The sequence below is a fragment of the Sphaerospermopsis aphanizomenoides BCCUSP55 genome, from assembly GCF_001586785.1.
Classification (GTDB): domain Bacteria; phylum Cyanobacteriota; class Cyanobacteriia; order Cyanobacteriales; family Nostocaceae; genus Sphaerospermopsis_A; species Sphaerospermopsis_A aphanizomenoides_A.
Genome location: NZ_LUFH02000035.1, coordinates 1 through 51,477, shown reverse-complemented (window position 1 = coordinate 51,477; position 51,477 = coordinate 1). Strand labels below are relative to the sequence as shown.

46 protein-coding genes are annotated in these 51,477 nt (G+C 38.7%); 25 read left to right on the top strand and 21 right to left on the bottom strand.

Translation table 11 applies throughout. The features are described from left to right. The first annotated feature begins 97 nt into the window (after positions 1-97). Entirely contained in the window at positions 98-1,189 is a 1,092-nt protein-coding gene (locus A0J48_RS11060) for an AAA family ATPase (RefSeq protein WP_200323023.1), read from the top strand. Continuing rightward, on the top strand, positions 1,182-1,868 hold the full coding sequence (locus A0J48_RS11055; protein WP_200323021.1) for a DUF3226 domain-containing protein: 687 nt from the start codon (positions 1,182-1,184) through the stop codon (positions 1,866-1,868). Before A0J48_RS11060 ends, A0J48_RS11055 begins: the two co-directional genes overlap by 8 nt. Positions 1,869-1,940: 72 nt before the next feature. Here the strand turns inward: A0J48_RS11055 and A0J48_RS11050 are convergent, their stop codons facing one another. The 8 genes from A0J48_RS11050 to A0J48_RS11015 form a co-directional block, all read right to left on the bottom strand. Then, complete coding sequence (locus A0J48_RS11050; RefSeq protein ID WP_200323019.1) at positions 1,941-3,569, bottom strand: mucoidy inhibitor MuiA family protein; 1,629 nt, start codon at positions 3,567-3,569, stop codon at positions 1,941-1,943. Positions 3,570-3,772: 203 nt separating this feature from the next. Continuing rightward, positions 3,773-4,708, bottom strand: coding sequence for a LysR family transcriptional regulator (locus A0J48_RS11045; protein WP_200323018.1), 936 nt, complete (start codon positions 4,706-4,708; stop codon positions 3,773-3,775). A 247-nt stretch (positions 4,709-4,955) separates the two neighbouring features. Further along, complete coding sequence (locus tag A0J48_RS11040; protein ID WP_200323017.1) at positions 4,956-5,741, bottom strand: carbon dioxide-concentrating mechanism protein CcmK; 786 nt, start codon at positions 5,739-5,741, stop codon at positions 4,956-4,958. A 47-nt stretch (positions 5,742-5,788) separates the two neighbouring features. Further along, on the bottom strand, positions 5,789-6,568 hold the full coding sequence (locus tag A0J48_RS11035; RefSeq protein ID WP_200323016.1) for a transferase: 780 nt from the start codon (positions 6,566-6,568) through the stop codon (positions 5,789-5,791). A 167-nt stretch (positions 6,569-6,735) separates the two neighbouring features. Further along, positions 6,736-8,394, bottom strand: coding sequence for a ribulose bisphosphate carboxylase small subunit (locus A0J48_RS11030; protein WP_200323015.1), 1,659 nt, complete (start codon positions 8,392-8,394; stop codon positions 6,736-6,738). A gap of 193 nt (positions 8,395-8,587) precedes the next feature. Further along, positions 8,588-8,893: a EutN/CcmL family microcompartment protein gene (locus A0J48_RS11025; RefSeq protein WP_200323014.1), complete on the bottom strand. Its 306-nt coding sequence runs from the start codon at positions 8,891-8,893 to the stop codon at positions 8,588-8,590. A gap of 4 nt (positions 8,894-8,897) precedes the next feature. Further along, the gene (locus A0J48_RS11020) at positions 8,898-9,242 is read right to left on the bottom strand and encodes a carbon dioxide-concentrating mechanism protein CcmK (RefSeq protein ID WP_013190980.1); all 345 of its coding nucleotides are present in this window, start codon (positions 9,240-9,242) and stop codon (positions 8,898-8,900) included. A gap of 86 nt (positions 9,243-9,328) precedes the next feature. Next, positions 9,329-9,637: a carbon dioxide-concentrating mechanism protein CcmK gene (locus tag A0J48_RS11015; RefSeq protein ID WP_006276527.1), complete on the bottom strand. Its 309-nt coding sequence runs from the start codon at positions 9,635-9,637 to the stop codon at positions 9,329-9,331. A 659-nt stretch (positions 9,638-10,296) separates the two neighbouring features. On the opposite strand from A0J48_RS11015, the gene A0J48_RS11010 reads away from it, so the two are divergent. From A0J48_RS11010 to A0J48_RS11000, 3 genes are all read left to right on the top strand, one after another. Then, positions 10,297-12,153, top strand: coding sequence for an NAD(P)H-quinone oxidoreductase subunit F (locus tag A0J48_RS11010; protein WP_200323013.1), 1,857 nt, complete (start codon positions 10,297-10,299; stop codon positions 12,151-12,153). 148 nt (positions 12,154-12,301) lie between these two features. Next, complete coding sequence (locus tag A0J48_RS11005; protein ID WP_200323010.1) at positions 12,302-13,801, top strand: NADH-quinone oxidoreductase subunit M; 1,500 nt, start codon at positions 12,302-12,304, stop codon at positions 13,799-13,801. A 198-nt stretch (positions 13,802-13,999) separates the two neighbouring features. After that, entirely contained in the window at positions 14,000-15,130 is a 1,131-nt protein-coding gene (locus tag A0J48_RS11000; protein ID WP_200323008.1) for a CO2 hydration protein, read from the top strand. Positions 15,131-15,206: 76 nt separating this feature from the next. Here A0J48_RS11000 and A0J48_RS10995 read toward each other — a convergent pair whose 3' ends face one another. Beyond that, positions 15,207-15,908, bottom strand: coding sequence for a Uma2 family endonuclease (locus tag A0J48_RS10995; protein WP_200323006.1), 702 nt, complete (start codon positions 15,906-15,908; stop codon positions 15,207-15,209). 205 nt (positions 15,909-16,113) lie between these two features. Here A0J48_RS10995 and A0J48_RS10990 point away from each other — a divergent pair, with 205 nt between their 5' ends. The 5 genes from A0J48_RS10990 (at position 16,114) to A0J48_RS27420 (ending at position 19,825) form a co-directional block, all read left to right on the top strand. Further along, positions 16,114-16,416 (top strand): hypothetical protein, encoded by a 303-nt coding sequence (locus tag A0J48_RS10990; protein WP_200323004.1) that lies wholly within the window; start codon positions 16,114-16,116, stop codon positions 16,414-16,416. Next, positions 16,413-16,865: a PIN domain-containing protein gene (locus tag A0J48_RS10985; RefSeq protein ID WP_200323002.1), complete on the top strand. Its 453-nt coding sequence runs from the start codon at positions 16,413-16,415 to the stop codon at positions 16,863-16,865. The genes A0J48_RS10990 and A0J48_RS10985 overlap by 4 nt, the downstream gene beginning before the upstream one ends. A 230-nt stretch (positions 16,866-17,095) precedes the next feature. Next, entirely contained in the window at positions 17,096-18,133 is a 1,038-nt protein-coding gene (locus tag A0J48_RS10980; protein ID WP_325078624.1) for a serine/threonine protein kinase, read from the top strand. A 62-nt stretch (positions 18,134-18,195) separates the two neighbouring features. Next, positions 18,196-18,657 (top strand): serine/threonine protein kinase, encoded by a 462-nt coding sequence (locus A0J48_RS26900; RefSeq protein WP_267910298.1) that lies wholly within the window; start codon positions 18,196-18,198, stop codon positions 18,655-18,657. Next, positions 18,596-19,825 (top strand): IMS domain-containing protein, encoded by a 1,230-nt coding sequence (locus tag A0J48_RS27420; RefSeq protein ID WP_325078620.1) that lies wholly within the window; start codon positions 18,596-18,598, stop codon positions 19,823-19,825. The genes A0J48_RS26900 and A0J48_RS27420 overlap by 62 nt, the downstream gene beginning before the upstream one ends. 144 nt (positions 19,826-19,969) lie before the next feature. On the opposite strand, the gene A0J48_RS10965 is transcribed toward A0J48_RS27420, so the two are convergent. The 3 genes from A0J48_RS10965 to A0J48_RS10955 all read right to left on the bottom strand — a co-directional run bounded on the left by A0J48_RS10965 (position 19,970) and on the right by A0J48_RS10955 (position 24,072). Further along, a complete protein-coding gene (locus A0J48_RS10965; protein WP_200323000.1) occupies positions 19,970-20,884 on the bottom strand; it encodes a methylenetetrahydrofolate reductase in 915 nt (304 codons plus the stop codon). A gap of 63 nt (positions 20,885-20,947) precedes the next feature. Next, positions 20,948-21,955, bottom strand: a complete 1,008-nt coding sequence (gene trpS, locus A0J48_RS10960; RefSeq protein ID WP_200322998.1) for a tryptophan--tRNA ligase — start codon at positions 21,953-21,955, stop codon at positions 20,948-20,950. Between the two features lie 278 nt (positions 21,956-22,233). After that, complete coding sequence (locus A0J48_RS10955; RefSeq protein ID WP_200322996.1) at positions 22,234-24,072, bottom strand: CHASE2 domain-containing protein; 1,839 nt, start codon at positions 24,070-24,072, stop codon at positions 22,234-22,236. A 453-nt stretch (positions 24,073-24,525) separates the two neighbouring features. Here A0J48_RS10955 and A0J48_RS10950 point away from each other — a divergent pair, with 453 nt between their 5' ends. From A0J48_RS10950 to A0J48_RS10905, 10 genes are all read left to right on the top strand, one after another. After that, a complete protein-coding gene (locus tag A0J48_RS10950) occupies positions 24,526-25,713 on the top strand; it encodes an FtsW/RodA/SpoVE family cell cycle protein (RefSeq protein ID WP_200322994.1) in 1,188 nt (395 codons plus the stop codon). A 617-nt stretch (positions 25,714-26,330) separates the two neighbouring features. Further along, positions 26,331-27,680, top strand: a complete 1,350-nt coding sequence (gene ovoA, locus A0J48_RS10945; RefSeq protein WP_200322992.1) for a 5-histidylcysteine sulfoxide synthase — start codon at positions 26,331-26,333, stop codon at positions 27,678-27,680. A 39-nt stretch (positions 27,681-27,719) separates the two neighbouring features. Then, positions 27,720-28,697: an L-histidine N(alpha)-methyltransferase gene (egtD, locus tag A0J48_RS10940; RefSeq protein ID WP_200322990.1), complete on the top strand. Its 978-nt coding sequence runs from the start codon at positions 27,720-27,722 to the stop codon at positions 28,695-28,697. A gap of 111 nt (positions 28,698-28,808) precedes the next feature. Next, on the top strand, positions 28,809-29,924 hold the full coding sequence (locus tag A0J48_RS10935; RefSeq protein WP_200322988.1) for a mechanosensitive ion channel family protein: 1,116 nt from the start codon (positions 28,809-28,811) through the stop codon (positions 29,922-29,924). A gap of 70 nt (positions 29,925-29,994) precedes the next feature. Next, positions 29,995-30,543 (top strand): hypothetical protein, encoded by a 549-nt coding sequence (locus A0J48_RS10930; RefSeq protein ID WP_200322986.1) that lies wholly within the window; start codon positions 29,995-29,997, stop codon positions 30,541-30,543. A 254-nt stretch (positions 30,544-30,797) separates the two neighbouring features. Next, positions 30,798-32,381, top strand: a complete 1,584-nt coding sequence (locus tag A0J48_RS10925; protein WP_200322984.1) for a mechanosensitive ion channel family protein — start codon at positions 30,798-30,800, stop codon at positions 32,379-32,381. 48 nt (positions 32,382-32,429) lie between these two features. Continuing rightward, a complete protein-coding gene (locus tag A0J48_RS10920) occupies positions 32,430-33,452 on the top strand; it encodes a substrate-binding domain-containing protein (RefSeq protein ID WP_200322982.1) in 1,023 nt (340 codons plus the stop codon). A gap of 208 nt (positions 33,453-33,660) precedes the next feature. Then, the gene (locus A0J48_RS10915; protein ID WP_200322981.1) at positions 33,661-35,313 is read left to right on the top strand and encodes an iron uptake porin; all 1,653 of its coding nucleotides are present in this window, start codon (positions 33,661-33,663) and stop codon (positions 35,311-35,313) included. A 200-nt stretch (positions 35,314-35,513) separates the two neighbouring features. Continuing rightward, positions 35,514-37,070: a radical SAM protein gene (locus tag A0J48_RS10910; protein ID WP_200322980.1), complete on the top strand. Its 1,557-nt coding sequence runs from the start codon at positions 35,514-35,516 to the stop codon at positions 37,068-37,070. A 177-nt stretch (positions 37,071-37,247) separates the two neighbouring features. Next, entirely contained in the window at positions 37,248-37,742 is a 495-nt protein-coding gene (locus A0J48_RS10905; RefSeq protein WP_200322979.1) for a DUF427 domain-containing protein, read from the top strand. Positions 37,743-38,072: 330 nt separating this feature from the next. Here A0J48_RS10905 and A0J48_RS10900 read toward each other — a convergent pair whose 3' ends face one another. From A0J48_RS10900 to bchM, 5 genes are all read right to left on the bottom strand, one after another. Then, entirely contained in the window at positions 38,073-39,587 is a 1,515-nt protein-coding gene (locus tag A0J48_RS10900; RefSeq protein WP_200322978.1) for a glycine betaine ABC transporter substrate-binding protein, read from the bottom strand. A gap of 14 nt (positions 39,588-39,601) precedes the next feature. Beyond that, entirely contained in the window at positions 39,602-40,369 is a 768-nt protein-coding gene (locus A0J48_RS10895) for an ATP-binding cassette domain-containing protein (RefSeq protein ID WP_200322977.1), read from the bottom strand. A gap of 288 nt (positions 40,370-40,657) precedes the next feature. Further along, positions 40,658-41,038 carry a DUF423 domain-containing protein gene (locus tag A0J48_RS10890; RefSeq protein WP_200322976.1) on the bottom strand — a complete coding sequence of 127 codons (381 nt, stop codon included), beginning with the start codon at positions 41,036-41,038 and terminating at the stop codon, positions 40,658-40,660. A gap of 30 nt (positions 41,039-41,068) precedes the next feature. Beyond that, entirely contained in the window at positions 41,069-41,560 is a 492-nt protein-coding gene (locus A0J48_RS10885) for a hypothetical protein (protein ID WP_200322975.1), read from the bottom strand. A 117-nt stretch (positions 41,561-41,677) separates the two neighbouring features. Continuing rightward, positions 41,678-42,361 (bottom strand): magnesium protoporphyrin IX methyltransferase, encoded by a 684-nt coding sequence (bchM, locus tag A0J48_RS10880; RefSeq protein WP_200322973.1) that lies wholly within the window; start codon positions 42,359-42,361, stop codon positions 41,678-41,680. A 427-nt stretch (positions 42,362-42,788) separates the two neighbouring features. On the opposite strand from bchM, the gene A0J48_RS10875 reads away from it, so the two are divergent. After that, positions 42,789-43,433, top strand: coding sequence for a metal-independent carbonic anhydrase (locus tag A0J48_RS10875; RefSeq protein ID WP_234300847.1), 645 nt, complete (start codon positions 42,789-42,791; stop codon positions 43,431-43,433). 269 nt (positions 43,434-43,702) lie between these two features. On the opposite strand, the gene A0J48_RS10870 is transcribed toward A0J48_RS10875, so the two are convergent. Further along, positions 43,703-44,611: a bile acid:sodium symporter family protein gene (locus A0J48_RS10870; RefSeq protein WP_200322972.1), complete on the bottom strand. Its 909-nt coding sequence runs from the start codon at positions 44,609-44,611 to the stop codon at positions 43,703-43,705. A gap of 139 nt (positions 44,612-44,750) precedes the next feature. Further along, positions 44,751-45,890 carry a TRAP transporter substrate-binding protein gene (locus A0J48_RS10865; RefSeq protein ID WP_200322971.1) on the bottom strand — a complete coding sequence of 380 codons (1,140 nt, stop codon included), beginning with the start codon at positions 45,888-45,890 and terminating at the stop codon, positions 44,751-44,753. 251 nt (positions 45,891-46,141) lie between these two features. Here A0J48_RS10865 and A0J48_RS10860 point away from each other — a divergent pair, with 251 nt between their 5' ends. From A0J48_RS10860 to A0J48_RS10845, 4 genes are all read left to right on the top strand, one after another. Continuing rightward, positions 46,142-46,765 (top strand): TRAP transporter small permease subunit, encoded by a 624-nt coding sequence (locus tag A0J48_RS10860; protein ID WP_200322970.1) that lies wholly within the window; start codon positions 46,142-46,144, stop codon positions 46,763-46,765. Positions 46,766-46,773: 8 nt separating this feature from the next. Then, on the top strand, positions 46,774-48,117 hold the full coding sequence (locus A0J48_RS10855; protein ID WP_200322969.1) for a TRAP transporter large permease: 1,344 nt from the start codon (positions 46,774-46,776) through the stop codon (positions 48,115-48,117). A 49-nt stretch (positions 48,118-48,166) separates the two neighbouring features. Continuing rightward, positions 48,167-49,186, top strand: coding sequence for a hypothetical protein (locus A0J48_RS10850; protein ID WP_200322968.1), 1,020 nt, complete (start codon positions 48,167-48,169; stop codon positions 49,184-49,186). Between the two features lie 81 nt (positions 49,187-49,267). Next, positions 49,268-49,657, top strand: a complete 390-nt coding sequence (locus tag A0J48_RS10845) for a gamma-glutamylcyclotransferase family protein (RefSeq protein WP_200323025.1) — start codon at positions 49,268-49,270, stop codon at positions 49,655-49,657. Positions 49,658-49,764: 107 nt separating this feature from the next. Here the strand turns inward: A0J48_RS10845 and A0J48_RS10840 are convergent, their stop codons facing one another. Together A0J48_RS10840 and A0J48_RS10835 are read right to left on the bottom strand one after the other, a co-directional pair. Continuing rightward, entirely contained in the window at positions 49,765-50,400 is a 636-nt protein-coding gene (locus tag A0J48_RS10840; protein WP_200322967.1) for an anti-sigma factor family protein, read from the bottom strand. Positions 50,401-50,557: 157 nt separating this feature from the next. Further along, the gene (locus A0J48_RS10835; protein WP_200322966.1) at positions 50,558-51,214 is read right to left on the bottom strand and encodes a sigma-70 family RNA polymerase sigma factor; all 657 of its coding nucleotides are present in this window, start codon (positions 51,212-51,214) and stop codon (positions 50,558-50,560) included. Between the last annotated feature and the right edge of the window lie 263 nt (positions 51,215-51,477).

Sequence of the window (51,477 nt, the reverse complement as noted above, 5' to 3'; positions counted from 1 at the left end):
AAATAATATATAATAATAGCTAACAATGTAATTGCTAATTTATACAGGAATTATATATGTTTGTAATGTAAGTAAATGTATTGATTTGGAGGCTAAAATGATTAAGAATATTGAAATTAAAAATTTTAGATGCTTCGACAATTTAAAAGTATCTGGGTTCGAGAAAATTAATTTAATTAGTGGAAAAAACAATGTTGGTAAAACTGCATTATTAGAAGCATTATTCCTCAATATTACACCAAGACCAGATACTATTTTTTTGTTGCGGCAAGTAAGAAGAGAATCGTCTAAATTGAGTAGATCATTACCAGAAAGAACCTGGAACAACTTCTTTTATCAACAAAATAAAAGTAGCGAAATTGTTATTGAATCTACTCTTGAAAACGGTTCTTCAAAAATGGTTGAGGTGTTTATTGATGAATCTGTGCAAAATTTAGAAGATACCTATCAACAGGATAATGATGATGATAATGAAAAACTTATCAGTCTTTTTTCAGGAAGTCAGTCTGTATTATCTGTGATGCATTTGAAAACAAGAATTAATAATAAAGAAGCTTTTGAAAATCTAATTATTTCTAGTGCTAAGGGTATCATAGCTAGGGACATAAAAGTTCCTGACATAAAAAATGCTTTCTTCATCCCCTCTTTTTTGAGAGTTTCTAGCAGGGAATTGACAGAAGAGTTTGACAAAGCTCTTTTGAATGAGAAAAGAGAAAATGAGCTTCTACGAGCCTTTCAGAGTATTGATTCTTCCATTATTGGTGTAGAGAGTTTGAGTATAGGTGAACCAACTCTTTATGTTAAGAGAGAAGGAGAAAGTAAGTTGCCTTTGTCTTTGTTCGGTGATGCAATAAATCGCATTGCTGATATGATTTTAAGAATTGTAAATAATGAAAATAGCATTTTGTTGATTGATGAAATAGAAAATGGCATTCATCACTCTAACCAAGCTGCTTTTTGGAGTATTATTTACAGGTTAGCTAATGAATTAAATGTACAAATATTTGCAACTACACATAGTTTAGAAATGATTGAAGCTTTTATAAAATCTGGTTCAGATTATCAAAATATGGCTGCTCATTTTGAGCTAACAAAACATCTAAAGACAGGCAAGATACTTGCCATTAAACGAGATTTAAATACTTTAGAGTATGGAATAAGTCATAAAAAGGAGGTGCGAGGTGAGTAGTAATATTTTGATTGTAGAAAGCAATAATGATAAATATTTTTTACAGGCAATTATTCGTTACCTCAATTTTAATATAGAAGTTGCACCTCCGATTATTCTTTCAGAAGATGATTATAGGTCGATGAATGGATTAAATCAAACAAAACTAAAAGATGCTCTCAAAGATTTAAAAGCTGACATACAAAAGGGCGAGATTGAAAGGGTAGGTATTGTTATTGATATTGATGACAAGGGAGAACGTGAGAGAATCAATTTTATTAATGAGTGTATTCAAGAAGTTTTTCCGGGTTCACCATTACTTACAAAAGTTAAACAATACATAAATATAAATTTTGATGGTTTCAATATCCAACTGGCTTGCTATTTTACCAACGTTGATGGAAAAGGAGAACTGGAAACAGTCCTACGAAATATTAAGAGTAAAAATTCTGATTATGCTGATTGCTTAGAAAGTTGGAAAAATTGCCTGAATGATCATGGTCAAGAAATCACTATTAAAGACTTTGATAAATTCTGGGTTTCTATATATCTAAGATTTGATACTTGCTCAAAACGGGACAAAAAGCAAGCCGAGCGTAAATGTAGTTTTGAGTATGCGATGGAGAAAAAAGCAGAGATTTGGGATTTTGAGCATCCTACTTTAAATAATTTGAAAGAATTTCTGCAAATGTTTACTTAATTCTAAATTAAAATAAACAATTATTATTTTATTCTTACAATAGATTTGATTATCTCTCAATCCCCCACCTTTCTAAATATCCAACCCCAACACTGTTAACTCCGGCGGATGCTCCACAGTAAACTGATAATATACCTCCTGCTTTTCCTGCGCTGCTAACACAATATCCCACTCCAAAATACCAATTTCACTTAATTGAATTTGCGGGTTAGAACGAGTTAGCCTCACCTTAATTTGCTCATTCCGACTCACAGGTAATTGATCAGTTAATTTCAAACTTGCTTCTTTATTTAACAAATTAGTAATTACCACCCGATAAGCATAAGTAACACGGCGTTGACTACTCATCAGCTTTTTATCTACCTGACGTTCAACTAAATCCCGTTCAATTTTTAAACCTTCATCTATACCTAAATTAATTTTAAATTCCTGTCCTGGAGCAATATTTTCTAATTGAGTTGCACCGACAAAAATAGTATCCCGAAAAATATTTGCTTTCCCTGGTAATAAAACTGCACCATCTGAACTATTTTTCACATTAGCTTGCAAATAAGCAAAACTAACTAAACGCGGCATTCCCACATAATTAAATTTACAAGGAAAATCATCTTGAAAAATTGTAGTTTTATGAGGTGCGCCATCACTAGGAATATTACCACCACTATTAAGTTTAAAAGTAACTACGCTGCCTTGTTTAGATACTTCAGTAACAACTGTTTCTGCTTGCAGAGAAAGTTCTTCATCCTCCTCTGTTACTTGTTTTGACATACTGCTAGGTGCTGGTAACAGCACAGCCATAGCAGGTGGAGGAGACATGGAACGCTGCACAGTTAAAGTATCGTTAGCGCGAAGATGTGGAGTGTCGATATACCAAGGTTTGAGCTTGGGTGGAAGTGTACCTAATCCTGGTTTAGCAGTAGAAAGAGTTAAAGCCACGTCTAACCAATCTTCCCCTGTGGTTTGGGTAATTTCTGCCAGATAAGTTAGATGTAAAATATTGCTGGTACTATCAACTCGTAAATCATAAAGTGGTTTCCAACTAGCACGATTTACCACATAAGACATTTCTAATTCAAACTCACCTTCACCGCTAACTTCCAACCCCACAATTATGCTTAAACTTTCTTTGGGTTGGGGTGTTTGGATTTTTTGTAAGGCGCTACGCAGTGATTGTAATTGTTTATCTAACTCATGTTGTTGAGTTTTACATTCTCCTGATGCGATCGCATATTCGCTATACTGGCTACCAATAAAATTCAAAAAATCTAAAGTTTCACTCAAGCTGAGATTCTTCCGCGACAAACTTTGAGCAAAAGGTTCTTCCGTCTTATCTCCCAACCCAGCAATAAAATTAGATTGTAATGCCAAGGCATCTATTTGCGCTTGCAGATGGCGTTTTTCTGCCTCTAATTGCTGAATTTGTCTCGTTAACTGTGCTACTCGTTCCGCCACTGGTTCAGTAGTATAGATGCGATCGCTGCTAACTCCCAACAACCGCACTCCTACAGTTCCAGTACCACTGACTCTCACAGACTCAGTTTCCAGAGTTACAGGTAATGGTGTAATTAATAACTCCCGTTCTTCTCCCGTTAAGGAGACAACACCTCGTCTTGTAACTAAAGCTTTGTCCCCATAAACAGTGACAGCAACAATTTTGCTTTGTACTGTTTTGCGCCAAGATGATAATTCCGGGTTATTCATCGCCAATTTCCCCCCTTGTGTATCAGTTAACAGCAATCAGTTATCAGTTATCACTGTCACCTTTTGCCTGTTACCTGATTTAATGGTTCTGCTGGTTAATTGTCAATGGTTTCCGGTTTCACAGTCAAGCGTTGGGTGTAGAGTAGGGTCGTAGTTTGATCACCCGACTTTTTCTTTATCCCCTACACCCCACAACCTACCCCCTACACCCTAGTTCCGGTAATACTTTGAGGAGCTATGCTTTCCTCGACAATCTTCTTAGCCGCATCCAACAGATACTGATAATAAGTACGAGCGACAATTGATAATTGTTTGCCTGCTGGGTGAGCTATGTACCAAATACGCTTAATCGGAAAATGCTGCACATCCAAAATGCTGAACTCATGAGCATCTGTCAACAAGGTATGACGAGATAAAATCGAAATCCCTAAACCCCCAGCTATGGCTTGTTTAATCGCTTCATTACTTCCTAATTCCAACTTCACCTTCACCTTTACCCCATGTTCATCAAACAGAGACTGCACAGCACGACGAGTACCTGAACCAGGTTCGCGCATAATAAACGGTTCTTCTGCCAAACGTTCTATGGGAATATTTTTCTCCTGTGCCAAAGGATGGCCAACAGGTGCAAAAACTACCAAAGGGTTTTCTAAAAAAGGCTCGAAATTGACATCTACATGATCTGGCACTTGACTCATAATATACAAGTCATCCAGATTAGCAATCATGCGCTCCAAAATTCCTTCATGATTGGTAACTTGCAGTGAGATATCAATTCCAGGGTAAAGTTGACAAAATGGACCCAACAAACGCGGGATTATATATTTTGCCGTAGTAATCACAGCCAATCGTAATTGACCTTGTTTCAATCCTTTTAAATCTGCCACAGTCATCTCAAATTGAGCTATGGTCTCAAAAATTTGGCGACAAGTGGCAAACAACTCTCTTCCTGCTTCCGTCAAAAATAACCGCTTTCCCACCTGCTCGAATAATGGCAAACCCACCGATTTTGTTAGCTGCTTAATTTGCATAGAAACGGTCGGTTGGGTGAGAAATAATTCCTCAGCAGCACGAGTAAAGCTACCGTGCCGTGCAGCGGCCTCGAACACCTTCAATTGGTGCAGCGTCGCTTGGTTCAATCTAATTCTCCTCTAATAGCAATTCTTTAGACATATATTTAGTATCACTGCACACTAGCAAGTTTATGTAGTGTCACACATACCAACTTATGAGTCTAATTATAGATAAAACTCTATCTTCGCTATCAGAAGTGTGGTATTGGACTTATGGAATCAAGAAGTTATTATCAAAACAACACAAAACGTAAGATGCCTTCCAACCAAAGATGAATGCTGAATATCCAAGTTATTGATTATTCATCATTCATCATTCATCAACCCACAATTCTTCTTTCACTTTGACAGGCAATTTGGCCAAATCTGGTAATTCTACTGCCTCGGCATCAACAATTTTATCCTTGATATTCAAGGGAATATTTAACGGTTCACGTTCTTCAACCCAACAACTAGCCACTGGTAAGGTTTGCTCCAACTCATCCAAAGGTCGAGGAATGACCATGACTGCGTTTAACTCACCAATTCTTTCTGCCTCATACATCCCAGCTTCCACAGCTACAGCCACATTAGCTACCGTACCGCGAATAATAGCTGTACATAAACCAGCCCCAATTTTTTCATAGGAGGCTAAATGTACATCTGCGGCTTTAAGCATGGCATCACAAGCACCTACCATTGCCGGAAAGCCTCGTGTTTCTACCAACCCAATTGCTTGATTACTCAGACGGCTGTAATTGCCATCTTCCATCATTTGACTTAGGCGGTTAATAGGTAAAACTATATCTAAATTGGGATAAGGGCGAGGAATCACCAAGCTAGAAACCAATTGTCCAAACTGTTCTGCTGTTTGTACACCAGCTTCTACAGCCAAACGCACATCAGCAATGCCACCCCGGACAATCGCCGTACAGTGACCACTACCAATTTTTTCATAGCCTACTAAGTGGACTCCAGCCGATTTCAACATCATATCAGCAGTACCAACTATAGCCGGAAAGCTGAGGGTCGATACTAAACCCAAGGCCGTATCCTTGAGGTTGTCGCGGCGACGTGATGCCTGGATGGTGCTAAGAGAGCGTTGATTATATGTTTCCATATTTATTTACCAGGATACTCACAAAACTGACAACTAACAATTAGCACTTACTCTGATGAATGATCGGAGTTTTCGTCGCTCAAGGATTGCCGATGGGGAAACAATGTGATCAACAGTCTGTTAATGCTTCCTTGTCCATATATCTGTGTCCCAAAAGTGTTATTGGGTTCAGTGTTAGCTGGACTGGGTTCGGATTCCTGAATGTTAGTTTCTGGAGAACCTGGGAGAGTGGTTTCTGTTGGGGTGGAGTCAGTAACCAGAGGCGTTTGAGCTACTGGTGGAGACTGGCTTTTCGGAGTAGGAGAAGGTGGAGATACGGAAGTAGATTGTTGTTGGAAATTTATAAAGGCGGCAGCAGAGAATTGAGTAGAAGTAATTACTTTTTTCTCTGGTTGTTGTTCAGGAGGATTCGTAGTAGCGGTATCTGTAGAAGTTGGTACTTCTGGTGGATTTGATTCAATATTTGCCTCAATTTGCCGACTGCTATCTCCCAAAATCGAACCTGGTGGTACTACTTGTTGAGGTGTGACAGAACAGTTAAATACCGTAGTAGCTGCACCGATACAAGCATTAGCTCCAATTTTGCCTTGGCCAACCATCAAAAAGCCGGCTCCCAGGTTTGCTCCTGCTTCTATTTCTAGGATACCCTCATTGACTTGGAGAATTGACCCCATGCCAATACAGACTCCAGGACCAATAATAATTTTACTGTTGGCAGCTGCTTGGAGTATTACCCCTGGTGCTATTACGGCGCTTTTATGAATATTTACGTCGCCACTAATATGAGAATCAAAACTGTCGCCCAGGCGTAGCAGCGGCACAGACATGGAATTTTTTACCTCGGAAGCCGGAAAAATAAGTATTGAGAATAATTTTGAGATGGGGAAGCAGGGGAAGAAAAATTAATTCTTTATTGTTCAACTCTTCTTTCTTTTGCCTCTTGCCTCTTGCCTCTTGCCTTCTGTCACCTGTCACCTGTCACCTGTCACCTAAATTATGGACGTTGGATAATTGCTTCTAACACGCGGCGCTTGGCTGCGGGGTCGATGCCAATTAAGCGTACATATTCGCCAGCATATTCAGAGAGGAAAGCTTCTAAGGCAGCGATCGCATCTCTTTCATTTGTGGCTTGAATTTGACCGCAGCTGGCCCAAGTTCCTGTGCGGAAACGTCTTTGGTCTACGTGTTCAACGCTAATTTTCAAACCACCTTGTAATAATTGGCGCAGTTGGTCTACTACTTCTGCACTCAACCGGGTGCTAGTTGCTGTTGCTGTTGCTGTTCCACCACCGTAGGTAGCTACTGTTGTTTTCGCGCTACCAGAAGCTACTACTTGACCGTTAGGACGTTGAATGATGGCTTCTAATACGCGACGTTTAGCTTTGGTGTCAATGCCAATTAAACGGACGTATTCACCTTGATGAGAAACCATACATTGTTCCAAAGCTGCAACTACATCATTAGCTGAGGTTGCTTCAATGGGATTACAGCTTTGCCAAGTACCTGTGCGGAAACGGCGCTCATCAACGTGTTCTGTACCAATTTTGTAACCATTAGCCAAGAGTTGGCGAATCTGGTTCACAGTTTCTCCACTGAGGCTACCACTAGCAACTGCACCGTTACCATTACCATTGCCGTTACCGTTGTAGCTGCTGTAAGATGCAGCCGCAGGAGCTTTAAAACTAGATGTACTTGTAGCTACTACACCATCTGGACGTTGGATAATAGTTTCTAATACCCGTTTTTTACCATTGTCAATACCGAACAAACGCACGTACTCGCCACTGTGGTCTGCTAAACAAGATTCCAATGCGGCGATCGCCTGTCCTAATGATCTAGTGTCAATTGGCTGGCAGCTTTGCCAAGAACCTGTGCGAAAACGTCTTTGATCAACGTGTTCTGTACCAATTTTATATCCTTGTTCTAGTAGATAACGCACCTGTTCTACTGTTTCTGCACCCAAACCATTGCTTGCCACTTCACTACTCCTTTCCAATTCTTCAACAGTAATATTTGTATAAGTTTTAGCTAGTTCATCCCGAATGGGAGCAATACACTTGCTATCCTCTGCACAGCGATAACCGGCTCTTAAAGCCTGGTTAATACCCACAACGTGGTGAGCAAATTGCTGATCCTGCGCTTGTACATCTGGCAATCTATCAGCTTGTTGCTGTGTAGTAATGATTGAACCAGAAGCTACATATTTCCCTGGGGGAATTTCTACATCTTGGATTAAAGCGTGCATCATCACGATGCAACCTGCCCCTACCCTGGCATTAAATACTGTGGAGCGAAAGCCAATAAAGCAGCTGTCACCAACATAAGCTGGCCCATGAATTAGCGCCATGTGGGTAATAGAAGCATTTTTGCCAATCCATACCGAGTATTCTTTGCCATCATCGCCAACTACTCGGCCTTGCTCCAACCCATGAATGACTACACCATCTTGAATATTAGTATTCTCACCGATATGAAAGGGTGTGCCTTCATCTGCTCTAATCGAAGTTCCTGGAGCAATAATCACATTCGCCCCCAGGTGTACATCTCCAATTAGGTTTGTAGAAGAATGTACAAATGCGGTTTGATGGATATCGGGTTCAGCTAAACTCCTTGACCACGGGGTTGGGGGTGCCGCCGTGCTGCGGACTGCCATTGTGAGATTCCTCCTGAAATAAGCTTTTTGTCAGTTCTCAGTGGTCGGTTCTCAGTGGTAAGTTCTCAGTGATCAGTTCTCAGTGATTCAGTTCTCAGTTGTCAGTGGTTATTTTCCCCCTGCTCCCTGCTCCCCGCTCCCCTGCTGCTTCCCACTGTCACCTGTTCCCTGTCACCTGTCACCTATATCCTGACTATCTATATTGGTCTTTTTTGCTGTAAATGAGGCGATCTTCTACGTGAATAGTATCTATTATCGCCACCACTGCTGCATCTAGTGGACGTTGTTCGTTGCCTTGCAACTGTCTGGCCGCACTCCCACGGCTGACAAGTACCCACTCATCTAATCCTGCCCCTACACTGTTGTCGGCAGCTACTTCGTATTCTGGCAGGAGATTACCGTTTTCATCTACTAATTGCAACATGAGTAGTTTCACACCTCTGAGACTAGGATCTTTTTGGGTGCTAACTACAGTGCCACGTACTTTGGCAATTTGCATTTAACTACGGTCTTCTACCGAAAGGACGAATGGCGTTAACTCCTTCCCGGAATTGCTCTACATCTTCTGTATAACGAATTGGTAGGACATATTCCAAGTTTTCATGAGGACGAGCAATAATATGGGTAGACAGCACTTGTCCACCATTTACACGCTTAACGTTGTCTACTCCAGCAGCTACTGAAGCTTGAACTTCGGAAACGTCTCCCCGCACGATTACTGTTACCCGACCGCTACCAATTTTTTCGTAGCCGACTAAGGTAACGCGAGCTGCTTTCACCATCGCATCAGCAGCTTCTACTACTGCTGGAAAACCCAGCGTTTCAACCATTCCTACTGCAATCGACATTATTTTAATCCTTAATTCAAGTTTATTCCTGGGAAAAATTTACACTCAAGTACGCAACCCCGTTAATCACTTTGTGTCAACAGTTTTTAGGTTCGGAACTGTTCTACTGCTTCGGTATAACGAATTGGTAAGACGTATTCTAGGTTTTCGTGAGGACGGGCAATAATGTGAGTAGACAACACTTCACCACCATTTACTCTTCTAGCTGCTTCAATCCCAGCCGCTACTGAAGCTTGCACTTCAGATACATCACCCCGGACAATCACCGTCACGCGGGCGCTACCGATTTTCTCATATCCTACTAAGGTAACACGGGCTGCTTTCACCATCGCATCAGCAGCTTCTACTACTGCTGGAAAGCCTTTAGTCTCAATCATTCCAACTGCAATTGGCATCGCAGAACTCCTAAAAATTTAATGCAATCTGTACTATGGGCGGAAAATTTTGACGGGGATGCTGATCTTGAGAGAAGAAAACACTTCTAAATTTAAGGATATGAAACCTTGGCATCCCTGGCAACATAAATTACTATAATAGTTTGTAATAAAAAAGTTTTAAAAAACTTAACAAAACTTAATACGCCACCAGAATCTATTAAAGTTTACGGATTCCTAGAGCGGCCACTTATGCTTTATAATTTCTTTATCACATTTCCAAAACAACATTCATAATCAAGTCTAATCCTATCTGGTGAGGGTTGATCAGAGGCTGTATATTCTACTGTCTCAGTCTTTCCTCTAGTTTTGCTATTTGGACATAGATTTAAATAAACGATATATTAATTTTTCAAATATATCATATAAACTTCTCTACTGAGAGTAGAAATACAAATTTGTAATGGGAGGATTTCTGAACAAAAGTAAATGCTTTTAAATATGTAAGCTTATATTTAACTGGCATTTAATAGGGGTTGTTGAGGTAAAAATGCTGAGGCAAATTTAGGAGAAGAAAAGTTAAAAAAACCTGATTTTTACTGCTATTAACTTTTAAGAAGCAAATGATTGTTTTAAAGTTGTTTAAGAAACTAAAGGCTGAATCGTCAAGGAAAATTTAAATGAATGAGTTTCTATTTTTCACAAGTTGGTTTGTGCCTTTTTATAGCTTATTGGGTGCGATTTTAACCTTGCCTTGGAGCATAGGAATAATTCAACGTACAGGTCCACGACCTGCGGCATACCTCAATTTGTTAACGACCTTGGTAGCTTTTATCCATAGCCTGTTTGTATTTCAAGATATTTGGCATAGAGATCCAGAAACTTTAGTAATTACTTGGTTTCAAGCCGGGGATTTTAACTTAACATTTGCCTTAGAACTATCGCCAGTTAGTATTGGGGCAATAGTTCTAATTACAGGGTTAAGTCTGTTAGCCCAAATTTATGCTCTGGGTTACATGGAAAAAGATTGGTCATTAGCAAGGTTTTTTGGGTTACTGGGATTTTTTGAAGCAGCTTTGACTGGTCTAGCGATTAGTGATTCTTTGTTCCTTAGTTATGCCCTGTTGGAAGTCCTCACCCTTTCTACTTACTTGCTGGTGGGTTTTTGGTATGCTCAACCATTGGTAGTAACGGCGGCGCGAGATGCGTTTTTAACTAAGCGGGTGGGAGATTTGCTATTGCTGATGGGTGTGGTTACTCTTTCAACTCAGGCTGGTAGTTTGAACTTTTCCGATTTGTATGAGTGGGCGCAAACAGCTAACTTAAATTCATTGACCTCAACATTACTAGGTATAGCTTTGATTGCCGGACCTGCTGGTAAATGCGCCCAGTTTCCCCTACACCTGTGGTTAGATGAGGCAATGGAAGGACCCAACCCAGCATCAGTAATGCGAAACTCCCTAGTGGTGGCTGGTGGTGCTTATGTATTATATAAAATTCAACCATTGCTGGCACTCTCACCAGTGGCGCTGAATGCCTTAGTTGTGATGGGGACAGTAACGGCGGTGGGAGCAACATTAGTATCGCTGGCGCAAATTGATATTAAACGCGCCCTATCCCATTCTACCAGTGCCTATATGGGATTGGTGTTTTTGGCAGTGGGTTTGCAACAGGGAGGTGTGGCCTTGATGTTGCTCTTAACTCATGCGATCGCCAAAGCATTATTATTCATGAGTTCTGGGTCTATCATATACACTACTCAAAGTCAAGACTTGACAGAAATGGGTGGTTTGTGGTCACGGATGCCAGCAACAACTACAGCTTTTGTCGTCGGTTCAGCAGGAATGGTAACGCTGCTACCACTAGGAAGCTTCTGGGCAATGTTGGCTTGGGCTGATGGTTTGGTAAAAGTTAGTCCTTGGGTGATTATAGTTTTAGTGTTAGTCAATGGCTTGACAGCCTTGAATTTAACCAGAGTCTTCCGATTAATATTCTGGGGTAAACCGCAACAAAAAACTCGCCGCGCCCCAGAAGTGGGTTGGCAAATGGCTTTGCCAATGGTGACTTTAACCATATTGACCTTGCTCTTACCACTGATGTTACAGCAATGGTACTTACTCCCAGGTTGGGAAAGTATTGATTGGTACGTAGTTTCAGCTTTGCTTGCTTCCACTGTTTTAGGAGTGGGTATTGGCTCAACAATCTATCTACACAAAGGTTGGTCAAGATCCACAATTCTCGGATGGAGATTTGTGCAAGATTTATTAGGGTATGATTTTTACATTGACCGAGTTTATCGTTTCACCATAGTGAGTGCAGTAGCATTGTTATCCCAGATTTCCTCTTGGTGCGATCGCTATTTAGTAGATGGTATGGTGAACTTGGTTGGCTTTGCTGCCATTTTCGGGGGACAAAGTTTAAAGTACAGCATTTCCGGTCAATCTCAAGGTTATATGTTAACCATCCTCGTTGTGATCAGCGTTCTTGGTTTCTTCATTAGCTGGTCATTGGGTTTACTCGATAAATTGCCGTTTTAGGAGGCAGAAGGCAGAAGGCAGGAGGCAGGAGGCACAAGGCAGGAGGCACAAGGCAGGAGGTATATATTTCTCCCTATCACCCCATCACCCTATCACCCCACCACCCCATCTTCCCATCTCCCCTACACCCTACACCCTACAAATTATCATGCTGAGTACATTGATTTTGCTACCTTTATTGGGTGCAGCGTTAATCGGTTTTTATCCTGCTGTGATCAGCGGAAAACTAGCCCGTAGAGTAGCGTTGACTTTTGCGGTCATAATTTTTTTATGGACAGTTTTCCTCACAATTCAGTTTGATCCAGGACAAGCCGGACAACAGTTTGCTGAGTCTCTGCCCTGGATAGATGCTTTAGGCTTAAACTATAATCTAGGTATAGATGGTTTATCCTTGCCATTGCTGCTTTTAAATGGACTCTTGACAGGTATTGCTATCTATAGTAGTGATGAATCTCTTCAACGTCCTAGATTTTATTATTCCTTAGTCCTGCTGTTAAGCGCAGGAGTAACAGGTGCATTTTTAGCACAGGATTTATTGTTATTCTTCCTGTTTTATGAGCTAGAATTGATACCTTTGTATTTGCTAATTGCAATCTGGGGTGGTGCAAGACGGGGTTATGCAGCTACAAAGTTTCTGATTTACACTGCTGTTTCGGGAATCTTAATTTTAGCGAGTTTCCTAGGAATGGTGTGGTTGAGTGATTCTCCTAGTTTTGGACTAGCAACCTTGAATGCTCACACTCTACCTTTAGGGACACAAGTATTATTACTAGTAGGAATTTTGGTAGGTTTTGGGATTAAAATTCCTCTAGTTCCGTTCCATACTTGGTTACCAGATGCCCACGTTGAAGCTTCTACACCCATTTCTGTACTGTTAGCTGGGGTATTGTTGAAATTAGGAACTTACGGTTTACTCAGATTTGGGATGAACTTGTTACCTGATGCTTGGGAATATGCAGCACCAACCTTAGCAACATGGGCAGTGATTAGTGTACTCTTTGGTGCTTCCTGTGCGATCGCTCAAACTGACATGAAAAAAATGGTAGCCTATAGTTCTATTGGACACATGGGCTATATCTTGTTAGCAGCAGCAGCAGGTACACATTTAAGCGTTTTGGGTGCTGTCATGCAAATGATTAGTCACGGCTTAATTTCTGCCATGCTGTTTTTGGTGGTAGGAGTGGTGTATAAAAAAGCTGGTAGTCGTGACTTAGATGTGATTCGGGGACTGCTGAACCCAGAACGGGGAATGCCTGTCATTGGGACTTTGATGGTTTTGGGAGTCATGGCCAGTGCAGGTATACCGGGAATGGTAGGTTTTATTTCCGAATTCATTATTTTCCGGAGTAGTTTTGAGGTTTTCCCAGTCCAAACCCTGATCTCAATGCTGGGTACGGGTTTAACAGCAGTTTACTTCTTAATTCTGCTCAACCGAGCTTTTTTTGGCCGATTGTCTGCACAAGTTACTAATTTACCACGGGTTTATTGGAGCGATCGCATTCCCGCATTTATCTTAGCTGTGTTAATTGTCGTTTTCGGCATCCAACCTGCTTGGTTAGCGCATTGGAGTCAAGCTACTATTACAGCAATGGTCAATACACCAAGTTTAGTAGCAAATGTATCTGTAGATCAAGCGGAAAAAAATTAGAAGATGTTAGGTTTGTAGTAGGTATTAGGAATACTACGACCTCGTCTTTTAAATTTATCGAAATCAGACCTACTTATAGCAGGTGACTCTTGACAGGTGACTCCAGTTGAAAGGCTTTTAGTGTCTATGTTTTATCATCTGTTGATGTCCTAACCACCTTGACTGTTGCTATATTTTTAATCTTCTGGAGAAATAGTAATGCTTAATATGAAAAATAAACCTGCAAATCATCCCTTAATTGAATATATTCAACGCTTACAAACTGGTCAAGCATTACTTAAAGACAGTCCTGAAAATGTTTTAGAAGTTGTCGGGATTCTGAAAAGTTATGGTATAGTTTTAGATGCCTATTCAAAAAATCTAATTTACATTGCCGAACATCAATTTTTAATAAATTTTCCATTTTTTAAATATTTTGATGGAGAGGTTTCTTTTAATAAATTACTGCGTCACTGGTGGCATGACCGGATTAATTTTGAATATGCAGAATATTGCATGAAAACAATGATGTGGCATGGTGGCGGTGGTTTAGATGCCTATTTAGATAGTCAGGAATTTGCTGATAGATGCAAAGTTGTGATTAATGCTAAATTGAAAAATAATCCGGTAATGTTGGGTATAAATCAACTGTTTCCCGATTTTTTAATCGAACAGTTGCGCGTCTCTGCCTATTACAGTGGGTTAGGTCAATTTTGGCGAGTCATGGCTGATATCTTCCTCAGTTTATCAGACCTCTACGACCAGGGTAAAATTAAATCAATTCCTGAAGTTGTAGACCATATTAAAGCAGGTTTAGTCGCAGATGCTTTAAGACCAATTACCTATAGTGTAAAAATTAGAGATAAAGTCTATGAAATCATTCCCAAATCAGTTGGTTTAACCTTCCTTGCGGATACCGCAGTTCCTTATGTAGAAGCAGTATTTTTCCGAGGAACTCCGTTTTTAGGTACAGTTTCTCTGAACGCCCAAGCATACCAAGTTCCCCCAGATCAATCACGATTTCAATATGGTGCATTATACGCTGATCCTTTACCTATTGGCGGTGCGGGTATTCCTCCCACATTATTAATGCAAGATATGCGCCATTATTTACCAGATTATTTACATGAAATTTATAAACGCAGTCTGAGGGGTGAAGATGATTTGCGGGTGCAAATTTGTATGAGTTTCCAAAAGTCGATGTTTTGTGTAACTAGTGCTGCAATTTTGGGGCTATTACCTTATCCTGTGGATACGGAAGATCAGTCTGAACAAACTGCTAACCTTGTTTATTTAGAAAAATGGATGGATAGGTTAAAAACTTCGCAGATATTGGAAGTTAATAAATAGGATAGTCAGTAAATTGCATTTGCAACAGAAAGGGCGGGCAAGATGCCCACCCCACAAGATTTGTAGAGGATGTTTTTTATATTTCTGGTTCTATTCCTAAAGCGCGTAGTTGGGCAGTTAAACGATTTGCCTTTTCTTCACCAGTTAACAATAAATTACCATCTAAATCCCACCACCGCAACCAGGGTAAATCCATATTTTGATATTCTCCTTGCCAAATACCTAATTCTATTTCCATAGGTGTAATTGGATAATGTCCGCGTTCGTTGGCTGATAATAAATAATATTGTCCTTCTATTAAGTGATAGACTTCAATACTGGCTTTATTAACTTCATAAATACCATAAAAAGCTGGTCTAATTACCTGTTCATAAATCCAAAATTTACCCTGCCAAGGTGTTTTATCTCGTTCTTCTATACCATCTCCAGAAACAAATTCTAAAACAATTAATGGGGCAATATATTCTTGCCAAAGGACATAGAAACGACGGATTTTTCCATTTAATAAAGGTGGGACATTGGGGACATAAAACCAGTCTGGAGATTCTGCACCGCGTTCTGGTGGGTCAGTAATACGCCAATAAATACCGCAATCTTGACCTATGGTATATTGTCCATCTGAATGGCGTTTTTCTAATACTGGTGTGATGGACTGGGTTAGTAAAATGCTTTGGGGATGTTCCTGGAAATTGTTTACAAATGTACCGTTAGATTCTGGGAGTTGGGTATGGTCTGGGAGACTGGTTTCTGTGTAGGGGCGGTTGGTTGCAGAGGTCATGGTGTCCTCGCGTGTTGTGAGGTTTGTTTTAGTGTAGCAAGGTAGGGGAAGTTGGGGTAGGGATGACTGACAGCATTTTGAATATAGCGATCGCAATTCTCAGTAATTCCATTTTTAGGGATATCACCTGTTTATAAATTCTGTCTACCATAAACTGAAGCATTAAGTTAAAATTTAATTACAACCTATATTTGTGATTTTAACTATGGTAAATTCCTGCAATCAATCCTCAATATCCTTAGAATCTCTCATCAGTGAAATTGAAGCAACACCCCAGGAATACTGGACAGAATTACTAGACACATTACGCCAGTTTCGTAAGCAAATTAGTTTACAAAACTCACCCATTATCAATCCAGAACAAGCCCAAAAAAATCAGGCAGCAATTGAGCTTTTAGACTCTTGGCTGAATGAAAATGAAGATGCTACTGAACATCAACAAGCCTGGGAATTTCTCAAAAATAACCTTGATGAAGATCGTTTATCTGATCGTCCTTTATTTCCATGAATCGTTTAATTTTATTAGACTCTGGTCCTCTAGGAATGGTGACAAATCCTAAAGCAAAAGGTCTTCCTCTAGCCTGTCAACAATGGTTAAAAAGACTTTTAGCACGAGGTGAACGGTTTGCAATCCCGGAAATTGCAGATTATGAAGTACGTAGAGAATTACTGCGTGCAAATTTATTAAAAAGTGTCCATCGTCTCGATAACTTAAAACAAACCCTTGAATATATTCCTATTCAAACAGAGACAATGGTATTAGCAGCAAAGCTTTGGGCAGAAGCAAGACAAACGGGACAACCTACAGCTGATGCTAAAGCTTTGGACGGAGATATTATTCTCTCTGCTCAAGCTCTTATTCTTGCTGATGAAACGACAGAAGTAATAGTTGCTACCACTAATGTTGGTCATTTGAGCCGATTTATTACGGCTTGTGATTGGCAGCTGATCAATTAACAAAATTATAGGGCGATCGCTTATCATTCTCCAACTAAAATTTCATCACCCGATAATTGCAATAAATCTAGTATTCCACCTCTAGATAAAAAGATGAGAGGTGAAGTATTAATCACAGGTCTTTCAGCTAAGTTCTAATTCTCTTTGTAGGTCTTTTAAGGTGTGGGGTAAGAAAATTAGGGGAGCGTCACTTTCTCTATCCAACCAAATTCAGCCTAAAAGAGCTTTTTATGCGAAAATCTAATTTAAGTATTTTGGGAATTGCAAAAATGGCTTGGGTAGCAGGTGATCAGTTGCAAGGTGGAAAATACACCATTGAAAAAGAGTTGAGAAGTGGACGATTTGGTATTACTTATTTAGTTAGAAACAAAAATAATGACCGCCAAGTTATTAAAACCTTAGATGGTAATTTACTAACATCTCTGAATCAATCAGAACGAGAACGTCTAGAAACTATGTTTTGGCAAGAAGCGGTAAAACTTACTCGCTGTCAGCACGAGCATATTGTAAAATTTGCTGAACCTTTTAAAGAAGCAGAGTTTTCGTGTTTGGTGATGGAGTATGTGGACGGTGTAAATTTAGATGAACGTGGCCAATTAAAACTTCCTGAACAACAAGCTTTAGTTTACATTCGGCAAATTGGGGAAGCTTTGACAGTTGTACATCAAAACAAATTGGTTCATGGAGATGTGCGACCAGAAAATATTATTTTACGTGGGGGAAGACCGGAAGCGGTACTGATTGATTTTGATTTAGCACTAGATTTTGACCATGAATTAACAACGCGACGAGCTAAGGAAAATGCCGATGGATTTGCACCTCCTGAGCTTTACGCTAAAAGCACTAAACCAACTGCTGCAAGTGATATTTATTCTTTAGCTGCAACCCTTTATGTACTTCTAACAGGAAGAATACCTGTGGATGCTCTCAAACGTAAAGTGGATAATATTCATTTACCAGAACCAAAAGAATTTAATCCACTAATTAGCGATCGCACCAATCAAGCAATTTTAACAGGTATGAGACTAGATCCCCAACAGCGTCCGCAATCGGTAAAACAATGGATTGACTCTTTAGGTGTAACTGAAAAAGAACCCGAACATAAACCTATTTGGAATTGGGATAAAAAAATTCAATTCTGGGGAGTGATTATAGCTGGAATTGCTGCTTTTGCAGCCTTACTCCAAGGTATGGGTGCTTGGATTCCTATTTTTACTAATCCACCATCTACACCATCTCCCAATCCTGCCCCTACCAAGACACCGTAGAATCAAGTAAACTTTTCTTATGCGGTGGTATGAAAATAAATATTTTTTAATCAGAGGTATTCATGACCTGGCCAATAGGGCAAAAATTGAAAGGTGGTGACTATATCATTGAGCAGGTTCTGGGAAAAGGGGGATTTGGGATTACTTACAGGGCATTGCAGGTTAACCTCAATCGGCAAGTTGTCATTAAAACTCCTGATGAATATCTTCACTATGACCCAGAGTATGACAAGTATATAAAGAGATTTATTACAGAAGGGCGGACACTAGCACGTCTAACTCAAGACCCCCATCCTCACATTGTGGGGGTAATTGAACTATTTGAGGAAGGTAACACCCATTGCTTAGTGATGGAATTTGTACCAGGGGAAAATTTATTTCAGGTAGTCAAGCGTAGGGGAGCATTACCAGAAGAGGAAATTGTGCCTTATATTTCGCCAAATAGGGGAAGCTCTGATCATAGTGCATCAAGCGGGCTTGGTACACCGAGATGCTCACCCTGGAAATATCATGCTGCGGAGTAATGGCAGAGCGGTTTTGATTGACTTTGGTATTGCCAAACAAATAATTCCGGCAACTCAGAGTTCAACAGATAAAGCGGCTCATGAGAGCTTTGCACCTTATGAACAGAGATACAAAGGTAGTAGAGATCCAAGAGTTGATATTTACTGTCTGGCTGCTGCCTTATATTATGGGGTGACTGGTGAAAACCCCACAAATTCCTTAGCTCGCAAGCTAGATAATGATCCTCTGATTCCACCACAACAGCTTATTTCCAGTATCAGCGATGGATTAAATCAGGCAATTCTCAACGGTATGGCTTTGGAGGCAAAAGACCGCCCCCAATCAATGCAAGGATGGTTAGAAATGTTAGACTATGAGGTTCAAGTTTCGAGTTATGAGCCACAAGTTTCAGGTTTTCAAGATAAGAATTTATCCATCATTCTTGAAATAATAGAAATTGTAGAAAATCTGTTTATGAGAAGTGTTAGAATAAAGGCACTAGATGTAGTTGAATTTTTAGCGGGTATTGGCAATTATTCATTTTTAGACATTCTTCAAATTGAAGTACCTTTGAATAAAACTCAAATTAAAGTATTAAGAGCATTTTCTGGATTTGCTTCTTTTGTATGGATAACTTTTTTTGTATGGATAGCTGTATATGTATTTCCTAAATCAAATCCGTCAGTTTCAAGTAAAAACTCTATAGTTCCTCAATCAAATCCGTCAGTTTCAAGTAAAAACTCTACAGTCCCTCAATCAAATCAGTCTGTTTTGATTACCCAGAAGCAAGCGGTCTCTCTAATTTACAAATACCTAAAAGCAAAGGCAAGAATGTTTGCACCTCCTTATGATCGTCAGCTTGCTGCTGAATTGACTACAGGACGGATATATGAAGAATTAGCTGGGCAAGATGGTTCTATCAATTGGCTGCAAATACATCAGGCATACTACGAATTTGGTAAACAGAGTATTGACAGTGTATACAAATTCTCGCAAAATGGTAATAGCGCATTGATTCAATTAAGACTTACTGAAGAGAGTTTTTTCTACAACAGTAATGGAGTTATTGACCAAGATAAATCTGTATTAACAACGACTAACATTACTTACATTTTGGAATTTGTAGACGGGCGTTGGAAAATCGCTTCTCGGGAAGTCAATAAAAACCTACCTATAGATAAAAAATGAGAACTAAAGTAACTAATATTACGCTTCTGGTTCAACTCCCAAAGCACGTAATTGTGTAGCCAAACGATTCGCTCTTTCTTAACCTTTTAGCAATATATGGGGTAGCGATCGCACCTAATTCAATAAATACGATCGCTATTTATTCTAACTAACCTTCTCCACCCCCGCTAAATCCAAAATCGGCGCGATCGCATCTTCTTTTTTCACCGCCATAATATGTACACCCTGACACAAACCCCGCGCCATCTGCACCTGTTCCGCTGCAATTTTCATCCCTTCTTCTAACGGATGTTTGGCTTTTGCCAACCTATCAATAATATGGTCAGGAATATTTACACCTGGAACCATGCGATTAATAAATTGAGCATTTTTGGCTGACTTCAACAGAAAAATTCCTGCCAAAATTGGTTTATTGTAACGAGATGCAATTTGATCCATGAACTTTTCTAATTTTTCAAAATCTGTAATTAATTGACTTTGAAAAAATTGCGCTCCCGCTTCGATTTTCTTTTCAAATCGACTTTGTAAACCTGACCAACTCTTAGACTGTGGATCTACTGCTGCACCAGCAAATAAATCTAATGCACCATCATTCAGGGTTTTATGATTAAAATCAACACCCTGATTCATGTTTCTAATTAACTGCAATAATCGCACAGATTCTAAATCAAAAACGGCTTTTGCATCAGGATGATCACCTGCTTTTACAGGGTCGCCAGTTAAAGCTAAAATGTTGCGGATACCCAAAGCATGAGCGCCCATCAAATCTGCTTGAATTCCAATTCTATTGCGATCGCGGCAAGCCATTTGACAAACCGGCTCAATTCCATGTTGCAATAAAATCACCGAAGCTGCTAAAGACGACATCCCCAATACAGCGCGGCTACCATCAGTAATATTGACAGCATGAACTCTCCCCTTAAGAGTCGCCGCCATTTCAAGCGTATGGGTGATATCTCCTCCTTTCGGGGGTGCGACTTCAGCAGTAACAAGAAAATCTCCTGCTGCTACCGCTTTTCGGAAGTTATTTAAAACACTGGTGCTATGGGTATCCTGCATGGTTCAAATTTATCTGGAGGTTTTCTTAAAGCGTAAAACAATTTACACTTTAAAGCCTAAACCCTAGAGGGGTACGCTATAGCCTAAAGCAGCTTTGACATCTGCTAAAGTTTGATTAGCTATAGCTTCCGCTTTTTCCCGACCATCCCGCAACACAGACTCTAAATAGCCTTTTTCCGCCATTACCTCCTTATATTTATCTTGAATTGGTTTTAGAGCATTAATTGCTGTTTCAGTTAACAATGGTTTAAACTGACCCCAACCCATATCTGCACATTCAGCCGCTACCGCTTCCTTGGTCTTCCCAGACAGCAGCATATACAGGGTTAACAGGTTATGACATTCTGGACGGTCTGCATTATCAAAGGTTAAACCCCGCACTGGGTCAGTTTTACAGCGTTTAATCTTATTCGCAATTTGGTCTGGTGGGTCTAAAACATTGATTCTACTTAACTCCGATGGGTCAGACTTTGACATTTTCTTTGTTCCATCGGTCAAACTCATTACCCTTGCGCCTTCCTTTCTAATCAAAGGATCAGGTAATTTTAATACAGGTTTATCCTTAGCAAATTGATGGTTAAACCTGTTGACAATATCCCGCGCTAGTTCTAAATGTTGCTTTTGGTCTTCACCGACAGGGACTTTATCAGCTTGATAAAGCAAAATATCCGCAGCCATCAAAACGGGATAAGTCAACAACCCCGCACTGACGTTTTCACCTTGTTTGAGTGCCTTTTCCTTAAATTGAATCATGTCTTGCAACCAATTTAAGGGAGTGATGCAATTTAGCAACCAACAAAGTTCACTGTGTGCGGAAACATGAGATTGCACAAAGATGTTAGAGTATTTTAAATCAATGCCACAGGCTAAATAAAGAGCAGCGATGGTGTAAGTATCAGCCGCTAAGGTGGCGGGATTATGCGGTACAGTGATTGCGTGTAAATCTACCACACAAAAGAAATTTTCATACTGGTCTTGAATTTCTACCCAGTTGCGAATAGCACCTAAATAGTTACCCAAATGTAAGTTACCAGTTGGTTGAACTCCCGACAGAACGCGCTGCTTACCCATAATTATTAGTTAGTTATCTCCAATCACCGCCTTTGTAAATGGGGCGGTAACAAGACTTATTTTAGTGGTGATTGGGAATTGGGAACAGGGATGATATAGCAGGAGGCAGAAGTCAGGAATGAAGGGGGTGTAGGGTGTAGGGTGTAGGGCAAAATAAAGTCAAAAGTCAAAAGTCAAAAGTCAAAATTAAATAACTCTTTTCTCCCTGCCCCCTGCCTCCCCTGCCTCTTACCTATTCCCTATTCCCTCTTAACTGTCACCTGTCACCTGTCACCCTGTCACCTGCTATAACTCCCAGCAATAGAATAAATCATAGTTAGTTGTTGCCTTCCCCGTAACTGCATCTCTTCTACTTTTTGTGTAGGAAAATGGGATTTAATGTGGTGAAATGTGGTTTCGCTGATTAATATGCTGTGAGGATTTCCTTCTTTGACGTTTTTGTTGAGTTGTTCTAAACGGGCTGCAATATTAACTGCATCTCCTAAAACAGAATAATTCAATCTTGCAGAACCGCCAATACTGCCTGCAACTACTAAACCTGTATGAATGCCAATACCAATACTAATGGCAGGTTGACCAAGGCGTTCTAATTCCTGGTTTAATGAAATTAATCTTTTCTGCATAGACATAGCAGCAGCGACGGCATTAATGGCATCTTGTTGAATTTCCTCGGCTTGAGTGTGTGGAAAGGGAATGCCAAAAACAGCCATTACTGCATCACCAATATATTTATCAATAACTCCGTGATGTTCTTGAACACACTCAGCCATAGCTGCCAAATAGGTATTTAACCAATTTAGTAACTCTTTTGGTTTCATGCCTTCGGAAATGCTGGTAAAGCTGCGAATATCACTAAATAAAACAGTGGCGACCATTTCTTTGGCTTCTAACTGACCATTTTGGAAAATCTCAGTACGATTTTGCCAAATTAATGCGGCTGTTTCGGGGGCAACATGACGAGCAAATAAACTCATCAATTGTTGTTTTTCTTTTTGTTCTTGCCACTGTACACCTAACCCAGCAAGGAGTATTGTCCCAATGGGAGCAGCTACAGGCAACCATAAATTAGAGGTTGTTAGGACTAAGACTGAGAGACTAAACCAAGTTAGAGGTAACAATGCCAATAGCAGAATGCGTGGGTAAAGTTTCAAGATAGCTAGTAATAAACTAGAACCACTGGCAACGCTGAACAATAGCAACAGTTCTAGTTGCCAAGGTAATCTTTGCAGAAATCGCTGGTTCAGTAAATTATCAACGGCGGCTGCGTGTAGATAAATACCGGCTGTCGGTGGTGTTTGCTCAAAGGGAGTTTTCAGGATATCCTTTGTGCCGGTGGCGGTTAAACCAACGAGAATAATTTTGTTTTTGAGTTTGGCTGTATCTATTTTTCTCTGCACAACATCCGCAAAGGAATAGGTGGGTATTTCCTGTGTTGGTGCTATCCAGTTAATCCAGGCTGATTGTGTTGTTACTCCTACTTGCAGAGATGGGATGACAACAGGGGATTTACGGAAGTTTTTGGTATCTGCGGTAAAGGTTTGCTGGAGACTGTTGTTGTATGCTTCTAGTAATTTAATGCTCAAAGATGGAAATTGATCGAAATAGAGAAAGAATTGGCGGGTGACTCCATCTATATCTGCATTGTTGACGATATGGCCTGTGGCAGTAACGCTATCTAAAATGGGGACGGGATGCAGGGTTTTTGGTTGTGTTTGTAGCTGTGAACTGGGGGCAACTGCGAGGACGACTTGACCATTAATTGCCATTGCTTCAGATAATGCTGAATCGTATTTGCTGGGTTCGGTAAATAGAATATCAAAACCGATTACTGCGGGGGGAGAAGCTTCTAGTGTTTCTAAGAGTTGAGTATAGCGATCGCGTGAAATGGGAAATTCTCCATACTGACTCAATGTAGCATCATCAATGCCAATCACAGCAAGACGACTATCCCAATGACGATGAGATAGATGGTTACGAGTATTGAATAATAAATTAGATCCCAGTAATTCTAAGGATTGCCAAACTCCTGCTTGCCATAATCCTATTGATAATAACGCCGTTAATAGATGAGGATTAAGCAAATGGGTTTCTATTGAGTTGAGTAGATACTTCCGCATTTAATGTATTAGTTCCTGAATCCCGAATTCTGCTGTAATACCATTTCGTTGTGAAGTTGCGCTCAATTTCTGAATATCCAGGACTTACGCACAGAAGTTATCTGTGACGACTGGGTGTAAGGGTGTAAGGGTGTAAGGGTGTAGGGGTTTTCCTCTGCTCGACCTTAATTTTTCCATCACTTTACTCCTTTATCAAAACCCTTTATTTTTCGTTTTTCTGCGTAAGTCCTATATCTTCTTTCCTTCTTTCTTTGTGTACTTTGCGTCCTTTGCGGTTAGTTAATTCTTGAATGTGGCGCATCTTTATACAGAATTGGTATAAGTATTTAATCAGACAATTTAATGAAGCGATGCTGACGGCGGGCGGGTACGCCATCATAATTTTTATGATCTTAAACTAAATGAAGCTGAAAAACCTAAAATAACTGAATGTTTCTACATCTGTAATACATCGTGAACTTACGTCAATTAATCCCTATTTTTGATAATTCCGTTTCTAGCTGGGCTTTAGAAGCACGTTTGCTGCGCTGGTTAACTTATGTTTGGTTGTTTATCGGCTTAATCATTCTGTTCTCAGCTTCTTATGCAGTAGCTGATGAACGTCAGGGTGATGGACTCTACTATTTTAAGCGGCAAATTATGTGGGTTTTCGTTTCCCTGATTATCTTTAATATCATTGTGAATCTACCTTTGCGAAAAATTTTGGGGGTATCTCACTGGTTTTTGATGTTTTTTCTGATGTTAATTTTTCTTACCCTCGTACCAGGATTAGGTCGAAAAGCCTTTGATGCTGCTAGGTGGATAGCTTTAGGCCCTATTCCTATTCAACCATCGGAATTAATTAAACCCTTTTTAGTATTGCAAAGTGCGCGATTATTTGGTCAATGGGAAAAACTCTCTTGGGGTGTGCGTCTGTCTTGGTTGGGTGTTTTCTGTCTTGTCCTGTTAGGAATTTTAGCCCAACCTAATCTTAGTACCACTGCACTCTGCGGAATGACTATTTGGTTTATTGCCCTCGCCGCCGGATTACCATATAAATACTTAGGAGGAACAGCCATAGGGGGAATGTTATTAGCTCTACTCAGTATCAGTATTAAAGAATATCAACGCCGACGGGTAATGTCTTTTCTCAATCCTTGGGCTGATGCGACAGGAGATGGCTATCAGTTAGTACAAAGTTTACTTGCCGTAGGTTCAGGTAAAACTTGGGGGGCTGGATTTGGTCTTTCTCAACAAAAGTTATTTTATCTGCCTATTCAAGATACTGATTTTATCTTTGCAGTCTTCGCTGAAGAATTTGGTTTTATTGGCGGGATGTTGCTGTTATTACTTTTAGCTACCTTCGCTACATTAGGATTAATTATCGCCCTGAAAGCAAAAAATCCCACTGCCCAATTAGTGGCTATTGGTGTAACTGTGGTCATGGTTGGACAATCATTATTGCATATTGGTGTGGCTACAGGGGCGCTACCAACGACAGGTTTACCTTTACCCATGTTTAGTTATGGTGGTAATTCTATGATTGCTAGTTTAGTGGCTTCTGCGTTATTGATTCGGGTAGCCAGAGAAAGTAGTGAAGCTGAAGTCGTACCTTTACGAAGAACCCAACCGGGGAACGGACGCAGAGGACAAATGTTCTAGAGGTTGGTGAAACACAATCAAATAGAATTAGATCTCCGAATTCTTTGAGACATCAGGGATCTATTTTTTTTCTTTGTAGACATCAAATTTATTAAGTCCAAATTAGAGAGAATACTATATGACCAGAGAAAAATAAAGTATTTGTTATACAAATAAATATATAGATAAATCTGATTTGATTCTTGAACTAATTACGTATATAGGAATCCGGTTTGGTTTTTGAATTGGTTTGTGTAGGCAGGGAATAGGGAATAGGGAATAGGGAATAGGGTTTTAGAGGAGTTGGATGTACGGAGTTTTGTATGGCTTACACCACGCTACGCTATCAATAATCAAATAGGATTCCTATATATCCAGCATAATTCTTTCCCTATTTCTTGCTTAGATAGTTGATCAATCTAATGGGAATACCATGTTACTTGTATTTGGTCAATCTGTCAAAATAGTTAATTTTTAGTTAAATTTGAAAATCCTGCACCAAAGTAGGGTATTTAAAAATATGGAGAATAAAAATTTTCAAAGACTCAAAGCAGCTTATGAAAGTAGCGCAGCGCCAACAGTGTAGCTGGGCTTAAACCATAGGCAATTTTATCTTGGTAGGACTTTATATCATAATCATGCAAACAATTACCAAAACTAAGAAAATCGCATCTATTCAAGTTCCTAAACTTGATTGTTGTAGTTCCCAAACCCTACTCAATTATTTTGACAATTCCTGGGAACTAGAAACAACACTGCTGAAAAGCTTAGTTAGCGAAGATGTATTTTACTACAGTCCTGACCCGTTAAGAAACAGATTAATTTTTTATCTTGGTCACTCGGCTGTTTTTTACATCAATAAATTAATTCGTGTTGGTTTATTAGAACATCGCATTAATCCCCAATACGAAATTCTCTTTGAAGTCGGAGTTGATCCAGAAACACCAGCAGAACTAGAGTCAGCGACAAAAGATATCATCTGGCCAGATGTAGAAAAAGTTTGGCAATATCGAGACAAAGCCAGAACAGAAATTACCACAGTTATCGAGAATACGACCTTAAATTTGCCTATTAATCAACAAGATCCTCTCTGGGCTTTATTGATGGGTATAGAACACAGTCGCATTCATTTTGAAACTTCATCTATGCTACTGCGTCAATTGCCAGTTGATAGATTAAAGTGTCCCCAAGGATGGAATTATGCTCCTACCAATGGAAAAAATCCTCCTAATGAAATGCGGTCAATTCCAGGAGGTATGGTTAAATTAGGAAAACACCAAGATGATTTAACTTTCGGTTGGGATAGCGAATATGGTTGTCTTGAAGTAGAAGTTAAACCATTTTTAGCAAGTCAGAATTTGATCACCAATGGTGAATTTTTAGAATTTGTGCAAGCTGGTGGCTATGAAAATTCCGATTATTGGAGTAGTGAATCTTGGAAATGGAAACAACTCCACAATATTCAACATCCAAAATTCTGGATACCCCTACAAAATAATTACCGTTATCGAGCCACATTTGATGAGATAGATTTACCTTTAGATTGGCCAGTAGAAGTCAACTATTATGAAGCAATGGCTTACTGTCAATGGCAAGGTGAAGGAACTCGTTTAATGACGGAAGCAGAATGGAATCAAGCTTTACAATTTTCTGAACAAAGCAGTTTAGAAAATAACTACAATCTCAATTTACAATTTATTTCTCCTTCTCCCGTGGGAATGTTTTCAGAAAATCATCAATCTGGACTTGCTGATTTACGAGGTAATGTTTGGGAATGGTTAGGAGAAGCATTTTACTCCTTACCAGGATTTAAAACACATTATCTTTATGAAGATCAATCTGCGCCTTTTTTTGATCATAAACATCAGATGATGCTGGGTGGTTCTTGGGCTACAAATGGTACAATGGCATTACCTTGTTATCGTAATTGGTTTCGTCCCTATTTCTATCAGCACGTTGGGTTTAGAATAGCTAAAGATTTGCAGTAAATACTTTTTTAATTCAGGATTATTACGAGGATTTAGAAAATGGTTGCTCTACCTTTAACAGTTTTAGATCATCATTATCAAGAGTTAAGTATTGATGGAAAAGATGTGATTCAGGGATTGGGTAAAAATCCCAAAACTTTATCTCCTAAATATTTTTATGATGATCATGGTTCTCTACTATTTGAAAAAATTTGTGAGTTACCAGAATATTATCCGACTCGGACAGAAGCTGGGATTTTACAACAATATGCTGATGAAATTGCCGAAATTACAAATTGTTGCGAGTTGATAGAATTAGGTAGTGGTAGTTCTACTAAAACTCAATTTTTATTAGATGCTTATCAAAAAAAAGCTGATGCTTGTAGATATCTTCCTATTGATGTGAGTGGAGGTATTCTCAAAACTAGTGTTTTGCAGTTACAAGAAAAATATCCTGATTTTTCAATTCATGGATTATTGGGAACTTATGAACAAGCTTTAGTGCATCTGGAATCGAATTATTTACAGTCGCGGATGTTGTTTTTTTTGGGAAGTTCTCTAGGGAATTTTAACCCAGAAGAATGTGATAGTTTCTTAAATCAAGTTTCTCGGACTTTACAACCAGGAGATTACTTTTTACTGGGTGTAGATTTACAAAAACCCAAGAATATTTTAGAAGCGGCTTATAACGATAGTCAAGATGTAACTGCTGCTTTTAATTTGAATATGCTTTCTCATCTCAATTGGCGTTTTCAAGGTGATTTTGATATCAATTTATTTAGACACCAAGCGATTTACAATGAAGTTGACAAGCAAATCGAGATGTATTTACATTGTCAAAAAAGCCATTGGGTATCTTTGAAAGCTTTGGATTTAAAGGTGTTTTTTGAAGCCGGAGAAAGTATTTTAACAGAAATTTCTCGTAAATTTGATTTGGCAACTATGTCAAAACAAATGGAAAGCAAAGGATTAAAAACTGTAAACACTTGGACAGATGAAAAAGGGTGGTTTGGATTGATTCTTTGTCAAGTTGAATAATTTTTATATCAGCATTCGGAATTCAAAAGTTAACACACTTGTAAAATTCTGAATGTTGATAATTTTTCCATGATATAAAATCAACAGACTTCAAGCTCTAACAAGGTAAATATGGAAGCTATCTGGAACGCGATACAAAAGATCAATTATTCCAATATTCCCATTGCTAAAATTGCTGCTGTTCTCGTAATTCTAACGTTGACACAGACATTAAGGCGTTTTGTTTTGGCAGTTATTATTAAAACCATTGAAAAGTTCACAAGCAAAACAGAGACTACCCTTGATGATGAATTAATTGCTATTATTAAGCCAGCTATAAATTGGCTAATTCTCATTGGTGGATTTTGGCTGTGTAAGGAAATTCTTGCAGATAACTTAGGCTCTCAGTTAAGCGAGACAATTAGCAGATGTCTCAATTTAATAGTTATCTTCATAGTTGCTTATGTAGTTTATCGTAGTTCTTCAATTTTAGGGCAATTAATTGCTAATTTGGTACTGCAAACCGAAACTGAGCTTGATGAATTACTCAGACCTTTGATGCCGAAGATTTTTCAATCAGCGGCAATTATTATATTAACAATTAAAATCAGCGAAATATTTTTAGGACAATCTGCGGCTGCGCTGGTTGGGTTACTTGGTGGTGCCGGTATCACATTAGGTTTACTGTTCAAAGACATTGTTTATGACTGGTTTTGTACGATTATTATCTACTCCGATAATCTTTATCGAGAAGGTGATTGGGTGGGAATAGCAGGAATAGACGGTTTTGTACAGATTCTCAATATTGGATTTAGAACTACCACACTGCATCTAGCTAAGTGGGGTTCTATCATGAAAATGCCCAATTCAAAAATGATTTCTGGAATTGTGGAAAATTGGTCACAAAATCCAGGGGAAGAATTAAAGTGGGGACTGAATTTAATTCTCAAAATAGACGGTATTTCCTCACAACAAACCGCGAGAATTTGTGATGCTATTCAACAAATGCCAAAATCTATTCCTGGTTGTTCTCCCTCCTGTACAGTGCGCTTCAAAAAAATTGAACAGAATGCCCGTGTGATTGAAATCATGGCATTTGTGAATGATGATAATCTCTACTTTGATGCTGAAAAGAACTTAAATTTAGCCATTTTAGAACTATTAGAACAAGAAGGAATTGATTTCCTGTATGTAGACCTCAGAACAGAACCAGAAAAATATAAACCGATGAAAAACATCAACAATTGAAAAAAAATGTCCAAATTAAAACCATTCAATATCAAGAAATCAACCTCCAAAATATAAATACTAAAAAATCATGATGCTGCCTACAAAAAATTGGCAAAAACTATTCATTATTACAGGTATAACTGTTTTTGCATCCTCTATTTATCCCTGTAATGTTCAGGCTCAATCTTTCAGTGACCATGGCAACATATTAATAGCCCAAAATCTAGGTGGAATAGTCAGAAAAATCCCCCTTGAAGAAGTGTCACTTATAGCTATGTCTGCTGCCAAAACAGTGACCAATGCCCAATTTAACCAAGCCAGAATTGAACTCAAGTCAGATGGTTCTTTAATCTACATACTCAGAGGTAAAAACCAACAAGGGTTTGAAGTAGAAACACAAGTTACTCCCAGTGGAACTATTGTCCAAGTCGATGAGCAAATAGACTCCAGTGCAGTACCAGAAATTGCTATTAAAGCTTTTAAAAAATGGGTTGCAAATGAGCAATTGATCAGCATTTGGCGCAGTACACGATTAGGGGAATTTTACTATCAATTTGTAATTCAAGATTTTTGGGTGGAAGTTGCTGCTGATGGGAATAAAGTTATTATTTACAGAAAAAAACTTAATCTGAGTTAGAGAATGCTGAGAACTGATAACTGCTTTTAAGGGTGAAGTGGAGATGTAAAACCAGATAATTTTAGATTTGGGAATGAATTATTACTGATTTAGTAAATCCCAAATTCATAAGCAGTTGCATAGAATCAAATATCCAGAATAAATCAATGCGGATGAACACAGATAAAAATGGATCAATCAATAGATTTTTGGATTCTGTGCAGCCTCACATAAAATTATCCAATCTGATTAACTTTTATACCCATTAACTAACTATGAACATATTAATTATCTTGGCTGAAGTCGGTCTTGTAATCCTTGTTTTTATTTTATTAAGATGGCTTGTAGGTAAGTTATTTAAGCTATTGATGAGATTATCAATATTGAAGGGCGACGATCTAAAAATCAAAATACTACGCCGCAATATTACTGGCTTGTTATTACTTATTTGCATAGTATTGTGCATCTTTATTGTCGGTGCTAATGGTTTGCTCATCTATCGGGGTGAAGACATTCAACAATATACAATCGCCCTGATTCGTCGTATTCCATCAGGATTTTGGCTGGCATTAGGAATTGGTATTGCTCAAAGTATTGGTGCTATAATTACAGCCACATTTGCTATAAAATTGATTAAATATTGGCTAAATCTTGCGAGAAATCGTGCCAAAAATTTAGACGATAACACCGCCGATGATGAAAGTATTGATGCTTTCTTTCACGCCCTCCATCAAAGAATTAGAGGTGGAATTTGGTTATGGGTTCTAATTGCTTGTACCCAGTTTCTCAAATTACCAACAGTAGCTTCAGAATATTTGTACATTGCACTAAGAATCTATCTGATTGTTGCTGTCGGATTACTAATTCTCAAAGCAGTAGCTGCGATTGTTGATACTTTAGATGCTCTCAGTGTCAGATACTCCAGTCCTGATAACCTGTTGAGATTTTATGATCGCCTCCAACACCTGATCCCTTTTTTGAAACGGTGTTTGGAATTTGTGATTTACGTCTGTACAGTAACATTGGTAGTTCAGCAGGTACAGTTAATAGCTAAACTGGCTACCTTTGGTTTAAAAATTATCAAAATCATCGGCATCATTTTCATGAGTCGTGTGATGTTTGAGGTGATTTATTTACTATTAGAGGAGGTGCTATTCAAAGACCAGAATTTGACGGAAACCCAAAGAAGTAGACGTTTAACTTTGATTCCTTTGTTTCGTAGTTTGTTGCAATATTTAATTTACTTTAGTGTTGCGGTTTCTATCCTCTATATTCTTGATATTAATCCTACTCCTATCTTAGCTGGTGCTGGTATTGTGGGTATCGCTGTGGGTTTAGGCGCACAAACACTAATTAATGATATAGTTTGTGGCTTTTTTATTCTCTTTGAAAACTACTATTTGGTAGGTGATTATATTGAAGCTGGGAAAGCTGAAGAGAAAACAGTAGAGGGTACTGTTGAGGCAATTGAACTGAGAACCACCCGCATCAGACATCCCAATGGTCAATTACATATTATTCGTAATGGAGATATTGGTTCAATTACTAATTACTCTAAACAATACATATTTGCAGTAGTAGAAGTTGATGTACCATTAAATTCCAATTTAGCTCATATATATCAAGTGATTGAAGAAATAGGACAGCTATTAAAAACAAATGAGCCAGATGTACTTGAACCTACTTTAGTAGATGGTGTGGAAAGTCTTGGTGAATCTCACTTGTTATTGCGAACATTGACAAAAGTAAAGCCAGGAAAACATATTCATATCCAGCGTGTTCTCCGTAAGATTTATATGCATACTTTCTTAAAGGAAGGTATTCTCATTCCTGCTACCACTGGTAGAAACGAAGATTAATTTTCCCTAATATTTACTGATTAAATCCGTCTTGATTAGTATTCAAATATGAAAACATTCACATTTAGCAAATATCATAAAATTTTAACTGCCACATTAGTAAGTGCATCCACAATTGTTTATACTACTAATGCTGCTTTTGCCCAATTATTAAGAGGTGCTGGTGATTCTTTTGCTCAACCACTGATAGAACGTTATAGCCAAGAATATACAGTAGAAACAGGTGAAAAGTTTAAATATACTGCCGTTGGTAGTGGTGGTGGTATTCGGTTATTTATGAATAACTCTGTAGATTTTGCTGCTACTAGTTTAATTCCTACTCCTATTGAAATTAATCAAATGGAAGATGGGTTGCTGATGTTACCCACGGGGGGAGGTTCATTAGCTATCGTTTATCACCTCAAAGAAGTGAGTAGCAATGTCCAGTTATCTCGTGAACAATTAGAAAAAATATTCACAGGTAAAATTACTAACTGGCAACAGGTTAATGCTCGATTTCCTAATAAAAGAATTCAAGTAGTAGTATGCGCCCAAAATTGCAGCACAAATTTTATTTTGACTAAATATTTGCAAAAAATTACAGGAGGAAAAATACTAGCCAGTAGAACACCTGATTGGGGATTTCAGGTATTTTCTGCTATCAACCAAGATAGTGCGATCGCTGGAGAAGTACGCAGAACAGATGGTGCTATTGGTTATGTCCAAACCAATGTTGCTATGAGAGCTAATCTCTCCATTGCTAGTATTCAAAATAAAGCCGGTAATTATGTGCAACCAACTTTAGAAGAGACACAGAAAGCCTTAGCAAATATCCAATTTAAAAATGATTTCACAACAGAAGATATCCAAGATCCAGACAATGGTTATCCTTTGGTCAGTTTAACATGGTTGCTAGTGCATCAAAAGTATGGCGATTCTGATACCCTAGCAAAAACGACAAATTTGTTAACATGGCTGTTTACTAAAGGGCAAAAATTTAATCAGGAATTAGGATATACACAAATTCCTGATGATGTGAATACCAGAATCATTGAAACTGTCAATAACGATTTAAAAATTCGTCCTTTTTGATGTTTGATTGTAAGAATTCAGGAGTCAGGAGTCAGGAGTCAGAATGCTTATGAAATGAAGAATAGTCCAGAAGTGAGATTTTATCCAAATCATCAAAGTTGACTAAAAAAGCCTTCATTCTCCTGACTTGGAGTATTCTATCTCCTGAATAATTACGTTTGATTAAAAAATTTTTAGACCATATCGTGATTTTCAAACCAGGGAAAATATGCATAATTTTTATATACCTTTTACTCTTGGCTCAATAATTATTAGTGGTAATTTAATCACCTCATTACCAGTTATCGCAGAAACGGCTGATTCACAATTGACAACAGCAGAAATTACAGCCCAGAATAAACAATTAACACCCCAGGAAGAATTATATAGTAATGCTCCTCCTGATTTAGATGAAATTGTTAATGTTAATCAATTAAAAGATGTTGAGCCTAATGATTGGGCTTATGAAGCATTACGTAATTTAGTCGCCAAGTATCAATGTATTAATGCCGACGAGCAAGGTAATTTCCAAGGGAATCGGGCGATCACCCGTTATGAATTTGCAGATTATTTAAATAGGTGTTTACAGAAATTATCACGTTCATTTGATAGCTTGATTGATAATAAATTCGCTACTCAAGATGATTTGGCAACGTTTCAAAAATTACAACAAGAATTTGCTCAAGAACTACAAACTCTTTCCACAAGAGTAGACAACTTAGAAACTAAAACTGCCTTAATTCAAGAACATCAGTTTAGCACGACTACAGTTTTAAAAGGAGGGGCAACTTTTAACTTAATTGGTGCATTTGGTAATAAAAAAGCAGTTTTACCTGGTAATAATTCCACAGATAAATTAACTGCAAATCCCACTTTCTCCGCCAGGGCATCTTTAACCTTAGATACCAGTTTTACAGGCAAAGATAGATTGCGAACTCAACTAGTAGCAGGGAATGTAAATAATGTGGGGAGTGCTGTAACTGGCACAGATATGACTCTTTTAATAGGTGCAACCAACACAGATAATAATGTCAGATTAGGGACGCTATTTTATGAATTTCCCATCGGTAAAAATGGCATATTTGCTATTGCACCTGTGGCAGATTTTCCCACTCGTATTTTTCCCGCACTTAACCCTGTCAACTCATTTTCTAACTTTGGTGCAGAAAGCCCTATCTACTCCTTTGCTTTTGGTGGAGGTGCTATAGCTTATTATCAATTCACCGATAAAATAGCCGCAGGTATTAGTTATTTAAGTAGTTCTGCTAACAATACTAATGAAGGACTATTTAGTGGTCAATATACTGCTTTGACTCAAATAACCTATACTCCATCAGATAAAATTGGTATTGCTTTTACCTACGGTCACTATTATGCTCCTGCACCTGCACAAACTATTGATGTCACAGGTAGTAAGGGTAGTGAATTTGCTAAATTACCTTTTGGTGCAAATACTCCAACTTCCTCTAATGCTTTTGGTTTACAATTCACCTACAAACTTAGTGACCAATTAGTTTTGGGTGGTTGGACTAGCTACTTTAAAGCTCAAGCTGAGGGTTCACCTAGCATTAGTGGGATCAATGGCTTTTCTGGTGCTAATGCCGATATTTGGAGTTGGGCAATTACCGCATCATTAACAGATTTGGGCAAATTAGGCAGTCAATTAAGTTTTGTTTTTGGGATGCCTCCCAAAGTAACAAATAATGATATTGTACAACGACGTGACCAAGATACTTCTTTACATTTTGAATTATCTTATCACTACCCATTGACTGAGAGAATTTCTATTACTCCTGGATTTTTAATGATTACAAACCCAGAACATAACGCAGCAAATGATCCAGTTTGGATAGGAATCATTAGAACTTCTTTGACATTTTAATTACAAGCTCGCTCGAATCATAACATCTATTAACTATGAAACAAAATTCCCTCTCACTAAAATCTGGATAATAATCAATTGGTAACTATCTCCTCCCTGCGATGAGAAACCAAGAAATTACTGCTGGAAATGATTGGTAATAGTGTCGTGACACTCGTTATTTAATGATCCAAAATATCAAGGATTAACAGAGAATTATTATGACCTTAACATCCAACAAAAGGCCAACAATTGGACTAATTGAAGTTCCTGCTACTGGACTATACGATGCAGAAGGAAAAAATTGGACATCTTTATATAGACATCGTTCCTTAATCAGTAAACAAGTTTTGATTCCTGACTTGCAAGCAGGGGGATTTGATGCCCAATTGGTTAACCTCAGAGATGATAATTATAGTGAAGAATTTGGTGAGGTGTTCTGGAAAGGGATGACCTTGCGGAAAACCTATGTGGGAGGCCAAATTTCCGCCCTTGATCCTGAAGCTTTTGATGCTTGGGGTGTGACAGTAAATTTCTCTCAAGATCGTCAAGTTACCTGTATGGTAATTGAACATTTGGCTAAAGGAAATCGCCCCATTGTTGTTGGTGGTTCTGATGCTTTGGCTGAACCCCATCACTACTTAAAAGCGGGTGCAACAGCAGTTGTTCAAGATAAATCTGGGGCAGCAAATTGGGCGCTTTTTGATTATGTATTGGGAAGAACGCCACGAGAAGAACTGACAGGGGTGATTTTTGCCGACGGTAAACAATATCCCAGAAAGACTAAAGCCAAAAGTCCAGAGGAGTGGGCGTTACCTTCGGTGGAAGTAGCAAGGGAATGTTTAGGGATGCTTCCCAATGTCCAAGGAAAAGCACCTGTGGGTTCACTGGTGGCGGATATTGGTTGCGATCGCACCTGTGATTTTTGCATGACTCCTACCTACGGTACAGGCTATCGCAGAATGTCCCCAGAAACCGCCCTGAAATGGTTGGCTATCCAGAAAGAAGCGGGGGCGCTGGCTATCAATATCGGTTCTGATCAATTCCTCGCCCGTGGACTGTTTCCTGAAGGACGACAAGAGATTATAGATATTACCAATGGTGCGCGGGAGATAGGTGTATCTCTGATGTGGCCGAACGGTTTAGAACTGAGGAAAACAACCTTGGGAAGTGGGCGTAACTACGAAAGCACCGATCTTAGACCTGATGAAGAACTAATTCAAGCTTTGTTTGGTTGGGATGGTAAAGTCGGTTGTCCTTTGGCTTATATCCCCGCAGAACGTCCCGTTTTTGGCAGAGAAGCCTACAAGAAGTTGCTACCGTGGCAAGAGCATTGTACATTGATGAAATCTGTCGTTAGCACTGGTGTACCTGTTGTTACCTATGGCATCATTATCGGTCTACCTGATGATGATCATGATGACTTATTACGTCTGGAAGAAGCAATTACAGACCTGGTAGATGAACTAGTGGAAATTAACCCTCAGCTAGAATTTCAGACTTCTTGCTATAGTATTATTCCTTTACCAGGAACTCCTCAAGCCTTTAATTTACGCAAAGCAGGATTGTTACAATTTGAAGATGCCTGTTTATGGGGAGTATGGACTACAACTTCCAATACTCATCACCTGACCTATGCGGAAGTTTCTGATTGGCAAGTTCGTCTATCTAATATTCGCAGATCACCGGCTGAATTTACTAACTACAACGGGGAATATTCAGGAATGGTAACTACAGCTTCCTCCAATGATTCAAAGATTGTGTTAGAAAAGTCTTAAACTCAATCATTTCCTTTGGCTGTATCATGCGATCGCTAAATTTCTACTCTACTTTCAACTAGTAGGTAATAGGGAACAGGGGTAATAGGTAATAAAGACAAAGAATATTTATTTTTATCCTAACTCCTGACTCCTTACACATAGCACAAGACATTTAATCACACTAAATTACAAACCATGAAACCACAACCCATACCTCCACAACCAGGACAAGAATCAGTGTGGGACTATCCCCGTCCAGCAATTTTACAGGACACCGACAAACATATCAAAGTAATTTTCAATGGTATTGTTTTAGCAGAAACAACGAAAGCAAAAAGAGTCTTAGAAACCAGTCATCCTCCCAGTTATTACATTCCTGCTGACGACATTAAAACCGAATATTTAATAGCCACATCCAGAAAAAGTATCTGTGAATGGAAAGGTGTATCTGAATATTATGATATTTCTGTAGGAGATAAATATATAAATAATGCTGCTTGGCGGTATATCCAACCTACTCCTAATTTTATAAACATTCAAGAATACTTTAGTCTTTATCCTAGTTTAATGGATGCTTGTTATGTCAATGATGAGTTAGTTAAACCTCAAGCTGGCGGTTTTTATGGAGGATGGATAACGTCTGATATTGTTGGTCCATTTAAAGGTGAACCAGGAACATGGGGATGGTAAATTCTCTGATGCTAAGTACATGAGCAAAATTAATTTAACATTTTTAGAACAAACAAAAATCTCTGTATTTCTTATCTGTTCCCTGTTCCCTCTCCCAAATATAAAATTTATTTTGCACGACTACTTAGATTAGTTATGGGTGAAGTATGGCTGACAACAATCATAATTCACCTAGTTCTTTCAATGTTCTGATATCATCCTTAAAATCTTCAACACCATAATTAATACAAATTCCTCTCTTGTCCATTTCTTTAATTATAATGTCAAAAAAGAGGGTATTTTTCTATGAACTCGTAACAACATAATATAAGCGTGAAAAACATAATAAAATCATATTTTTTTAGATTTTAACCACTCCCGCACAACTTCTTCCACTGGTTGAGATTGATTATCAACTTGATAATTCATTTGCTGTATTTCTTTAGTAGATATTTTACCTGATAATTGATTGATAGTTTCTGCTAAATCAGGATATTTATCTAATATTTCTTGATTAAAAATAGGTACAGCTTCATAAGGTGGAAAGTATTTTTTATCATCTTCTAAAATCACTAGGTTCAAAACGGGAATTAACCCATCTGTAGAATTTGCAGCTACTAAATCTACTTGTTTTTCTTTTAAAGCTTGATACATTAAACCTAATTCCATCTGTTGAATCTTGCCAAACTTTAAGCCATAAGTTTTAGATAAACCAGGATAACCGTCTGCACGTTCTAAAAATTCATAACCAAAACCTGCTTGCATTTGCGGAGTATATTTAGCAATTTCCGAAAGGGTTTTGACTTGCCATTTCTTCGCATCTTCACCGCGAATAATCATAGCAAAGGTATTTTCAAATCCTAAAGGTTGCATGACTTTTAATTTATATTTATCCTGATATGCTTGTTTAGTTTTTTCATAGACAACTTGAGGTTCTGTAATTGGTTTTTCTTTTAAAACTGCGGTAAATGCTGTACCTGTATATTCTACATATCCCGCTATTTTTCCCGCTTTCACTGCTTCATGACAAATAAATGTTCCCCCTAAATTAAACTGACGTTCAACTTTTAATCTGGTATGAGATTCAATTTGTTGTGCTAAAATTTCTCCTAAAATAACTTGTTCTGTGAAATTTTTTGAACCAATAGTAATTGTAGCTGGTGTTTGCTGAAAGTTAAATGCTATTAATCCAGCTATAATTAAAGTAGTAATTCCTATAAAAGTTAAAATTCTAGGTTTATTGATTGTTTGTTTAGTGAGTCGTTTTTCCAAAAACCCTAAACAGAAATCTGCACCCAAAGCAATGAAAGCTGCGGGTATTGCACCTGCTAAAATCAATTCATTATTAACTGTGGAAATACCCCGAAAAATAAATACTCCCAAACCACCACCACCAATAGCGGCAGCAATAGTGGCAATTCCTACGGATATTACAGTTGCCACTCTCACACCTGCTAAAATTACTCCTAAAGCTAAAGGAATTTCTACTTTAAATAATAATTCTCTGTCGGTCATTCCCATTCCTATCCCTGCTTCTTTAATAGCGGGATTGATACCATTAATACCAATATAAGTATTACGAATGATAGGTAATAAAGCGTAAAGAGTTAAAGCAACTATAGCCGGAGTTTTGCCAATTCCACCTAAAAATGGTACGGAAATTAAAAACCCAAAAATGGCTAAACTAGGGATGGTTTGAATAGCATTTGCTAAACCCAAAATAGGAGGTGCAAGTTTTGGTTGACGAGTGATGAAAATACCGACAGGAAGGCCAATAGCAATAGCCACTGTCATAGCTATAGCTACTAATATTAAATGTTCTCCACTGCGAAGAATAATTTCTGAAGAATATTGAATTAAAAACATGATTATTTTTGATTTTAATTGTTTTGTTGCCAATGATTTGTGGCATTTAAACAAGCCAAAAAAGCCTGTGCTTCAGGATGTTGAGATTGTAAAAATTCTTTTCTCGTTCCTAAAGCTACTAAATTTCCTTCATACATTAAGCCAATTCTAGATGCTAAAAAGAAAGCTTCTTGAATATCATGGGTGACAAATACCACGGTTTTACCTAGTTGTCTTTGCAAATATTGAAATTGTTGTTGTAATTCTAAACGAGTAATAGGATCAAGTGCGCCAAAGGGTTCATCCATTAGTAATATCGGTGGGTCTGCGGCTAAAGCCCTAGCAACTCCTACTCGTTGACGCTGACCTCCTGATAGTTGATGGGGATAACGTTGAGCAAATTTTTTAGGTTCTAAACCAACTAAGTCTAACATTTCATAAACTCTAGTTTGAATTTTATTTACTGGCCATTTTTCTAAAGATGGTACAAGTCCCACATTTTCACCAACTGTAAAATGAGGAAATAAGCCTGTTTCTTGGATAACGTAACCAATACGTCGCCGTAGTTTAATAGCATCCCAGTTTGTTGTAGGGCGACTGTGAACAAAAACCTGTCCTTGAGTGGGTACAAGTAAATGATTGATTAATTTTAAAGTTGTAGTTTTACCGCTACCACTACGACCTAATAAAACTAGAGCTTCCCCTTGATCAATGCTAAGATTTAAGTTAGATAATAATAAACGTTGATTAATTTCAAAACTGACATCCCGAAATTCAACTGCTATTTCTAATGTTGGAGACATGAGGGTTTAGTAAAAGAAGATTCAAGGTAAATATGAATCATGCAATTATCAATTGATAATTGTTGCATTCAAGGTTTAAAACCTCCGCTGTGAAGGGGAAAAAAGCAAAAAATCCGATTTTTCAATCCTATTCCTGCAACAAAGAGGTAATTGTCAATTGTTCATTGTTAATTGTCCATTATTGAAATAGCAGGGAATAGGGAATAGGAAAACCGTTACCCTGGAAACTCAGCCTTAAAAATATATTTAGCTGAATACTGATAACTGATAACTGAAAGCTTCTAGATATCAAAACTTCATGGTTGCAGCCGCAAAAGCTAAGATAGCCCAACCAGTCATCAATGAGATACCACCTAGAGGTGCGATCGCTCCCAAAGATTTTATACCAGTTAAGGTGATCACATACAAGCTACCTGAAAAAATCGTCACGCCAATAATAAATAACCAGCCACTAATGAAAAGTGTAGCGGGTGGAGTTTCCTGACGACTGATGAGAATTGCTACTAACAAAAGTGCGAGAGCATGGTACATTTGGTAGCGAGCGCCAGTGTCAAAAATTTCTAGCATTCTTTCACTGACTTTTTCTCGTAAAGCATGAGCGCCAAAAGCACCAGCAGCAACAGACAAACCGCCAAAAATAGCGGCTACAGTTAAAAAAATCTGCGTCATTAAACCAAGCCGTAAATTAGCAGAGTGAAACTACACATCAAAATGATATGATACGCCTCCTTCTTCACTCACTTGAAAATTTGCATTAAATTCTTTAGCTTTTTGATCTAAATATTGTTTGGCTTCTGTTGCTGGTAACTGCGACTGCATAGCAAAACCTAACAATGTGATTCTGCCATTATTTGTTTGTAACATTTGATAAAACTGTGATTGCAAATACTCACTTTTTTGTGTTATCAAAGCTTTTTTATTTTGTCGGCTTTCCTTATACAATCCTAGTGCTAACCATCCCCCCAATAGCACCGTAGGAACACCAAACATTACACCTTGGGCTGCTGTATTATCAAGTTGATAGAGCGCCTCTTGATTGACAAAATCCTTTGCTAATGCTTCATCCGGTATACCTGGCAAGATGGGCTTGAGTGTAGTATTTTTTGTAATTACGGCTGATATTGATGTTGTTAAAAACATGAATCCGAGTGTAAGCAGCCAACCAGCAGCCAATTTTTCCGTCGTCTTCATAGTTTCATTTCAAAGTGAGACTTTGCTTGCGATTGTAACCTTACTTGTCTCAAGCTTCCACTAATATTGCAGTGCGATTATATCCCCAACTTCTTCCAGAAGTCAGGGATGTTGTTATTACCGTGTTGCTTCTAACAAGCGGGAAAAATAGAAGCGAGTTCGAGTCATTGCTTGACGCTGCACTTGAAAACCATTTTTTTCCAGGATTTTCACTACATCAACTTCACGGTGTAAATAGGCACGAGTAGCTTTACTTGGACCTGGGAAAAAGCTACCGATTTTCTTGAGGATAGTCAAAAAGCAGGTTTTAGGCGCAAAACTCAGAATTATGCGTGATTGTGCTAAAGAACATAGGTGAGAAATCATTTCATCTGCTTTGTCTTGGGGGTAGTGAATTAGCACATCCAAACAAATAACAGTGTGATAATTACCCGTTAAAGATTCTAAATCCTGCACAGCGAAAGTGGGATTAACAGAATTATTTAAAGCTTGTACAGCCCTATCTTGAGCTTCTTCCACCATTTTCGCGGAAATATCACTGGCGTAAACCTTAGCACCCTCAGTCGCCAGGGGAATGCTGAGACTACCTACACCACACCCAGCATCGCAGATGGTTAACTCTGATAAGTTATTATCTGCTTTTAACCAGCCGATGACATTATCCACGGTTTGCTGATGTCCAGTACGGATATCTAGCTGGACTTTGTTGACTTCACCATCTCCATAGATGCGTTTCCAACGGTCAAAACCTGTGGAATTAAAGTATTCTTGTACTATTGTTTTATCGTCGGCTGCGTTCATAACCTTGATTGTTAAGGGTTCACAATTCTTAAAATTATAATAAAATTATCAAATTTTCTGGCTAATTTTTTACTTAAACTCTATAAATAGCCTGAATTATGAATTAGAAAAAGTGCAATTTTTTGGATAAAGATGAAAATAAATCATAGTTGATTCAACCCGCATCTTGTAAATCCTAAAATCATGTAAATTCTGATATAGCTTGCGCCAAGCTATCAGACAATATCTATTTAGTTTTGACGTTGAATTTAAAATACCCATCTCTGGCGAGACGCTGGCGCGAACGGCTTGAGCTAGGGGAGTGTCAACCAGTATCCCATTGCCAGCAACATACAAGCTACTAGCCACTAGTAATAAGCCAGTCCCGGCTAATCTTCATTCATCTGTACTTTGTGTCATGTAGTACCACAAATTGTGAGAATATAAATTGGTAAAAGTTAAATATTTACTGATGAAACTCTTGAAACCAAGCATTTTAGTATTGTTTGCAGCAACCACATTTGTCTCAGGTGCTGTAATTGTTGCCCAGACCTCTGTTGCTGACACTGGTGACAAAATTACGACTCCTTCCAGCTTGAAAACGCCAATCGTCAATAGGGCGATTACTGAGAGCGAAGTGTTGGCTGCTCAGAAGGCTTGGGGAGAAGCATTGGTAGCTATTTCCACAACCTATGATACTAAGGGGAAGGCATCTGCTAAAACTTTAGCCGGAAAGGTCATTGACGATGCCTACGGTTATCAATTCGGCCCTGTTCTTTTCAAGCCAACACTCACCGTCGCTCCCCAGACCTTTCGTACCACCCGTGCAGGAGCTTTGGCATACTTTGTGGGGGACGATCCGGCTTTCCCACTGGACAAGGGTTTTGCGTTAAAAAGCTGGCGGAAAGTAGAGATTAAGAATGCAGGGATTTGGATTACTGGCAACACGGCCACTACAATGGGGAACGTAATGATAACCGACAAACAAGGCAAAGTCACCACAGTTGACAAGACTTGGCAGTTCTTGAAGGACGATCAGGGTAAACTGCGTATCATCACTCACCACTCCTCACTGCCTTACACTGTAAAATAAGTCAATGAGTAGTATCTAATAGCTTTATAAACGCTTCTCACACAAACACTTTTAACATTATACATTGACTCTCCCTGTAAGCGTGTAGGTAACAACATTATTCACCTCACCACAAGCAGGGAGAAAATTAAGAGATGATCCCGAACTCAGGTTATGCTAGTTTTCTGTGAAGCTACAATCTATCCGCCATACCATTATAGAAAATACAGATCGACTTTTTGCTAGATATAGTGTTTTGTCAAAGCGTAAATCCTAGTTTTTTATCTTCCTCAATGAATTGAGGGGCTTTTAGCATCTACAGGTTCCCGAACTGGGGTGGTTGCAGCCAACCTTCTCCCGTAAGCAATAGCCATCAAACCTGTCACATTCATAAACAAGCTATAAATCGCAGCTGGTATAGCCATATCAGGATTATTGAGTAATCCAGCAGTAATTGCGATCGCCAGTGTACCACTTTGAATACCCACCTCAATAGCAATGCAGATTTGTTGAGGAGGATGAAGTTTAAACAGTTTGCTCACATAAAATCCTGCCAACATTGAAATAGTATTCAACAGCACCACACCAACCCCTACCTGAACAATAAAACCAGGGAGATTATTCCACTCACGAATGATCAGCAAGGTAGCAACTATTGCCAGAAAAGCAATTGCTAGACGGTTAGTAATTTTTTCCAAACGACGCGCAACTTCTGGAAATATTTGTCGAACAGCCATTCCCAAGCCGATAGGTAGAAGCGTCATCAGAAAAATTTGTAGTATAGTTGCACCAATGGGTAAGGCAATCGCCGCTGTTTGTCCGATGAAGTGCCGATATGCGAGGTTGCCCAACACGGGAATTGTAAAGACTGTAATCAGACTGCTAAAAGCTGTCAGGGTGACAGAGAGTGCAACATCACCTTTAGCGAGGAATGTAATGACATTTGAGGATACCCCACCTGGACACAGTGCTACTATCATCAACCCCATAGCAATTACAGGTTGCATGGGTACAACCTTAGCAATGATAAACCCAATAATAGGTAAAAAAACTAACTGACTAATCAAGCCAATTGCGACGGCTTTGGGATATTTTTTTACACGTTGGAAATCTTCTGGTAAAAGAGATAAACCCATTCCTAGCATAATGATAGCCAAGGCTAAAGGTAAAAAAACCGCACTCAAAAAGCTTGCTTCCATAATCAAGTTTGTATTAATTAATTACACACAAAAAATAATATCAGAATATTTATATAGCCGTAGACAGGGTAGTTAGGACATCAATTGATAATGAAACTCCCACTACAAGAGGGTTTTACTCCTGACTCCTGCTATTATATTATTTCCCCGCTTTGAGTTTCCCATAAGCATAACGGCTAAAACTGCCCTCATTCAGATTGTTCCACGCATACATCCGATCTCTAAAAGGTTTCCACTGTTCATAAACTGCTTTAAAATCAGCATCTTTAGCGGCAAACTCATCATATAAAGCAAAAGACTCTTTTTCAGCCGCTGCCAAAATTTCTTCACTGTAAGCACGAACTTGAGTTCCTGTTTTTAACAGTCTTTCTAATGCTTCGTTATTCCGGGTATCATAACGAGCTAACATTGTTGTATTCGACTGATATGCAGCCGTTTCTAATGCTGCTTGATATTGAGGTGGTAGCTTTTTCCACTCGTCTAAATTAACTTGTACCTCTAGGGTTGGGCCTGGTTCCCACCAACCAGGATAATAGTAAAATTTAGCGACTTTATTTAAGCCTAATTTCTCATCGTCGTATGGACCTACCCACTCAGCCGCATCAATAGCCCCTGTTTGTAAGGCTTGGAATATCTCCCCCCCTGGAAGAGTCTGTACTGTCACCCCTAGTTTGGCCATAACTTGTCCGCCTAAACCGGGAATACGCATTTTTAAGCCCTTGAGGTCATTGAGGGTTTTGACTTCGTTGCGAAACCATCCCCCCATCTGCGTACCTGTGTTACCGGCTGGAAATTGAATCACATTAAATTTACGGGCGTAAATTTCCTGAAGTTTGGCTAAACCGCCCCCTTCATATAACCAAGCATTTTGCTGTTGGGCGTTGAGTCCAAAAGGTACTGATGTACCAAAGGCTAGGGCTGGACTTTTACCAATGTAGTAATAAGCTGCTGTATGTCCTGCTTGAACTGCACCTTGTGAAACCACGTTCAGAACTTCTAAACCAGGGGCTATTTCTCCAGCCGCACGGGGTTCAATGATAAATTTACCATTGGTTAAGGCTTTGACACGCTCTGCTAAAACCTGCGCTCCGCCAAAAATTGTTTCTAAGGATAATGGCCAACTAGTTGCCATTTGCCATTTAATTGTGGGTAGGTTGCTTGTGTCTACTTGTCCTTTTGCAGTTGGGTTTGTGGCTTTTTGACAACCACCAACTATTGCTACTCCTGTAGCAGCGATCGCACCTTGAGATAATCTGTTAACAATAGCCCGACGTTTCATAAAAGTTAATAGTATTGACTAACCATAAGATTTTCTCACAATATCATCATGATGCAACAATTCAGGTAAAATAAGGTGCTTTAATTTTGAGAAGTCAGGAGTCAGGAGTCAGGAGTCAGGAGTCAGAAGTCAGAAGTCAGAAGTCAAAAATCTTGGCTGGGAACAGGAGTATAGAGAAGCGAGTTTTTGAATTATTTATACTCATTTCTATCTTCTGTCTGATCAAAATTTACCTTTAATTTATATCTTGTATGCGTAACTCAAAAAGATTTTCTTTCATCAGTAGGCTGTTAAAAATTTCGCAGTTTATTGACAATTTTGCTGATAAATTGGGATGGTTATCCAATTGGCTCGTTTTACTCACAATAGGAGTCGGTTTCTTTAATGTTTTAGCCCGTTATCTGGGGCGCTTCATTGGAGTGCAATTATCTTCTAATGCCTTATTAGAACTGCAATGGTATTTATTTTCTCTAACTTTCTTACTAGGCTTTGCCTATATTTTACGTCATGGAGAAAATGTGCGCGTTGATTTTCTCTATAGTAATATGAGTGAAAAAAGACGCGCCTTAGTTGATTTTTTAGGAACAATTTTGTTTTTAATTCCCTTTTGTTTAATTGGCATTTGGGTGACATTCAACCCAGTTTTACAATCTTGGGGCAGATTAAGTGATGGTAGTTGGGGAAATTGGGAAGTATCTTCTGATGCTAATGGTTTACCCCGCGCACCAATAAAGACTATGGTTCCTGTAGCGTTATTATTTCTACTTTTACAAAGTATTTCTCAAGCAATTAAATATTTGGCAGTATTATTAGGCTATCAACAAGTAGCAGAACAAATTCGCTTAGAAACTTCAGAAAATATCAATATTGAATAGGGGAAATCATGGGTTTTGAATGGTTAGCAATTTTCATGTTTGTCGGCTTTTTCTTTATTCTCATGAGTGGCTATCCTGTCGCTTTTTCTTTTGCCGGTACTGCTATTGTTTTCGGACTCATTGGTACAGCAGTAGGGGCTTTTAATCCTGCACGTCTGCTATTATTACCTAATAGTTGGTTCGGCACAATGTCGAATTTTACTCTATTAGCTATTCCCTTTTTTGTCTTTCTCGGTGCAGTTTTAGAAAAATCAGGATTAGCTGAAGAATTATTAGAAACCATTGGTATTCTTTTTAGTCGTGTCAGGGGTGGTTTAGCGTTAGCAGTTGTTTTAGTAGGAACTGTTTTAGCCGCAACAACTGGAGTTGTGGCTGCTACAGTAATTGTCATGGGAATGTTATCATTACCTGTAATGATTCGCTATGGTTATGATAAAAAATTAGCTGCTGGGGTAATAGTTGCTTCTGGTACTTTAGCCCAGTTAATTCCTCCCAGTTTAGTATTAGTAATTCTTAGTGATCAAATTGGCGTTTCTGTCGGTGATTTATTTTTAGGGGCATTAATTCCCGGATTAATGTTATCTGGTTCTTATATTCTCTATATTTTGGCACTAGCTTTTTTTCAACCAGAAAAAGTTCCACCTATGCCTGCGGATGTGGAAATTCCTCAAGGTAGTCAATTAATTAAAAAAGTTCTTAAAGCAGTTGTTCCACCGATTTTCTTAATTTTTGCAGTATTAGGTAGTATTTTCTTTGGTGTTGCTACTCCCACAGAAGCAGGTGCTGTAGGTGCTGTTGGGGCTACTATACTTGCAGCTTTTAATAAACGTTTAACGCCAAAATTAATTCGTGATGCGGCTCATTCTACCGCCGTAATTACAGCTTTAGTAGTGATGATTTTGTTCTGTTCTTCCATGTTTAGTTTAGTGTTTGATGCTTTGGGCGGAAAAACTCTTATTACTGAATTATTAACAGGTTTACCAGGAGGATATTGGGGATTTATAATTGTGAGTAATTTAGCAATTTTCGCTCTGGGAGTTTTTCTAGAATTTATGGAGATTTGCTTTATTGCTATGCCTTTATTTGTCCCCGCAGCCCAAGCCTTAAATATTGATATGGTATGGTTTGGTGTGGTAATGGCCATTAATTTACAAACGGCGTTTATTTCTCCACCTGTAGGATTTTCTTTGTTTTATTTACAAAGTGTAGCACCTAAAGAAGTGAGTACATTTGATATTCATAAAAGTGCTATTCCGTTTATGGTGTTACAGTTTATCGTGTTGTTAATTGTGATAAATTTCCCGCAAACTGTACGTTGGTTAATTGATATTTCGGCAACTACGGGGAGTTGAAAAATTGATTTAGGTTACTGTTTAAAATATGGTTTAGGGAAATAAGGTAATGGTTGAAATACGAAGACTTCAAAATGAAACTGCTGGATTTATAAACGATGTTTCAAACATCATAGCAGCGGAAGCATGGAAAAATCCATCATTAGTTCCAGATTTATCAAAGGATGAAACAATATTCATCTTCTCTGATTATAGTCGTGTCCAAGGAAAATATAATACTTATAGTTTTTTGGTTATAGGACGTTCTGATGCAGATTATTTTAATGGTGTCAGAAAAATTCTCAGATATGATTTTAATCTTAAAAATCGTCGTATGTCATATAAAGGTATGAATGATAAAATTAAACTCAAAGCTCTTCCAGCTTTTCTGTCTTGTGCTGGGGCAATGAATGGCTTACTGATGACATTTGCAGTTGACACCCAAATAAGATATATGTTTGCTGAGGAATTTATTGATGTATGGCCAGAACTTTCTGATTTCAAAAAAAGTACATTAGAAGATATGTTGAGGGTAGTGCATTTCGGATCACAAGCAATAATGACAGCTTTTTCTAGTGGTCAAAATATTGTCTGGTTTACAGATAGTGATGCAATAGTTGCAAATGAGAAGCATGAACAGCTTTTTGGACGATTGGCAGAAACTACAATTAGACATTTGTTTATGCCAAAAGAAGAGATCAATAAAATTGTATTTGGACTTTCACAAATAGATGATGGTTCGCTTGAAATAGAAGATTTTGTCTCAATTCCTGATCTAGTCGCAGGAGCATTATGTGAGACGCTTGATCGGCTTAACCAAGCTGATCTCAGAGTCACGTCAAAAATAATATTGAATAAACCAGAAGTACAAGCAAAAACCAATATCATCTGTGAATGGATTGGCAAGACTATTTGCCCTCTAAAGAAGTTTGGGGTAGTTTTTGATAAATTTGGATCTCATCAATGGGATTTTCGTCCCACTTTTTTCTCTATTAGAAACCCAAATGTCACACCTTGTGAAATAAGGTGCAATGCACAGAATTCAGCAAAATATATATCTGATCCAATTCGCTTTGATGTTAGACATTAAGCTAAAACTGAGTAACCAACTAAATGGCAGGCTAAAATTCTCTACATTCGTAAAAATTACTGTAACTGAGAAATCACAGTGATTAATGTTTTTGTTTATGGTACTCTCAAACCAGGTGAAGTGAATTATCAAAAATATTGTGCTGGTAAAGTAATAGAAGAGAAAAGGGCGATCGCATTTGGTAAACTATATGCTTTACCAATGGGTTATCCCGCCATGACACCAGGGGATGGCACAGTTCACGGTTATTTGCTCTCTTTTACAGACTCCAAGCTTTTAACAGCATTGGATGATTTGGAAGATTTTGAATCCAAAAGACCAATGTCTGAAAACCCTTACAATCGGCAATTGATAGAGGTTTTTGAACCAACAGGCTTATCTTTGGGTTGGGCTTGGGCATACTTGATGACACTGGAAAAGGTTAACCAGCTAGGTGGTATTCCTCAACTTGATGGCTGTTGGAATAGTTAACGCTAAAACTGACATCAGTTAACCAACAACTTGAAGAAAATATTTATTCTTATTCCCCACACCTTATCGTCACCGAAAACTTAGTGATTTACTGAACTTAATTCATTTTAATTAATATCTAATTCTGTTTCTTTGGCGTGTTCCTTAGATTCATTAACAGGTGTTATTGGAGATGCTACAGCTGTTTTAGGAATTTCAATGACAGGGTTGTTGATAGCTACCATTAGAGGTGATGCAGGTATTGCTGGTTGTGTTGTTACCGCGATAGGTTGTATTTTCTGTTGTGCTATTTGCAATTTGGTTGTGTTACCTGGAATTAAGCCAGATATTGAGCCGATCACACAAGCAGCTACAGCAGCACCACCAGCCATCCAAGCTAACTGGTAACGGCAACGTAAGCGTTTCCAGACTTGTTGAAATGTAACCTCTGGTGACTGTTGAGATGCTGGTATAGGCATAGACCGGACACCTTGCCTCAACTTTAATAGTCGCTGATATAAGCATTTCAGAGAATCATCTGTTACCAGCCATTCTTCTACCTGACGACGTTCAGCTGCTGTGACTTCGCCATCAAGATAGGCACTCAATAGCTCAAAGCGGTCTGCTTCTTTATGACGTAGGCTATCGCATTTATCCATATCCGTAGCACCCGTTAATTCATTGGTAGGTTGAGCCATTCCATTTGATACATCACTAGGGACTTGCGAGTGGGAACGGTCGTAAAACTGAGACTCAGTATTCATTTTAACGTTTTTACCAATTCATACACGGGTAAACACAGGGGATAAGTTCAAGAATTTATGTAATTTTGCTTCCATGAGGCAGAAAAAATCCATATTTTTCAGAAATTCTTAATATTGTTTCAATTCTGCCATAAAGATGAGGAAACTTATGTTCAATTTAAGTATCTAGATAGGTTTGCAGCTGGGCTTGCAATCTGGATCTAGCTCTAGCTATTCTTGACTTGACTGTTCCTAGGGAAACGCCAGTAATTTCGGCAATTTCTTCGTAAGCCATCCCTTCAATTTCTCTCAGGACGATGGTAGTACGGAACACCTCTGGTAAATCCGCGATCGCATCTCGCAATTGTTCGTAAAATTCCCTGGTGGTCAGTTCTTCTTCAGGGCCTGGAGTATCGCCAGCAATTTCCCAATCCATCTCACCGTCTTCTACGCAACGGGGCGCATCCAGTGATAGAGGACTAACTACCCGTTTACGTTTACGCAACTCGTCATAAAACAAGTTAGTGGCAATACGGCTTAACCAGCCTCGGAATTTGGCAGGTTCTTGTAATCGGTTAATATTTCGATAGACTCGAATCCAAACTTCTTGAGCTAAATCGGCTCTGTCAGACCAATCTGGAGCCAGGTGGTATAAAACCCGCTCAACCTGAGTCTGATAGCGACGTAGCAGTTCTGCAAAAGCAGCCTTGTCTGGACGCAATCCTGCTTGACAGCGCAAAATGAGATCGTGATTTGAGAGTTTGTCAACTTGCACCGATGCTTCCGAATAAGTTGCATCAACAGTTGACCAGGATACCGTAATCGCTTGACTCATAGATCGTACTGGCGTTAAATCATCCCTTCCTATTAGACGCGATGATTTCTTAGAAGTTCCCAGGGTAGGTGACGGATTTATGAGATCAACACGGAAATATAAATCAGGAATTATTAAAAAAGTGTTGAGTGTACAATGTCGGGTGTTGGTTGGCAGGGAAAAAATCAGTAAAATGTGTTCACTTGCACAACTGACTACTACCCCTTGACTAAATACAGGGTGTGGGGTGTGGGGTGTAGGGTGTGGGGTGCAGAGGTGCAGGG

Excerpts from the sequence above, each read along its gene's own strand:
- egtD (WP_200322990.1), top strand. The coding sequence starts at position 27,720 with ATGGTTGCTCTACCTTTAACAGTTTTAGATCATCATTATCAAGAGTTA.
- A0J48_RS10865 (WP_200322971.1), bottom strand. The coding sequence starts at position 45,890 with ATGAAACGTCGGGCTATTGTTAACAGATTATCTCAAGGTGCGATCGCT.
- A0J48_RS10910 (WP_200322980.1), top strand. The coding sequence starts at position 35,514 with ATGACCTTAACATCCAACAAAAGGCCAACAATTGGACTAATTGAAGTT.
- A0J48_RS11040 (WP_200323017.1), bottom strand. The coding sequence starts at position 5,741 with ATGGAAACATATAATCAACGCTCTCTTAGCACCATCCAGGCATCACGT.
- A0J48_RS10885 (WP_200322975.1), bottom strand. The coding sequence starts at position 41,560 with ATGAAGACGACGGAAAAATTGGCTGCTGGTTGGCTGCTTACACTCGGA.
- A0J48_RS11020 (WP_013190980.1), bottom strand. The coding sequence starts at position 9,242 with ATGTCGATTGCAGTAGGAATGGTTGAAACGCTGGGTTTTCCAGCAGTA.
- A0J48_RS11015 (WP_006276527.1), bottom strand. The coding sequence starts at position 9,637 with ATGCCAATTGCAGTTGGAATGATTGAGACTAAAGGCTTTCCAGCAGTA.
- A0J48_RS10995 (WP_200323006.1), bottom strand. The coding sequence starts at position 15,908 with ATGACCTCTGCAACCAACCGCCCCTACACAGAAACCAGTCTCCCAGAC.
- A0J48_RS10850 (WP_200322968.1), top strand. The coding sequence starts at position 48,167 with ATGGTTGAAATACGAAGACTTCAAAATGAAACTGCTGGATTTATAAAC.
- A0J48_RS10955 (WP_200322996.1), bottom strand. The coding sequence starts at position 24,072 with ATGCGGAAGTATCTACTCAACTCAATAGAAACCCATTTGCTTAATCCT.
- A0J48_RS10930 (WP_200322986.1), top strand. The coding sequence starts at position 29,995 with ATGATGCTGCCTACAAAAAATTGGCAAAAACTATTCATTATTACAGGT.
- A0J48_RS11025 (WP_200323014.1), bottom strand. The coding sequence starts at position 8,893 with ATGCAAATTGCCAAAGTACGTGGCACTGTAGTTAGCACCCAAAAAGAT.
- A0J48_RS10965 (WP_200323000.1), bottom strand. The coding sequence starts at position 20,884 with ATGCAGGATACCCATAGCACCAGTGTTTTAAATAACTTCCGAAAAGCG.
- A0J48_RS10870 (WP_200322972.1), bottom strand. The coding sequence starts at position 44,611 with ATGGAAGCAAGCTTTTTGAGTGCGGTTTTTTTACCTTTAGCCTTGGCT.
- bchM (WP_200322973.1), bottom strand. The coding sequence starts at position 42,361 with ATGAACGCAGCCGACGATAAAACAATAGTACAAGAATACTTTAATTCC.
- A0J48_RS11030 (WP_200323015.1), bottom strand. The coding sequence starts at position 8,394 with ATGGCAGTCCGCAGCACGGCGGCACCCCCAACCCCGTGGTCAAGGAGT.
- A0J48_RS10840 (WP_200322967.1), bottom strand. The coding sequence starts at position 50,400 with ATGAATACTGAGTCTCAGTTTTACGACCGTTCCCACTCGCAAGTCCCT.
- A0J48_RS10935 (WP_200322988.1), top strand. The coding sequence starts at position 28,809 with ATGGAAGCTATCTGGAACGCGATACAAAAGATCAATTATTCCAATATT.
- A0J48_RS11005 (WP_200323010.1), top strand. The coding sequence starts at position 12,302 with ATGCTGAGTACATTGATTTTGCTACCTTTATTGGGTGCAGCGTTAATC.
- A0J48_RS11060 (WP_200323023.1), top strand. The coding sequence starts at position 98 with ATGATTAAGAATATTGAAATTAAAAATTTTAGATGCTTCGACAATTTA.
- A0J48_RS26900 (WP_267910298.1), top strand. The coding sequence starts at position 18,196 with ATGACCTGGCCAATAGGGCAAAAATTGAAAGGTGGTGACTATATCATT.
- A0J48_RS10860 (WP_200322970.1), top strand. The coding sequence starts at position 46,142 with ATGCGTAACTCAAAAAGATTTTCTTTCATCAGTAGGCTGTTAAAAATT.
- A0J48_RS10915 (WP_200322981.1), top strand. The coding sequence starts at position 33,661 with ATGCATAATTTTTATATACCTTTTACTCTTGGCTCAATAATTATTAGT.
- A0J48_RS10985 (WP_200323002.1), top strand. The coding sequence starts at position 16,413 with ATGAATCGTTTAATTTTATTAGACTCTGGTCCTCTAGGAATGGTGACA.
- A0J48_RS10855 (WP_200322969.1), top strand. The coding sequence starts at position 46,774 with ATGGGTTTTGAATGGTTAGCAATTTTCATGTTTGTCGGCTTTTTCTTT.
- A0J48_RS10895 (WP_200322977.1), bottom strand. The coding sequence starts at position 40,369 with ATGTCTCCAACATTAGAAATAGCAGTTGAATTTCGGGATGTCAGTTTT.
- A0J48_RS10925 (WP_200322984.1), top strand. The coding sequence starts at position 30,798 with ATGAACATATTAATTATCTTGGCTGAAGTCGGTCTTGTAATCCTTGTT.
- A0J48_RS10905 (WP_200322979.1), top strand. The coding sequence starts at position 37,248 with ATGAAACCACAACCCATACCTCCACAACCAGGACAAGAATCAGTGTGG.
- A0J48_RS10990 (WP_200323004.1), top strand. The coding sequence starts at position 16,114 with ATGGTAAATTCCTGCAATCAATCCTCAATATCCTTAGAATCTCTCATC.
- ovoA (WP_200322992.1), top strand. The coding sequence starts at position 26,331 with ATGCAAACAATTACCAAAACTAAGAAAATCGCATCTATTCAAGTTCCT.
- A0J48_RS10920 (WP_200322982.1), top strand. The coding sequence starts at position 32,430 with ATGAAAACATTCACATTTAGCAAATATCATAAAATTTTAACTGCCACA.
- trpS (WP_200322998.1), bottom strand. The coding sequence starts at position 21,955 with ATGGGTAAGCAGCGCGTTCTGTCGGGAGTTCAACCAACTGGTAACTTA.
- A0J48_RS10980 (WP_325078624.1), top strand. The coding sequence starts at position 17,096 with ATGCGAAAATCTAATTTAAGTATTTTGGGAATTGCAAAAATGGCTTGG.
- A0J48_RS11050 (WP_200323019.1), bottom strand. The coding sequence starts at position 3,569 with ATGAATAACCCGGAATTATCATCTTGGCGCAAAACAGTACAAAGCAAA.
- A0J48_RS10900 (WP_200322978.1), bottom strand. The coding sequence starts at position 39,587 with ATGTTTTTAATTCAATATTCTTCAGAAATTATTCTTCGCAGTGGAGAA.
- A0J48_RS10890 (WP_200322976.1), bottom strand. The coding sequence starts at position 41,038 with ATGACGCAGATTTTTTTAACTGTAGCCGCTATTTTTGGCGGTTTGTCT.
- A0J48_RS11010 (WP_200323013.1), top strand. The coding sequence starts at position 10,297 with ATGAATGAGTTTCTATTTTTCACAAGTTGGTTTGTGCCTTTTTATAGC.
- A0J48_RS11035 (WP_200323016.1), bottom strand. The coding sequence starts at position 6,568 with ATGTCTGTGCCGCTGCTACGCCTGGGCGACAGTTTTGATTCTCATATT.
- A0J48_RS10835 (WP_200322966.1), bottom strand. The coding sequence starts at position 51,214 with ATGAGTCAAGCGATTACGGTATCCTGGTCAACTGTTGATGCAACTTAT.
- A0J48_RS11000 (WP_200323008.1), top strand. The coding sequence starts at position 14,000 with ATGCTTAATATGAAAAATAAACCTGCAAATCATCCCTTAATTGAATAT.